Annotated in this window: 40 protein-coding genes and 1 riboswitch; of the genes, 27 read left to right on the top strand and 13 right to left on the bottom strand. The window is 70.4% G+C overall.

Going from position 1 to position 42,313, the window contains the following annotated elements; translation table 11 throughout:
• The 3 genes from E1294_RS52975 to E1294_RS27270 form a co-directional block, all read left to right on the top strand.
• A partial coding sequence (locus tag E1294_RS52975; RefSeq protein ID WP_220447966.1) for a hypothetical protein occupies nucleotides 1–572 on the top strand: 572 nt, incomplete at its 5' end.
• A 137-nt stretch (nucleotides 573–709) separates the two neighbouring features.
• Nucleotides 710–2,653: a serine/threonine-protein kinase gene (locus E1294_RS27265; RefSeq protein WP_246083311.1), complete on the top strand. Its 1,944-nt coding sequence runs from the start codon at nucleotides 710–712 to the stop codon at nucleotides 2,651–2,653.
• Nucleotides 2,654–2,735: 82 nt separating this feature from the next.
• Complete coding sequence (locus E1294_RS27270; protein WP_132512940.1) at nucleotides 2,736–3,329, top strand: SIMPL domain-containing protein; 594 nt, start codon at nucleotides 2,736–2,738, stop codon at nucleotides 3,327–3,329.
• Between the two features lie 46 nt (nucleotides 3,330–3,375).
• Here E1294_RS27270 and nadA read toward each other — a convergent pair whose 3' ends face one another.
• Nucleotides 3,376–4,548: a quinolinate synthase NadA gene (gene nadA, locus E1294_RS27275; protein WP_132512942.1), complete on the bottom strand. Its 1,173-nt coding sequence runs from the start codon at nucleotides 4,546–4,548 to the stop codon at nucleotides 3,376–3,378.
• A 163-nt stretch (nucleotides 4,549–4,711) separates the two neighbouring features.
• On the opposite strand from nadA, the gene erpA reads away from it, so the two are divergent.
• Together erpA and E1294_RS27285 are read left to right on the top strand one after the other, a co-directional pair.
• Nucleotides 4,712–5,065, top strand: a complete 354-nt coding sequence (erpA, locus tag E1294_RS27280; protein ID WP_043638338.1) for an iron-sulfur cluster insertion protein ErpA — start codon at nucleotides 4,712–4,714, stop codon at nucleotides 5,063–5,065.
• A 107-nt stretch (nucleotides 5,066–5,172) separates the two neighbouring features.
• On the top strand, nucleotides 5,173–6,159 hold the full coding sequence (locus tag E1294_RS27285) for a carbohydrate kinase family protein (RefSeq protein WP_132512944.1): 987 nt from the start codon (nucleotides 5,173–5,175) through the stop codon (nucleotides 6,157–6,159).
• 51 nt (nucleotides 6,160–6,210) lie between these two features.
• Here the strand turns inward: E1294_RS27285 and E1294_RS27290 are convergent, their stop codons facing one another.
• Together E1294_RS27290 and E1294_RS27295 are read right to left on the bottom strand one after the other, a co-directional pair.
• Nucleotides 6,211–6,456 (bottom strand): sulfurtransferase TusA family protein, encoded by a 246-nt coding sequence (locus E1294_RS27290; protein WP_132512946.1) that lies wholly within the window; start codon nucleotides 6,454–6,456, stop codon nucleotides 6,211–6,213.
• Nucleotides 6,453–7,595: a cysteine desulfurase family protein gene (locus E1294_RS27295; protein WP_165977498.1), complete on the bottom strand. Its 1,143-nt coding sequence runs from the start codon at nucleotides 7,593–7,595 to the stop codon at nucleotides 6,453–6,455. Before E1294_RS27295 ends, E1294_RS27290 begins: the two co-directional genes overlap by 4 nt.
• A 199-nt stretch (nucleotides 7,596–7,794) precedes the next feature.
• Here E1294_RS27295 and ctaC point away from each other — a divergent pair, with 199 nt between their 5' ends.
• The 4 genes from ctaC (at nucleotide 7,795) to E1294_RS27315 (ending at nucleotide 12,082) form a co-directional block, all read left to right on the top strand.
• Nucleotides 7,795–8,577 (top strand): aa3-type cytochrome oxidase subunit II, encoded by a 783-nt coding sequence (gene ctaC, locus E1294_RS27300; protein WP_484213983.1) that lies wholly within the window; start codon nucleotides 7,795–7,797, stop codon nucleotides 8,575–8,577.
• A complete protein-coding gene (ctaD, locus tag E1294_RS27305) occupies nucleotides 8,574–10,235 on the top strand; it encodes an aa3-type cytochrome oxidase subunit I (RefSeq protein ID WP_132512950.1) in 1,662 nt (553 codons plus the stop codon). Before ctaC ends, ctaD begins: the two co-directional genes overlap by 4 nt.
• Complete coding sequence (locus E1294_RS27310; RefSeq protein ID WP_132512952.1) at nucleotides 10,235–10,648, top strand: cytochrome c oxidase subunit 4; 414 nt, start codon at nucleotides 10,235–10,237, stop codon at nucleotides 10,646–10,648. Before ctaD ends, E1294_RS27310 begins: the two co-directional genes overlap by 1 nt.
• Before the next feature lie 210 nt (nucleotides 10,649–10,858).
• The gene (locus E1294_RS27315) at nucleotides 10,859–12,082 is read left to right on the top strand and encodes a L,D-transpeptidase (protein ID WP_132512954.1); all 1,224 of its coding nucleotides are present in this window, start codon (nucleotides 10,859–10,861) and stop codon (nucleotides 12,080–12,082) included.
• A gap of 68 nt (nucleotides 12,083–12,150) precedes the next feature.
• On the opposite strand, the gene trpD is transcribed toward E1294_RS27315, so the two are convergent.
• Together trpD and E1294_RS27325 are read right to left on the bottom strand one after the other, a co-directional pair.
• Nucleotides 12,151–13,197, bottom strand: a complete 1,047-nt coding sequence (gene trpD, locus E1294_RS27320; protein WP_132512956.1) for an anthranilate phosphoribosyltransferase — start codon at nucleotides 13,195–13,197, stop codon at nucleotides 12,151–12,153.
• A 6-nt stretch (nucleotides 13,198–13,203) separates the two neighbouring features.
• Nucleotides 13,204–13,629 carry a hypothetical protein gene (locus E1294_RS27325; protein ID WP_132512958.1) on the bottom strand — a complete coding sequence of 142 codons (426 nt, stop codon included), beginning with the start codon at nucleotides 13,627–13,629 and terminating at the stop codon, nucleotides 13,204–13,206.
• A 205-nt stretch (nucleotides 13,630–13,834) separates the two neighbouring features.
• On the opposite strand from E1294_RS27325, the gene ctaE reads away from it, so the two are divergent.
• From ctaE to qcrB, 4 genes are all read left to right on the top strand, one after another.
• Entirely contained in the window at nucleotides 13,835–14,473 is a 639-nt protein-coding gene (gene ctaE, locus E1294_RS27330) for an aa3-type cytochrome oxidase subunit III (RefSeq protein WP_132339473.1), read from the top strand.
• Nucleotides 14,474–14,487: 14 nt separating this feature from the next.
• The gene (gene qcrC / locus E1294_RS27335; RefSeq protein WP_132512960.1) at nucleotides 14,488–15,297 is read left to right on the top strand and encodes a cytochrome bc1 complex diheme cytochrome c subunit; all 810 of its coding nucleotides are present in this window, start codon (nucleotides 14,488–14,490) and stop codon (nucleotides 15,295–15,297) included.
• Nucleotides 15,294–16,406 carry a cytochrome bc1 complex Rieske iron-sulfur subunit gene (qcrA, locus tag E1294_RS27340; RefSeq protein ID WP_132512962.1) on the top strand — a complete coding sequence of 371 codons (1,113 nt, stop codon included), beginning with the start codon at nucleotides 15,294–15,296 and terminating at the stop codon, nucleotides 16,404–16,406. Before qcrC ends, qcrA begins: the two co-directional genes overlap by 4 nt.
• A gap of 67 nt (nucleotides 16,407–16,473) precedes the next feature.
• Nucleotides 16,474–18,132: a cytochrome bc1 complex cytochrome b subunit gene (gene qcrB / locus E1294_RS27345; protein ID WP_132512964.1), complete on the top strand. Its 1,659-nt coding sequence runs from the start codon at nucleotides 16,474–16,476 to the stop codon at nucleotides 18,130–18,132.
• 326 nt (nucleotides 18,133–18,458) lie between these two features.
• Here the strand turns inward: qcrB and E1294_RS27350 are convergent, their stop codons facing one another.
• Together E1294_RS27350 and E1294_RS27355 are read right to left on the bottom strand one after the other, a co-directional pair.
• A complete protein-coding gene (locus E1294_RS27350; RefSeq protein ID WP_132512966.1) occupies nucleotides 18,459–18,746 on the bottom strand; it encodes an Lrp/AsnC family transcriptional regulator in 288 nt (95 codons plus the stop codon).
• Between the two features lie 17 nt (nucleotides 18,747–18,763).
• Nucleotides 18,764–20,488 (bottom strand): DEDD exonuclease domain-containing protein, encoded by a 1,725-nt coding sequence (locus tag E1294_RS27355; protein WP_132512968.1) that lies wholly within the window; start codon nucleotides 20,486–20,488, stop codon nucleotides 18,764–18,766.
• Between the two features lie 158 nt (nucleotides 20,489–20,646).
• Between E1294_RS27355 and E1294_RS27360 the strand changes: the two genes are divergently transcribed.
• From E1294_RS27360 to E1294_RS27370, 3 genes are all read left to right on the top strand, one after another.
• Nucleotides 20,647–22,155: a serine/threonine-protein kinase gene (locus E1294_RS27360; RefSeq protein WP_132512970.1), complete on the top strand. Its 1,509-nt coding sequence runs from the start codon at nucleotides 20,647–20,649 to the stop codon at nucleotides 22,153–22,155.
• Nucleotides 22,145–23,593: a serine/threonine-protein kinase gene (locus E1294_RS27365; protein WP_132512972.1), complete on the top strand. Its 1,449-nt coding sequence runs from the start codon at nucleotides 22,145–22,147 to the stop codon at nucleotides 23,591–23,593. Before E1294_RS27360 ends, E1294_RS27365 begins: the two co-directional genes overlap by 11 nt.
• A 73-nt stretch (nucleotides 23,594–23,666) precedes the next feature.
• Nucleotides 23,667–25,259 carry a hypothetical protein gene (locus E1294_RS27370; protein WP_132512974.1) on the top strand — a complete coding sequence of 531 codons (1,593 nt, stop codon included), beginning with the start codon at nucleotides 23,667–23,669 and terminating at the stop codon, nucleotides 25,257–25,259.
• Nucleotides 25,260–25,467: 208 nt separating this feature from the next.
• Here the strand turns inward: E1294_RS27370 and E1294_RS27375 are convergent, their stop codons facing one another.
• From E1294_RS27375 to E1294_RS27385, 3 genes are read right to left on the bottom strand one after another with little or no spacing between them, the layout of a single operon-like run.
• A complete protein-coding gene (locus E1294_RS27375) occupies nucleotides 25,468–27,075 on the bottom strand; it encodes a PH domain-containing protein (RefSeq protein WP_132512976.1) in 1,608 nt (535 codons plus the stop codon).
• Between the two features lie 26 nt (nucleotides 27,076–27,101).
• The gene (locus E1294_RS27380) at nucleotides 27,102–27,581 is read right to left on the bottom strand and encodes a PH domain-containing protein (RefSeq protein ID WP_132513006.1); all 480 of its coding nucleotides are present in this window, start codon (nucleotides 27,579–27,581) and stop codon (nucleotides 27,102–27,104) included.
• A gap of 8 nt (nucleotides 27,582–27,589) precedes the next feature.
• The gene (locus tag E1294_RS27385; RefSeq protein ID WP_132512978.1) at nucleotides 27,590–27,817 is read right to left on the bottom strand and encodes a hypothetical protein; all 228 of its coding nucleotides are present in this window, start codon (nucleotides 27,815–27,817) and stop codon (nucleotides 27,590–27,592) included.
• A 110-nt stretch (nucleotides 27,818–27,927) separates the two neighbouring features.
• Here E1294_RS27385 and E1294_RS27390 point away from each other — a divergent pair, with 110 nt between their 5' ends.
• The 8 genes from E1294_RS27390 (at nucleotide 27,928) to E1294_RS27425 (ending at nucleotide 37,384) form a co-directional block, all read left to right on the top strand.
• Nucleotides 27,928–29,166 (top strand): sensor histidine kinase, encoded by a 1,239-nt coding sequence (locus E1294_RS27390; RefSeq protein ID WP_132512980.1) that lies wholly within the window; start codon nucleotides 27,928–27,930, stop codon nucleotides 29,164–29,166.
• Nucleotides 29,163–29,831 (top strand): response regulator, encoded by a 669-nt coding sequence (locus E1294_RS27395; protein WP_220447967.1) that lies wholly within the window; start codon nucleotides 29,163–29,165, stop codon nucleotides 29,829–29,831. The genes E1294_RS27390 and E1294_RS27395 overlap by 4 nt, the downstream gene beginning before the upstream one ends.
• 455 nt (nucleotides 29,832–30,286) lie before the next feature.
• Nucleotides 30,287–31,606 (top strand): NYN domain-containing protein, encoded by a 1,320-nt coding sequence (locus tag E1294_RS27400; protein ID WP_132512982.1) that lies wholly within the window; start codon nucleotides 30,287–30,289, stop codon nucleotides 31,604–31,606.
• A 102-nt stretch (nucleotides 31,607–31,708) separates the two neighbouring features.
• Nucleotides 31,709–32,668, top strand: a complete 960-nt coding sequence (locus E1294_RS27405; RefSeq protein ID WP_132513010.1) for a C40 family peptidase — start codon at nucleotides 31,709–31,711, stop codon at nucleotides 32,666–32,668.
• Between the two features lie 409 nt (nucleotides 32,669–33,077).
• A riboswitch (cyclic di-AMP (ydaO/yuaA leader) is annotated at nucleotides 33,078–33,240 on the top strand.
• 61 nt (nucleotides 33,241–33,301) lie between these two features.
• On the top strand, nucleotides 33,302–33,847 hold the full coding sequence (locus E1294_RS27410; protein WP_132512984.1) for a C40 family peptidase: 546 nt from the start codon (nucleotides 33,302–33,304) through the stop codon (nucleotides 33,845–33,847).
• Nucleotides 33,848–33,995: 148 nt separating this feature from the next.
• Nucleotides 33,996–34,811: a hypothetical protein gene (locus E1294_RS27415; RefSeq protein ID WP_132512986.1), complete on the top strand. Its 816-nt coding sequence runs from the start codon at nucleotides 33,996–33,998 to the stop codon at nucleotides 34,809–34,811.
• A 12-nt stretch (nucleotides 34,812–34,823) separates the two neighbouring features.
• Entirely contained in the window at nucleotides 34,824–36,284 is a 1,461-nt protein-coding gene (locus tag E1294_RS27420; protein ID WP_132512988.1) for a M48 family metallopeptidase, read from the top strand.
• Nucleotides 36,251–37,384 carry a glycosyltransferase family 4 protein gene (locus tag E1294_RS27425; RefSeq protein WP_132512990.1) on the top strand — a complete coding sequence of 378 codons (1,134 nt, stop codon included), beginning with the start codon at nucleotides 36,251–36,253 and terminating at the stop codon, nucleotides 37,382–37,384. The genes E1294_RS27420 and E1294_RS27425 overlap by 34 nt, the downstream gene beginning before the upstream one ends.
• Nucleotides 37,385–37,406: 22 nt before the next feature.
• Here E1294_RS27425 and E1294_RS27430 read toward each other — a convergent pair whose 3' ends face one another.
• The 3 genes from E1294_RS27430 to E1294_RS27440 are packed head-to-tail and all read right to left on the bottom strand — an operon-like array spanning nucleotide 37,407 to nucleotide 40,470.
• Complete coding sequence (locus tag E1294_RS27430) at nucleotides 37,407–38,324, bottom strand: carbohydrate ABC transporter permease (RefSeq protein ID WP_132512992.1); 918 nt, start codon at nucleotides 38,322–38,324, stop codon at nucleotides 37,407–37,409.
• On the bottom strand, nucleotides 38,321–39,193 hold the full coding sequence (locus E1294_RS27435; protein WP_132512994.1) for a carbohydrate ABC transporter permease: 873 nt from the start codon (nucleotides 39,191–39,193) through the stop codon (nucleotides 38,321–38,323). The genes E1294_RS27430 and E1294_RS27435 overlap by 4 nt, the downstream gene beginning before the upstream one ends.
• A complete protein-coding gene (locus tag E1294_RS27440; protein WP_132512996.1) occupies nucleotides 39,193–40,470 on the bottom strand; it encodes an ABC transporter substrate-binding protein in 1,278 nt (425 codons plus the stop codon). The genes E1294_RS27435 and E1294_RS27440 overlap by 1 nt, the downstream gene beginning before the upstream one ends.
• A gap of 184 nt (nucleotides 40,471–40,654) precedes the next feature.
• On the opposite strand from E1294_RS27440, the gene E1294_RS27445 reads away from it, so the two are divergent.
• The 3 genes from E1294_RS27445 to E1294_RS27455 form a co-directional block, all read left to right on the top strand.
• Nucleotides 40,655–41,518 carry a DeoR/GlpR family DNA-binding transcription regulator gene (locus tag E1294_RS27445; protein WP_132512998.1) on the top strand — a complete coding sequence of 288 codons (864 nt, stop codon included), beginning with the start codon at nucleotides 40,655–40,657 and terminating at the stop codon, nucleotides 41,516–41,518.
• A 246-nt stretch (nucleotides 41,519–41,764) separates the two neighbouring features.
• The gene (locus E1294_RS27450; protein WP_132513000.1) at nucleotides 41,765–41,989 is read left to right on the top strand and encodes a hypothetical protein; all 225 of its coding nucleotides are present in this window, start codon (nucleotides 41,765–41,767) and stop codon (nucleotides 41,987–41,989) included.
• Nucleotides 41,990–42,057: 68 nt separating this feature from the next.
• A partial coding sequence (locus E1294_RS27455) for a hypothetical protein (protein WP_132513002.1) occupies nucleotides 42,058–42,313 on the top strand: 256 nt, incomplete at its 3' end.

A 42,313-nucleotide genomic window follows, 5' to 3' on the forward strand; every position in this document is an offset into this window, starting at 1 on the left:
CCCTGTACGCCGAGGCCGCCAGGCTGGCCGCGCTGGCCCCCGCCCACCCCGAGCAGGTGACGGTCGTCGCCCACGGCGTGGCCTGCTGGCACGCGGAGGCGTTCGCCAGGCTGCACCCGCTCTGCGTGGCGGGGCTGGTCCTCGTGGCCCCGGCCTGCGCCAGGAAGCGGCGGCCGCTCGCACTTGCCAGATCCGCGGGCCGGTGGCTGCCCGCCCTGGGCGGCACGTGGGGGGCGACCGCGCTGGCCCGCATGATCGGCCCCCCGGCGCACCGGCTGTTCGCGGGCTGCTCCGACCCTGCGGGCGTCTACAGCATGGGCAAGGTGCCGGCCGCCGTCGTGGGGGAGTGGCTGGCCCGGCGCGACATGGCGGCCGACCTGCACCGGCTCAGGGAGGAGAAGCCGGTCCCCGCCGTGGCGGTCACCGTGATCAGCACGGGCGAGCGGGACGCCTGCCAGGAGCGGCTCGCGCAAGACCTGGCGGCCGAGCTCGTACGCCTGCCGGCCGTCGGCCGCCAGGTGCCCCTCGAAGCCCCGGAGGCGATCGTGGACGCCGTCTCAGGCGTACGCTGAGGTGGTCCCGTGAACGGGTGACGGGGAGCCGCGAAACCCACCAGAATGGCGTGAAAGACGCCATATTGTGGGGGTAGTACATGCCGGACCTCGCGGCTCCGAGGCCAGGGGATCCCGCGTCCGTGGGGGCGTACACCGTGACCGGACGCCTGGGCGAGGGCGGGCAGGGCATCGTCTACCTGGCGACGGCGCCGGACGGCACGAAGGTCGCGCTCAAGCTCCTGCGCGCCGACCTGGCGGGCGACCGCGAGGCGTCGGAGCGGTTCGTCCGCGAGGTGGCGATGGCCCGGCGGGTGGCACCGTTCTGCACGGCCCAGGTCATCGAGACGGGGCTGTTCGGCGGCCGGCCGTACATCGTGAGCGAGTTCATCGACGGCCCCACGCTCGCCGAGGTCGTGCGCACGCAGGGGCCGCGCGAGGGAGCCTCCCTGCACCGGCTGGCCATCGGCACCGTCACGGCGCTGGTGGCGATCCACCAGGCGGGCATCGTGCACCGCGACTTCAAACCGTCGAACGTGGTGCTGGCCTCCGACGGCCCGCGGGTGATCGACTTCGGTATCGCCAAGGCACGCGACCTCACCTCGACGCTCACCGGCGCGGTGGTCGGCACGCCCGCGTTCATGGCGCCCGAGCAGTTGTCCGGGTCGAGCCCGGGGCCGAAGTCCGACATGTTCGCGTGGGCGTGCACGCTGCTGTACGCCGCGTCGGGGCAGCCGCCGTTCGGGCAGGACAGCCTGCCCGCCGTGATCAACCGCATCATGCACACCGAGCCGGACGTCGGCGCCGTCCAGGATCCCGCGCTGCGCACGCTGGTGACGGACTGCCTGGCCAAGGACCCCGACCGGCGGCCCGCCGCGAACGACGCCCTGATGCGCCTGCTCGGCCACGCTCCGGCTCCGCAACCCGCGTACGAGCAGCCAGGCCTCCTCCAGCAGGGCAGCGCGGCGGCCGCCTCCCGCCTGCGGGCGCCGCACCAGTCGAGGGCCGTCTATCCGCACACGCAGCCGGGGCGGAGACGGGCGACCGGCTGGATCATCGCCGGGAGCGTCGCGGGCGCCCTCGTCCTCGCCGCTGCCGGCACGTTCGTCGCCGTGCGCCTCGGCGACCTGCAGGGCCGTACGACGTCCCCCACGCCGACCGTCGCCATGCCCGACTCGTCCGGCCCTGCCACCACGGGAGGGCCCACCACGGGAGGGCCCACCGAGGGGACGGTCACGCTTCCCGGCACCTCCGTGGAGATCGAGGAACGCGCGGACGACCCGATCAGGCTCGCGTCGTACACGACCGGCAGCGGCAAGAGCCTCTACGTCAGGCAGCACGCGAGCGGCGCCTTCACCCGCGACCGCCGCTATTTCGACTACGCCCTGGATCCCGGCAGCAACCGGGCACTCGGCACCGACGTGGACTACAGCGCCGACTACCACGCCACCGTCTCGATCATCGACCACGCCACCGACGCCAAACGCGTCGTCAAGCTCAGCCGCAAGCCGGTCTTCCCCACCACGCCGCGCTGGTCGCCCGACGGCAGGTACGGCCTGGTCACGCTCTACAAGGGCGCCGATGGCGACACCGACGAGCACGGCTACGGCATCATCGACATCGCCGAGGGGACGGGCCGCACGTTCCCGATCAAGGAGGAGGGCGCGGGTGAGTGGCGCTTCTTCTGGAACGCGGACAGCCGGTCGGTCGGCACGTGGGTCGGCGGCAAGATGACGTTCTACGACCTGAACGGCAAGCGCCTGCGCACCTTGCGGGACGCCGGGTCGCCGGTGTGGGTGGAGGGCGACGACGTCTCGCCGTCGGGCGACCGCTTCCTGGCCCACTGCACGAGCGCGCGCACGTCGCTGTGCGCCCGCCCCACCTCGGGCGACGACACCGGTGTGGTCACCGTCCCGTTCGCCAGCAAGCGGCTCATCGGCTGGTGGGACGACGAGCACCTGGCGGTGTGGCGCGCCAAGGGGTCCGGGCACGAGGCCGTGGTGATCGACCTGTCCGGCCGGGTCAGCCGCGTGCTGGCGACGGCGCCGGAGAAGGCGGAGTTCGGCCGCATGGGCTTCCGCTTCAGCAGGAACCCCTCGTAAGCCGCCAGGGGATCTGATACGCAGTGAGGGACACGACCGCCTTCCGGGAAGGACCCGGGAAGGACCCCGGAAAGGACAGGGCATGGACATCACCGTCGTCGGCGAGGGCGCCGTCCTGGCCGTGCCCGACATCCTGCGGCTGCACGCGGGCGTCGAGGTGCGCAGGGCGTCGGCCGCCGACGCCTTCGCCGCCGTCAGGGCGGCCGCCGCCCGGCTGGCCGAGGCGCTGAGCGGGGCGGGGATCGCCCCTGAGGACGTCCGCACGGCCGAGCTCTCCCTCGGGCCCGAGTACGAGTCCTATCCGAAGGTGGCCGCCTACCGCGGGGCGCGGGGCGTGGAGGTCGTCGTCCGCGACCTGGCCGGGGCCGACGGCGTCATCGACACCGTGGCGGGGGTGGGCGAGGAGGCCCGGCTCAACGGCGTGGTGTTCGAGGTGTCGGATCCGGCCGGCGCGCTGCGGGAGGCCCGGGTCCTGGCGTTCCGCGACGCCGCCGCCAAGGCGGCCCAGTACGCCGAGCTGTCCGGCCGGCCGCTGGGCCGCGTCGTGTCGGTGAGCGAGGAGGTCGAGAGCGGCCCGCAGCCGCTCACGATGGCCGCCGCGGAGAGCGGCGCCTCGATCAGTCCTGGCCGCCAGACCCTCTCGGTGAGGGTCCGGGTCGGCTACGACTTCGCGTAGGCCCGAGGCCCGCCCGAAGCCCCGGCCCTGGGCCTCGGGCGGCGCGTCACGGGAGGGCCAGCATGCGGTCGAGGGCGACTCTGGCCCAGTGGGCGGTGTCGTCGTCCACCGTGATCTGGTTGACCACCGCACCGCCCGGCGCGCCGTCCTCCCGGGTGACCAGCGACTCCAGCGCCCACACCAGGTGGGGCAGGTCGATCCGGTTCATCGTCGAGCAGTAGCAGACCGTGCGGTCCAGGAACGAGACGTTCTTGTCGGGGAACGTCCGGGCCAGGCGCTTGACCAGGTTGAGCTCGGTGCCGATCGCCCAGCTGGAGCCCGCCGGCGCCGCCTCAAGCGTCCTGATGATGTGCTCGGTCGAGCCCACGTGGTCGGCCTTGAGCACCACCTCGTGGCGGCACTCCGGGTGCACGAGCACGTTGACGCCCGGGATGCGCGCGCGTACGTCGTCCACCGACTCCGCGGTGAAGCGGCCGTGCACCGAGCAGTGGCCCCGCCAGAGGATCATCCGCGCGCGCTCAAGCTGCTCCCGCGTCAGCCCGCCGCCCGGGCGGTGCGGGTTCCACACCACGCAGTCGTCCAGCGACATGCCCATCTCCAGGACCGCCGTGTTGCGTCCGAGGTGCTGGTCGGGCAGGAACAGCACCTTGCCGCCCTGCTCGAAGGCCCAGTCGAGGGCGCGGCGGGCGTTGGAGGAGGTGCAGACCGCGCCCCGGTTCCTGCCGCAGAACGCCTTGATGTCGGCGCTGGAGTTCATGTAGGTGACCGGGATCACCTGGCCTGCCAGCCCGGCGTCCTCCAAGGCGTCCCAGCACTCCTCGACCTGGTCGAACGTGGCCATGTCGGCCATCGAGCAGCCGGCCGCCAGGTCCGGCAGGACCACCTTCTGGGCGTCACCGGTCAGGATGTCAGCGGACTCGGCCATGAAGTGCACGCCGCAGAAGACGATGTACTCCGCCTCGGGCCGGGCCGCCGCCTGCTGGGCCAGCTTGAAGGAGTCGCCTGTCACGTCGGCGAACTGGATGACCTCGTCGCGCTGGTAGTGGTGGCCGAGCACGAAGAGGCGGTCGCCGAGGGCCTCCTTCGCCTTGCGGGCGCGTTCCACGAGGCCGGGGTCGGAGGCGGGCGGCAGCTCGCCGGGACACTCGACCCCCTTCTCACTGTGCGGATCGGCGCCACTGCCGAGGACGAAGAGTGGCAGTCCAGTCTGGGTGGCCATGGCCGTACCCCCTTATCGTCGAATTGACGATACTCATCATGGCACACGGACGAACGCGGGCAATCGGGGGGACGTGGCCCCGGGAATGTGTGGCATCCCCGAGGTGTTGGTAGCGTCATCAGTAGGACGTCGAAAACAGACAGCCGGGTTAGGGAGTCAGCAGATGACGGTTGAGAGCAGCGAGACCACGGCACAGGGCCTGATCCTGACCGACGCGGCCGCGGCCAAGGTCAAGAGCTTGCTCGAGCAGCAGGGCGAGGAGGGCCTGCAGCTGCGGGTCGCCGTGCAGCCGGGCGGCTGTTCCGGCCTGCGCTACCAGCTCTTCTTCGACGACCGGTCGATGGACGGCGACGTGGTGTCCGACTTCGGCGGCGTCAGTGTGGTCACCGACCGGATGAGCGCGCCCTACCTGATGGGCGCCTCGATCGACTTCGTCGACACCATCGAGAAGCAGGGCTTCACCATCGACAACCCCAACGCCACGGGCTCCTGCGCCTGCGGCGACTCGTTCAACTAGAGCGACGGGCGACTGGTCGCCAGGTCCCGTGCGCCTTTGTGCGCGCGGGACCTTGACGTATTCTCGTTGGGCCCACTGGCCTGCTGACAACGAGGAAGAAGAACCCCGTGCGCATCGCCGTAACCGGCTCCATCGCGACAGACCATCTGATGACCTTTCCCGGAAGCTTCGGCGATCAGCTGATCGCCGAGCAACTCGACCGGGTGTCACTTTCGTTCCTGGTCGATGACCTACAGATCCGTCGCGGTGGATGCGCCGCGAACATCGCGTTCGGCATGGGCTGTCTGGGCCTGACGCCCATGCTGGTGGGTGCCGTCGGCAACGACTTCGCCGACTATCGTTCGTGGCTGGAGCGCCACGGCGTCGACTGCGGATCCGTGCACGTCTCGGAGACCCGGCACACCGCCCGCTTCCTGTGCACGACCGACGACCACCACAACCAGATCGCCTCCTTCTACACGGGGGCCATGGCCGAGGCCCGGCTGATCGAGCTGCAGCCCGTCGCCGAGCGTGTCGACGGCCTCGACCTCGTGCTCATCAGCCCCAACGACCCCGACGCGATGTTGCGCCACACCAAGGAGTGCCAGCAGCGCGGCATCGGCTTCGCCGCCGACATCTCCCAGCAGCTCGCCCGCATGGAGGACGAGCAGATCCGCACGCTCGTCGACGGCGCCTCCTACCTGTTCTCCAACGACTACGAGAAGGGGCTCATCGAGCAGAAGACCGGCTGGTCCGACGCGGAGGTCCTCGACCGGGTCGGCGTCCGGATCACCACGCTCGGCCCCAAGGGCGCCGTCATCGACCGCAAGGGCGAGCCCTCGATCATGGTCGCCCCCGCCCCCGAGCGGGGCAAGGCCGACCCCACCGGCGTCGGCGACGCCTTCCGTGCCGGCTTCCTCGCGGGCCTGGCCTGGGGCCTGCCGCTGGAGCGTTGCGGCCAGATCGGCAACCTGACCGCCACCCACGTGCTGGAGCGCGTCGGCGGCCAGGAATACGAGCTCGGCCAGCAGATCTTCCTCGAGCGGTTCGGCGCCGCCTACGGCGCCGAGGCGGCCGCGGAGGTCGCCGAGCACATCCGCTGCTACCACCCCTGAGCGCCGCAGGCCGTCCCGCCGCCGGGCGGGACGGCCCCGCGCGCGGGGCCGTCAGTAGTTGCGCCTGACGTGGATCGCCCAGCCGCCCTCCGGCAGCTCGTACGACCCGACGTGGCGGTGCGACTTCAGCCTGCACCACGCCGGCACGTCGGTGTAGGCGGCCGGGTCGTCGGCCAGCACCGCCACCACGGCGTTGAGCGGGACGTGGTTGATCTGCTCGGCCAGCATGATGATCGGGATCGGGCACTTCTTCCCGAGCGCGTCGATCGTCAAAGCCGGCTGCGTAACCTCGGTCATGCGACTCCTGCGTCCTGCCGGATGCGGCGCACCAGCTCGGGCAGCACGGCGAGGAATCGGTCGACCTCGGCCGCGGAAGCGCCCCTGGGCAGCGACACCCGGACATTCCCATGCGTCAGCACGCCCATCGCTTCCAGAACGTGCGATGGACGAAGCGTACTAGCGGTGCACGAGCTTCCTGACGACACGGCGAACCCGGCCTTGTCCAGCTCGGTCAGCAGCGCCTCGCCGTCGACGTACAGGCACGAGAAGGTCACGATGTGCGGCGCCCGCTGGTCGGGGTCGCCGATCACCTCCACGTCCGGGACGATCTTCGGGACCGTCTCCCTGATCCTGCCGACGAGCTCGGCCAGCCGCGCCTGCTCCTGCGACGCCTCCGCGGCCATCGCGCGCAGCGCGGCCGCCGCGGCCACGATACCGGGAACGTTCTCGAAGCCCGGCACCCGCCGCCGCTCCCGCTCGTCCTCCGGCAGGAACGAGCGGTATCGCGTGCCCTTGCGCACCGCCAGCACGCCCACCCCGGCGGGGCCGCCCCACTTGTGGGCGCTGGCCGCCAGCACCGACCAGCCAGGCGGGATCGGCATCCGGCCGGCCGTCTGCGCAGCGTCGACCAGCAGAGGCACCCCGTTGGCGCGGCACGCCGCGGCCGCCTCCGCCACCGGCTGCAGGGTGCCGACCTCGTGGTTGGCCGTCTGCAGGCAGGCCAGCGCCGTGCCGGGACGGGCCACCGCTTCGGTGAAGCGGTCGAGGTCGACACGGCCGGTCAGGCCGACGCCGACGGTCTCGACCGTGCCGCCGTCGCGTTCGTGCACGCCGCCGGCGTGCAGCACGCTGGAGTGCTCGACGGCCGTGGTGACCAGATGACGCCCGACCCTGCGCCTCCCGTGTAGGGTGCCGAGCACGCCGAGATGCACGGCCTGCGTGCCCGAGGAGGTGAACGACACCTCGTCGGGGCGCGCGCCGAGCGCTTCGGCCACCTCCGTGCGGGCCTGCTCGAGCAGCAGGTGCGCGCGGCGGGCCTGGCCGTAGAGTCTCGCGGGGTCGGCCCAGCCGACGTCGATCGCCGCCAGCAGCGCCTCGCGTGCCTGAGGGTGGAGCGGCTCACTCGAGGCCGCGTCGAAATACGCCACGAGACTCATCGTCCCACTTCCGGCGCCATGGAGGGGTCGCGCGGTGGGGCAAGGCCCCTGCACGCTAATGTGTCTGCTTGTCAGTCTGTGCATGAATCAGAAACAGCAATACGCGCCCAGGGGAAAGACTCTTGGGCTACATCTGTGGGGTAGGCGATCCGTGAGTCCGACTCGCCGTACGACGCGGCGTTCGTTGGCCCGGCGCAGGGTGCCACGCGCCGCCGCTTTGGCGTTGCTGCTGGCCACTGCTACGGCGTGTGCTAATGACGTCCCCGAGGCCGACTGGTCTCGCGGCCTTCTTCCCGGCCACATCACCGAAGAGGGCAATGTGGTCCAAAGCCTGTGGAACGGGGCCTGGATCGCCGCGCTCGCCACGGGTGCCGTCGTCATTGTCCTGATCGTGTGGGCGGCCATCTTCCACCGCAAGCGCAGGGCGAAGGCCGAGCTCCCGCCGCAGGTCCGCTACAACCTGCCGATCGAGATGCTCTACACCTTGATCCCGCTCGTCATGGTGTCGGTGTTCTTCTTCTTCACCGCCCGCGACAGCGAGCGCCTCACGCATGTCTCCGGCAACGCGCCGGTGAAGGTCAAGGTCGAGGCGTACCAGTGGAGCTGGCGTTTCACCACCACCGTCAACGGCAAGACGCTGCCGCCGGTCTCCGGCGTGCCGGTGAGCGACTACAACAAGGGCCCCCAGCTGGTCCTGCCGACGAAGACCAAGGTCGAGTTCGACCTGCAGAGCGACGACGTCATTCACTCGTTCTGGGTGCCGGAGTTCCTGTTCAAGCGGGACGTCATCCCCGGCCTCCAGCAGGACGACCCGGGTCGCAAGTTCGAGGTCACGACGCTCGACCGGACAGGCGTGTTCGCCGGCCGCTGCGCCGAACTGTGCGGTGTCGACCACAGCCGGATGCTCTTCTCGGTGAAGCTCGTTCCGCAGGCTGAGTTCGACCAGTACATCGCGACCCAACAGGCTGGGAGTGCCCAGTGACCGCCATCCAAGAACCACTCAGGACGCCGATCAGGCCCGAAACCAAGGGCCAGATCATCGCCAAGTGGCTGTCCTCCACCGATCACAAGATCATCGGGCACCTCTACCTGATCTCGTCGTTCGTGTTCTTCCTCATCGGCGGCGTCATGGCGCTGGTCATGCGGGCCGAGCTGGCGCAGCCCGGCCTGCAGTTCACCAGCAACGAGCAGTTCAACCAGCTGTTCACCATGCACGGCACGATCATGCTGCTCATGTTCGCGACGCCGCTGTTCGCCGGCTTCGCCAACGAGCTGATGCCGCTGCAGATCGGCGCCCCCGACGTGGCGTTCCCGCGCCTCAACATGGTGAGCTACTGGCTCTACCTGTTCGGCAGCATCATCGCGGTCTCGGGCTTCTTCACCCCGGGCGGTGCGGCGTCGTTCGGCTGGTTCGCCTACACGCCGCTGTCCAACGCGATCAACTCGCCCGGCGTCGGCGGCGATCTGTGGATCATGGGCCTGGCCCTGTCGGGTCTGGGCACCATTCTCGGCTCGGTCAACTTCATCACCACGATCATCTGCATGCGCGCTCCCGGCATGACCATGTTCCGCATGCCGATCTTCACCTGGAACGTGCTGCTGACCAGCATGCTCGTGCTGATGGCGTTCCCGGTGCTGGCCGCCGCGCTGCTGGCGCTGGAGGCCGACCGCAAGCTGGGCACCCACATCTTCGACTCGGAGTTCGGCGGAGCGTTGCTCTGGCAGCACCTGTTCTGGTTCTTCGGCCATCCCGAGGTGTACATCATCGCGCTGCCGTTCTTCGGCATCGTGACGGAGATCCTGCCGGTCTTCAGCCGCAAGCCGATCTTCGGTTACATCAGCCTCGTGGCCGCGACGATCTCCATCGCCGGTCTGTCCATCACGGTCTGGGCGCACCACATGTTCCCGACCGGGCAGGTGTTGCTGCCGTTCTTCTCGTTCATGACGTTCCTCATCGCGGTGCCGACAGGTGTGAAGTTCTTCAACTGGGTCGGCACGATGTGGCGCGGGCACCTGAGCTTCGAGTCGCCGATGTTGTTCTCGGTCGGGTTCCTGGTGACCTTCCTGCTGGGCGGGCTGACCGGCGTCATCCTGGCCTCGCCGCCGCTCGACTTCCACATCAGCGACACCTACTTCGTCGTGGCGCACTTCCACTACGTGGTGTTCGGTACCGTGGTATTCGCCATGTTCGCCGGCTTCTACTTCTGGTGGCCCAAGTTCACCGGCAAGATGCTCGATGACAAGCTCGGCAAGCTGCAGTTCTGGCTGCTGTTCATCGGCTTCCACACCACGTTCCTCATCCAGCACTGGCTGGGCGTGGTGGGCTTCCCGCGCCGCTACGCCGACTACAGCGCAGCCGACGGCTTCACCGACCTCAACATGATCTCGTCGGTGGGCGCGTTCATCCTGGGCGCCTCGACGCTGCCGTTCTTCTACAACGTCTGGAAGACCTGGCGCAGCGCGCCCAAGGTCACCGTCGACGACCCCTGGGGTTACGGCGGCTCGCTCGAATGGGCGACCTCCTGCCCGCCGCCGCGGCACAACTTCACCTCGCTGCCGCGCATCAGATCCGAGCGTCCCGCGTTCGACCTGCACTATCCGCACGTGTCCGCCAAGTCCGCCCAGGAGGTCGAGGCCTGATGAAGGTCCAGGGTTGGCTGTTCCTGTTGTGCGGCGTGTTCTTCGCCGGCGTCGACATCGCCTACTGGTTCTGGACCAAGGCGGAGATGGGCAGAGGCGAGCCGGTCGGCACCACGGCCATGGCCATCTCGGTCGGGTTCGCGTTCATGGTGGGCTACTACCTGATGTTCACCGCGCGGCGCATCGGCGCCCAGCCGGAGGACAGCAAGCAGGCCGAGATCAGCGACGGCGCGGGGGAGATCGGCTTCTTCAGCCCGAGCAGCTGGTGGCCGCTCTTCCTCTGCCTGGCGGCGGCCTTCGCCTTCGCCGGGTTCGTGATCGGCTTCTGGATGTTCCTGATCGGCGTGTTCCTGGTCATCATGGCCATGATCGGGTTCGTGTTCCAGTACTACCGGGGTAACTTCTCGCACTGAGCCACACCTGAGGCGGGCGCCCTCCCCTGGGGGAGGACGCCCGCTTTTTGGTGTTCTTTACCGGTACCCGGATGTGGTCATTCGATCACTCAGGGTACTAATGAGAAATCTGCTACGTGGACTGCCTCTATAGCCCTAACCAGGTACGGGGCGCCAAGCGAGCGGATTTCTCATCTAGTAAGGCAATGGAGCGGGACAAGGGAGTCACTCGTGGGGCGCGTAGCGTATGGATCGGCCGGCCTGCTGGCCTTGGCGCTGCTCACCGCGTGCTCGGCAGGCGGCACGTCGGGTGGCACGGCGGGCAAGCCCGACGGGGTCGCGATGGCGGGCGCGGGGGCGCGAGCGGCCTCTGTGACGTTCTCTCCGGCCGACAAGGCCGCCGACGTGCCCACGGACCAGCCCGTCGTGGTGTCGGCCCAAGGGGGCACGCTCAGGAGCGTGCGCGTGGAGGGGGACAAGTCCGGCTCGCTGGACGGTGTCCTGAGCGGTGACCGTACGCGATGGCGCAGTACCGTCACGGCCAGGCCGGGTGTGACCTACACGGTCACCGCGGTCTCGGCGGACGCCGCGGGCAAGCAGACCCAGACGCGGAGCACGTTCAAGACGGTCAAGAGCAACAAGACGTTCGACATCAAGACGATCACCCCGAACAAGGACTACACCGGGCTGACGGTCGGCGTCGGCATGCCCGTCATGATCGAGTTCGACCAGCCGATCGCCGACCGCGTGTCCGTCGAGCGCAACCTCCTCGTCCGCAGCTCCAAACCGGTGGAGGGTGCCTGGCACTGGTTCGACGACACCCATGTGGACTTCCGGCCGCGGAAGTACTGGCCCGCGCACACGAAGGTGCGGGTTGACGCCAAACTGGCAGGAGTGCGCGGCGGGCCCGGCATGTACGGCAAGCGCGACGTCCGCCTCAACTTCAAGATCGGCCGCGAGCAGATCACCAAGGGCAGCGTCAACAACCACGTGCTCACGGTCAGGCGGAACGGCAAGAAGGTCCGGACGATGCCGATGAGCGCCGGCCAGGGCGGGCAGTGGAAGTACCACACCACCTCGGGCATCCACCTGGCCATGTCGCGCGAACCGGTGACGATCATGACCTCGCCGGGGATCGGGCCCGGCTCCCCGGGCTACTACCGGCTGACGGTCTACAACACGGTCCGCATCTCCAACAGCGGCGAGTACGTGCACAGCGCACCCTGGTCGGTCGGGTCGCAGGGCCACGCGAACGTCAGCCACGGATGCGTGAACGTCAGCCCGGCGAACGCCGCGTGGTTCATCAAGAACACGCTGATCGGCGACCCGATCATCATCACGGGCTCGCCGCGGAAGCTGGAGCCCATGAACGGGTGGGGGCACTGGCAGGAGAGCTGGAAACAGTGGCTCAAGTGGAGCTCGATCAAGTCGGGCCCCACCGTCACCCTGCCGTAGCCGGCCACCGTACGACAACCACACGAGGTCGTACGAGCCAGGAGTGTCAGGGCCGCGGGGCCTGGGCGTCAGGCGGGGCCGCAGGCGCTGCTGACCTTCACCCAGCGGTCGAGAGTGGCCGCAGCCGCCCCCGAGTCGACCGCCTGCACCGCGCGGGCGTAGCCGTCGGTCATCGCCGAGCCGAGGTTGTCGCCGGGTCCGTCGAGGGCCACCAGGGCCGCGGCCGCGTTGAGCAGGACGGCGTCGCGCACCGGGCCGGTCTTGCCGCGCACCAGGTCGTGCACCGCCTGGGCGTTGAACGCCACGTCGCCGCCGCGCAGCGCGCCCACGTCGGCGCGTGGGATGCCGAGCACCGACGGGTCGAAGCCGGTCTGCGTCGCGGTGCCGTCTTTCACCACCCAGACCGTGGAGGTGCCGGCGATGGTCAGCTCGTCGAGGCCGTCGTCGCCGCGGAACACCAGGGCGGAGACCCCGCGCTCGGCGAAGACGCCGGCCAGCACGGGCAGCATCGCGGCGTCGAAGACGCCGATGGCCTGGGCGGCGGGGCGGGCCGGGTTGGTGAGCGGCCCCAGGAAGTTGAAGACCGTGGGGACGCCGATCTCCTTGCGGGTGGGCCCGGCGAAGCGGAGCGCGGGGTGGTAGACCGGGGCGAAGCAGAACGCGATGCCCGCCTCGCGCGCCACCAGCGCCGTCTGCTCGGGCGTCAGGTCGAGCCGGATGCCCAGGTGCTCCAGGACGTCGGCGGCGCCGCACGAGGACGAGGCGGCGCGGTTGCCGTGTTTGACGACCCTGGCGCCCGCGGCGGCGGCCACGATGGCGGCCATCGTCGAGACGTTGACGGTGTGGGCGCGATCGCCGCCCGTGCCGACGACGTCGACCACGGGGCCCTCGACGCTGAGCGGCGTGGCCAGCTCCAGCATGGTGCGGGCCAGGCCGACCACTTCGGCCACCGTCTCGCCCTTGGCGCGCAGCGCGATCGCGAAGCCGGCGATCTGCGCGGACGTCGCGGCGCCGGACATGATCTCCCGCATCGCCCAGGCCGTCTCGTCGGAGGTGAGGTGCTCGCCTGACAGGAGAGCGGAAAGCAGGGTGGGCCAGGTCGTCCGGGAGTCCATGGGCACCTACTTAGCGTTGAGTCGGGTGGAGGAGCGGCGGCGCATGAGGTCGGCGACCGTGTCGGCCAGCACCATCGGCTCCAGAGGCTGCGACACGACGGCGTCGGCCTTGGACCAGTCGGCCAGCCAGCGGTCGTCGCGCCTGGCGATGATCAGGCAGATGGGCGGGCAGTCGTAGACCTCGTCCTTCGCCTGGCGGGAGATGCCCATGCCACCCGCGGGCTGGGTCTCGCCGTCGAGGACGGCCACGTCGATCTCGCCGGAGCCCAGCCACTGGTGGACCTTGGGCTCGGTGGCGCACTCCACGATCTCGACGAAAGGCACGTCGGCGGCCGGGCGCCTGCCGACGGCCGCGCTCACCTCGGCCCTGGTGGCGGCGTCGTCGCTGTAGACGAGGACCCTCATCGTGTCGTCGGTGCTCCCAGTGGACATCGCTGTCGCGCTCACTATCGTGTCGTAGCAGTATGGTCACCTGGGATCGTACCGGTGCGGCGGTGTGCAATCCCAGGCCGCCCGAGCGCGTGGCGCGCAGGGTGGGCGGTTTGGGTGTGGTTTGTCCCAATTATCCCAGGTTGGTGCGCGGTTCGTGCCCCCTAACGGGGGGTCGTGCGCCGGACCAACCACTGGAGCCGCAATAATGCTGCCCGTGGCGACAGCATCCGCAATAACTTCGACGACGGCAGCCCAGCCGTACCGCAGACCCAATCTGGTCAGCGTCGGTACGATCGTCTGGCTGTCCTCCGAGCTCATGTTCTTCGCGGCGCTGTTCGCGATGTACTTCACCATCCGGTCGGTGAGCGAGGGGAGGGGCCTGGCGTGGAATCCGCTCATGGTCCCGAACCCCGAGCACGACTTGAACATCCCGTTCGCGACGGTCAACACGATCATCCTGGTGCTGTCGAGTGTGACGTGCCAGCTCGGCGTGTGGGCCGCGGAGAAGGGGCAGGTCGGCAAGCTCCGCTTCTGGTACATCGTCAGCTTCCTCATGGGTGCGGTCTTCATCGCGGGGCAGCTGTACGAGTACGGCGAGCTGGCGTCAGACGGCGCGACCCTGTCCGCCAACGCCTACACCTCGGTGTTCTACCTGACGACGGGCTTCCACGGCCTGCACGTGACCGGTGGCCTGATCGCGTTCCTGTTCATGCTGGGACGCACGTACGCCGCGAAGCGCTTCACGCATGAGCAGGCCACCAGCGCGATCGTCGTGTCCTACTACTGGCACTTCGTCGACGTCGTCTGGATCGGTCTTTTCGCGACCATCTACATCATTCGTTAAGGAACGGGACTTCTGTGACTAGGATCACCGCTTGGCGGCGGCATCCCCTAGCGAGGTACGCCGTCCTGATTTTGGCGTTGGCGCTGGTCGGGATGGCATACGCCGCTTTTGTCCAGGCGGGTAAGCCTGCCGACGCGGCATTGGCGGCAGGCAAGGTCGACGATGTGGCCGAGGGCAAGAGCCTGTTCGTGGCGCACTGCGCGAGCTGCCACGGCACCAACGCCGAGGGCACCGAGACGGCGCCCACGCTCATCGGCGTCGGCGCCGCGGCCGTCGACTTCCAGATGAGCACGGGCCGCATGCCCGCCGCCAACCCCGGGCCCCAGGCGCCCCGCAAGCCGCTGCCCGAGTGGGTCACCCCGGAGAAGATCAAGCAGATCTCCGCCTATGTGCAGTCGCTCGGCGGCGGCCCGCAGGTGCCGGGCGCCGAACAGGTCGACCCGAAGCTGGGCGACGCGGGCAGGGGCGGTGAGCTGTTCCGCGCCAACTGCATCCAGTGCCACAACTGGGCCGGCGCCGGTGGCGCCCTGACGCAGGGCAAGCACGCTCCCAACCTCAACGAGGCGACCCCCACGCAGATCTACGAGGCGATGGTCACCGGCCCGCAGGCGATGCCGGTCTTCAACGACACGACGATCACCCCGGAAGAGAAGCGCAGCATGATCGCCTACATCACGCAGGTGCGCGCGCAGAAGGACCCGGGAGGCTTCGCCCTCGGGCGGATCGGCCCGGTCACCGAGGGTCTCGTAGCGTGGATTGTGGGTCTCAGCGCCCTCGCACTGGCCGCCATCTGGATCACCGCGAAGAAGCGACAGAAGCCATGACAGACAACGAGCACGAGATCGAGCAGCCGGGCGAACGCGTCCCCAAGCGCGTCATCGGCACCCCCGCGCCGGGCACCTCGATGCTCGGCGCCAGCGAGCAGCCGCAGGAGGCCGACAAGGAGCTCCCCGGCGTCACGCTGCAGGACGAAGCCAAGGCCCGCAAGGCCGAGAAGATCGTGGCCCTGTGCTTCCTGATCACGTTCCTGGCGGCGATCGGGTTCATCATCTCCTACGTGGTCTTCCAGGTCGGCGGGCCCGAGGCGACCGGGGTGTCCAACCTCGCGCTGGGCAGCACCCTGACCGTGGCGATCCTGGGGCTGGCGATCGGCATCGTGATCTGGGTCCGCCAGATCATGCCGAAATACTCCCTGATCCAGGAGCGCCACGAGATGGCCTCCGCCGCCCCCGACCGCGACGTCGTGGCCGGCACGTTCGTCCAGGGCGCCAACGAGAGCGGCTTCGTCAAGCGCAAGCTGCTGCGCCGCACGCTGCTGCTCGCGGCCGCGCCGCTCGGGCTGGTGCCGCTGGTGTTGCTGCGCGACCTCGACAACAACAAGATGCCCGGCGCCAAGTTCAACCAGACCCTGCGCCACACCGTCTGGGGCGAGAAGACCAAGGAGGGCAAGCCGCTCAGACTCGTCGTCGAGGGCACGGGCCAGCCGATCCGCGCCGCCGACTTCAACTCGCCCGGCGGCATCCTGTCGGTCGTCCCCGAGGGCTACGAGCACGACCTCACCGCCCTCGCCAAGGCGACGCTGATCCTGATCAAGTTCCGTCCTGAAGAGATCAAGAGCGGCACCCGCCAGAACTGGACGCACGACGGCATCGTGGCCTATTCCAAGATCTGCACCCACGTGGGCTGCCCCGCGGCGCTCTACGAGCAGAACACCCACCACATCCTGTGCCCCTGCCACCAGTCGACGTTCGACGCGGCCGACGGTGCCAAGGTCATCTTCGGTCCCGCGGCCCGGCCGCTGCCGCAGTTGCCGATCACCGTCGACGCCGAGGGCTATCTCATCGCCCAGCACGACTTCGAGGTGCCCGTCGGCCCCAGCTACTGGGAGCGCGGTGACGCCGAGGCCGCCGTCAGGGAAGGAGGCCAGACGTGAGCGAGCGTAGCGAGCCGATGATCCACCACAGCAGCGTGTCGCTCATGCGGCCGACGGAGGAGGACGCATGAGCGACGAGCTCACGAATGTTCCGAAGGCCGTCTCCGGGCCGTCGACGTTCCTCGACGACCGCCTCGGCGGCGCGAACTTCCTCAAGCGCAACATGCGCAAGATCTTCCCCGACCACTGGTCGTTCCTGCTGGGTGAGATCGCCCTCTACTCGTTCATCATCCTGCTGCTGACCGGTACGTTCCTGACGTTCTGGTACAAGCCCAGCATGATGGAGATCGCCTACGACGGCTCGTACGCGCCGCTCAAGGGCGTCATGATGTCCGAGGCCTACGCGTCGTCGCTGGAGATCAGCTTCGACGTCCGTGGCGGTCTGCTCATCCGGCAGATGCACCACTGGTCGGCCCTGCTGTTCGTGGCGGGCATGATGGTCCACATGCTGCGGGTGTTCTTCACCGGCGCCTACCGCAAGCCGCGCGAGCTCAACTGGATCATCGGTGTGCTGCTGCTGACCCTGGCGCTGGCCGAGGGCCTGACCGGCTACTCCCTCCCCGACGACCTGCTCTCCGGCGCCGGTCTGCGGATCACCGAGGGCGTGGCGATCTCGCTGCCGCTGGTCGGCACCTACATCACGTTCTTCTTGTTCGGCGGGGAATATCCGGGTGATGATGTCATCTCCCGGTTCTACTCGCTGCACATCCTGCTCATCCCGGGCATCCTGCTGGCGTTGATCTCCGCCCACATGGTGCTCATGTGGGTGCAGAAGCACACCCAGATGCCCGGCAAGGGGCGCGACAACAAGAACGTCGTGGGCGCGCCGTTCTACCCGGCCTTCATGGCCAAGGCCGGGGCGTACTTCCTGTTCACGCTGGCCGTGGTCGCGGGCCTGGCGACGTTCGCCCAGATCAACCCGATCTGGTTGTTCGGCCCCTACACGCCCGCCGACGTGTCGGCCGGTTCGCAGCCCGACTTCTACATGGGCTTCCTCGAAGGCGCGCTGCGCATCATGCCCGCCTGGGAGGTCAACCTCTTCGGCACGTCCCATGCCGGCACGCTGCCGTTGAGCGTCATCATCCCGGCCCTGGTGCCGATGGGCATCATCATGACCGGTCTGGCGCTCTATCCGTTCCTCGAACGCTGGGTGACGGGCGACCACCGCGAGCACCACGTCGCCGACCGGCCGCGCAACAACCCGCACCGCACCTCGATCGGCATGTCGGCCATCGCGTTCTACGGCGTCCTCTGGTTGCTCGGCGCCAACGACGAGATCTCGGCGTTCTTCCACGTCAGCCTCAACTGGACGACCTACGCGGGACGGGTGCTGATCTTCGTGGCGCCGGCGCTGGCGTACATGATCACTTATCGCATGTGCCTCGGCCTGCAGCGCTCCGACCAGGCGATCATCTCGCACGGCGTGGAGTCTGGCGTGATCAAGCGGCTGCCGCACGGTGAGTTCATCGAGGTCCACACGACCCCGGCCGACGACATCGAGGCGCACATGCGCGGCAAGGAGCCGGTGCTCATGCTCCCGGCCGCGCCCGACGGCTCGGGAATCCCGCCGAAGGGCATGCGCGGGCCCCTGGGCAAGCTGCGCGCCCGCATGTCCAAGTCGTACGGCGGGGAGAAGATCCCGCTGGACGACGGGCACGGGCACGCGCACGAGGAGGAGCACGCCGCCGTCGGTTCAGCCGACGACGACCACAGCCTCACGCGCTGACGCCGCACACCGTACGGGCCCGGACGAGCACCGCTCGTCCGGGCCCGTCGGCGTCCTCGGCCTTGTTCAGACGGGGTGCCGGGATGGCCGGGCACCGGAGACAAGGGCCTGCCGGGCGCCAGCCTGGACCGTGACCGGGAACCGGGAGTAATCGGGCTAGGAAACCCTGGGACGACCAGACAGGGGCTCAGGGAGGCGCGAGAAGGTGATGCCGGGCAAGCCGGCACACCCGAGGGCAATGGCGTCAGCGGCCGGGAGGTGACGCACAGGCTCAGGCGCCGGGTATGACGGCGAAGGTGCGTGAGGGAGTGCTCGGCGTGCGGGGGTCAGTCGGACTCGGGGAAGCCGATGGAGAAAGCCGCTTCGAGGTCGTGCTTGGAATAGGCGCGGAAGGCGATGTGCGTCTCGGTGTGCAGGACACCTGAGATCTTGTTGATCCGCCCGGGAACGACCTCCGCGATCTCCTCGTAGGCGGAGACCCTGACCATGGCGAGCAGGTCGTATTCGCCGGTGATGGAGTAGACCTCGCTGACCCCTTGGACCTCGGCGATCGTCTGGGCGACCTCCGGGATCCGGTCTACCTCTGCTTTGATGTGGACAATAGCCGTGACCATGTAGCAACTCTATCGTTTCACCTCAAAGGCCGCCCCTCCCGTGGGCGCGGGCGATCAGGCCGCTGGTACGCGAGATCGATGCGCGCCTTGTGCCGGGCGGCCCCCTGGGCGGGCAGGCTCCACTCGCCGTCGACCTCCACCAGCCGCACCCCCGGCGACTCCAGCCAGCGCAGGATGCACTCGGTCTCCTCGGCGCTGGCGGCGTGGACGGGCCCGGGACCAGGGATGACGGACTCGGCGGCGGCCGTCAGCGAAGCGACGAACGGGGTCGGATGGGCGCCCTTCGGCATGACGCCCGCCGCCGCCAGCCGGCCGTAGCGGATCACGTGGATGTCCCAGCCGCCGCCGAAGGCGGGGCTGGCGGCCACTAACTGGGGGATGCGAGTGATGGCGCTCAGCCGCTGCATGCGGGCCGCCGCACGGACGAACGCGGCCAGCCGGTCGCGGTCGATGGAGGCCTCCTCGTAGCGCTGCTCCACCGACAGACGCTCCATGCGGGCCGACACGGCGGAGAAGACCGCCGAGGCGTCGAGCGTCATCGCGCGGCGGGCGCTCTCGGCGTGCACCGCGTATTCCTCCTGGCTGGTCTTCCCCTCGCAGGGGGCGCCGCAGCGGCCCATCTCGTGCAGCACGCAGGCAGCCCGCCGGGTGCGCAGCGTGATCGGCTGCGTGCACTGGCGCAGGGGAACCGCCTCGTGCAGGGCGATGCGGGCGTCGTCGGCCAGGCGGGAGCTGCCGAACGGGCCCAGATAGGTGGCGCCGTCGTCCTTGAGCTCGCGCACGATCGACAGGCGCGGGAACAGGTCGGTGGTGAGTTTGAGCCAGATCACCTTCTCGGGGAAGCGGGAACGGCGGTTGTAGCGCGGTTTGGCGCCGCCGATGAGGCGCAGCTCCCTGACCTCCGCCTCCAGTGCGGTCGAGCAGACGATGTGGCGCACCCGCTCGGCGATGCCGATCATCTCGCGGATGCGCGGGCGGGTCTCGCTCGCCGTGAAGTAGGAGCGCACGCGGTTGCGCAGGTTGGTGCTCTTGCCGATGTACAGGACCTCGCCGCGCTCGTCCTCGAACAGGTAGACGCCGGGGGCATGCGGGACGGACTCGGCCAGGTGGCGCTTGCGCTGCTGCTCCGGGGTGGGGGCGCGGACGAACGACTTGAGCTCCTCCAGCGTGTGGACCTGGAACGATCCGGCCCGCTCGATCAGCCCGTGCAGCACGTCGACGGTGGCCCTGGCATCCTGCAGGGCGCGGTGGCACGGCTCGGTGGAGCTGCGGAAGAACCTGGCCAGCGTGGACAGCTTGGCGTTGGGCGTCTCGTCGCGGGTCAGCACGCGCCGCGCCAGGTCGACGGTGTCGACGACCGGGTTGACCGGCGGGGGATAGCCGAGCGAGGCGCAGGCCGCCTTGACGAAGCGGGTGTCGAAACCGGCGTTGTGGGCCACCAGCGTGGCGCCGCGGATGAACTCGAGAAAGCTCGGCAGCACCACGTCGATCCGCGGCGCGGCCATGACCATGGCGTCGGTGATGCCGGTCAGCACGGAGATGAACGGCGGTATGGGGCCACCGGGATCGACCAGCGTGGAGAACTCGCCGAGCACCTCGCCCGCCCGCACCTTGACCGCGCCGATCTCGGTGATGGCGTCCTCGGCGGGGGCACCCCCCGTCGTCTCGAGGTCGAACACGACGAACGTGACGTCACTCAGCGGGGTGCCGAGCTCGTCGAGAGTGCCTTGAACCGGGTCCACGAACCAAGACCATAGAGAGGCCGACCGACAGGAACCACGACCGGCACCCGCGATCACCGAGACAGGTCACCGGAGGGGCGCTGTTTGTCACCGGGCGGCCAGGCCCCGTACCGCGAATCTGTTCAGCAGAACTCCCATAAGTAGTTACCCTTCCCTTTATGTCCGCGGGAAGACTTGCCGGCCGCTACTCCCTGCTGCGCCCGCTGGGCGCGGGCGGCATGGGGAAGGTGTGGCAGGCCAGGGACGAGATGCTTGACCGTGAGGTCGCGGTCAAGGAGCTCACGCTGCCCGAGGGCATGTCACCCAAGGAACGGTCCGACTCGATCACCAGGGCCGTGCGCGAGGCGCAGGCCACCGCGCGGCTGCGCCACCCCGGCATCGTGGCGCTGCACGACGTGGTCGTCGAGAACGAGCGGCCGTGGCTGGTCATGGAGCTGCTGCGCGGGCGCACCCTCGCCGAGACCGTGCGCGAGTTCGGGCCCATGCCTCCCGACTACGCCGCGCGGATCGGCGCCGACGTGCTCGAGGCGCTGGGCATGGCGCACGCCCAGGGGGTGCAGCACCGCGACGTCAAGCCGGGCAACGTGTTCCTGACCGACAGCGGCAGGGTCGTGCTCACCGACTTCGGCATCGCCAGGCAGGAGGGCCAGGCCACCCTCACCGAGCAGGGGCTCATGATCGGCTCCCCCGGGTTCATCGCGCCCGAGCGCCTCGAGGGCCGGCCCGGAGGCCCGGCCAGTGACCTGTGGTCGCTCGGCGCCTCGCTCTACGTCGCGGTGACGGGCGGGCCCGCCTACTCCGGTTCTGCGGCTCAGCGGGTGCGGGCCACGCTGATGGAGCCGGTCCCGATCGCGCCGGGCCCGCTGGGGCCGCTGCTGGCCGCCATGATGGCGCACCACCCCGCGGCGCGGCCCGACGCGCGCACGGCCGGGGAGGCGCTGCGCCAGGTCGCCGCGGGCGGGGCGGCGCCGCAGTTGCCGGTCACCCAGACCGTGACCGCGCCGACCAAGGTGAAGCGGCGCGGCGGCGCGGCACGCTGGATCGCCATCGCCGCCGCGGCGGTGGTCGTGGTCGCCGCGGGCACCACGGCCTTCTTCTTCCTGCGAGGGGAGGACGACGGCGTGCCGTCGGCGTTCACGGTGCCCATGGACGTGTGCACCCTGCTCGGCTCCCAGGAGATCGGCAGCGTGCTGCGTACGCAGAGCCCGCCCAAGGGACGCCCCGACGCCGACGAGACGGGCCCCAAGTGCGCCTGGCCGCTCTCGGGCAGCGGTGTGGGCCTGCAGGTGCAGAAGGACTCCGACACCGTCGATCCCTGGTCGATGACCGATGCTTCCGCCCGCAAGCTGTTCCAGAACCAGAAGCGCTACTGGGCCAGATACAACGAGGTGACCTGGACGTGGCCCGAGATCGGCGTGAAGGACTCCAGGCAGGCCACGCGCACACCGCTGCGTACGGTCGGCGGCGTGGGTGAGGAGGCCTTCGCCTTCGAGTTGAAGGGCCCCACCGGCCGCGTGCACACCGCCCACGTCTACTACCGGCTGGCCAACCTCGTGGTGAGAGCCGAATACTCCACGCTGGCCAACAAGCCGACCGACGACGACGTCAAGCAGGCGGCGCTGAGGGTGGCGCAGGCGAGCGAACAGGCGTTGCGCAATGCCGGGTGACCTCTACCTGCTGGCGGGCCGCTACCGGCTGATCGAGCGGCTTGGACAGGGCGGCGCGGGCACGGTGTGGCGCGCCATCGACGAGGTGCTCGACCGGCAGGTCGCGGTCAAGCAGGTACGCGTGCCCGACGGGCTGACCCCGCGCCAGCGGGCGGACTTCGCCGACCTGGCCATCCACGAGGCCAGGTCGGCGGGACGCCTGCGCGACCCGGCGATCGTGCTCGTGCACGACGTCGTCCAGGAGGGCGACCAGCCGTGGATCATCATGGACCTGGTCGCCGGCCGCTCGCTCGACAAGGTGATCAAGGAGCGGGGACCGCTGCCCGCCGCGTACGTCGCCGAGATCGGGCTGCGCGTCCTGTCCGCGCTGGAGGTCGCCCACGCGCACGGCATGGTGCACCAGGACGTCAAACCGGCCAACATCCTGCTCGACGCCGACGGCTCGGCCATGCTGACCGACTTCGGCATCGCCGCGCCGATGGGCGGGCACGCCGACAGGTTCGGCAGCGCGGGCTCGCCCGGCTACATGGCGCCGGAGCGGCTCAACGAGCAGCCTTCAGGCCCCGCCTCCGACCTGTGGTCGCTCGGCGCCAGCCTCTACACGGCCGTGGAGGGCAGGGCGCCGTTCGAGCGGCAGCTGTCCGCGGCGGTCGCGGCGGCGGTGCTGCTGCACGAACCGCCGTTCCCCGCCAGGGCCGGGCGGGAGCTCGGCGGCCTGTTGATGGCCATGCTCGCGAAAGACCCGGCGGTCAGGCCCACGGCTGCCCAGGTGCGCCACGTGCTGCGCGGCCTGACCGGCGTCACCACTGGCGCTCACGGCAAGCGCGCGGGGTCCCGCCGCTGGCTGCTGCCCGCGGCGGTCGCGGCCGTCGTGATCCTGGGCGCGGGCGGCTGGTACGCCGCCGGCGCGCTCGGCGGCGGGCCGGAGACCGGCAGGTTCGCCACGGCTCCCGACCCGTGCACGCTGATCACCGACGCCCAGGCCGGCCAGCTGGTGAAGGGCGGGCCCGAGCGCACGCGCAGCAGGCCGGGGGAGTGCCAGTGGCTCGTCCGCGACGGCGCGGCGGGCCGCCGGCTCATCGTGCGCGCCTGGGCGGAGAAGCCGGGCGCCGATCTCGGCGGGCCGCAGGTCGCGCAGCGCCGCTTCAACAGCGAGAGGACCACCCGCACCGCCTCCAAGGGCAGGCACATGCGTGAGGTGCGCGGCGCGGTCAGCCAGGTCGAGGGCGTCGGGGAGGCGGCGATCATGCAGAACACCTTCAAGTTCCACCTCAACAGCGGCAAGGAGGGCTCGTCCGACAGCGTCATCCTCTTCCGGATGAGCAACCTGCTGGGCGAGGTGGTCTGGCATCGTGACGACGTGCCGTCCTCCGACCCCGCGGACAAGGAGCCGGCCGTCGCCGCGGCCCGCCTGGTGGCGGCGGCGCTGGCGAAGTGAACGCCTGCAAGCCTCTCGCAAGGGGTGTGACTACCATGTACCCCCGCACGTCAAGGCAACCCCAGGAGTCTTTGTGAATCCCGGTAGCGAGCACGAGCCGCCTACCAGCCCTTACCAGGTGCCAGGCAGGCAGTTCGAGCCGCCCAACATGCCGCAGAACACGCCTCCGTACCTGCCTCCCGCCATGCCGCAGATGCCGCAGATGCCGCCACAGCGCCCGCGGCGGCCCGCCTGGTTGCTGCCCACGCTGGCCGCCGCCCTCGTCGTGCTGGTCGCGGCGGGCGGCGTCGGGGCCTACTTCGTCTACGGCAAGGTCGCGGGCAGCTCCACGCCGCCGTTCGCCCAGCCCGGAGACACGACGGGCGGCAGGTCGGCACAACCGACCGCCACCACGACGGGCAGCACGGCCGCCGCCGCGACGGGGCCCGACGTGTGCGCCATGCTGCCCAAGGACGAGGCCGAGCGGCTCGTCCCCGACGCGACCATCGCCAAGAGGTCCAAGGACAACCACTACACGGTCAGCTTCAGCTGCAACTGGCAGAACCAGCGCATCTCGTACGGCCAGTTCTGGCGCAGCAGGGAGATCGACGTCCGGATCGAGCAGCACAAGGGCGAGGGCGCCAAGACCGGCAGGGCGATGGCCCAGAACTCCTACGAGGTCGACTACCGCGGCGGCAAGTACGGCGAGACCGCCACGCCGTCGCTCGACCCCGGCGAGAAGAATTACACCTCGCCGGTGAAGGACATCGAGGGCGTCGGCGACAGCGCGTTCGCCCAGTACACCTGGCGCCGCGACGGCAAGCTGCTGTGGTACTCCTTCGGCAAGGCCTACGCCCGCGTCAACGACATGACGATCGAGGTCAAATACCAGGCGAGCCAGCAGCGCAAGGACGCCCAGATCCTGTCCAACGAGACCACCCAGTCGATCACCGAGGCCAACGCGATCCGCGAGGTCTCCAAGCTGGCCGGCCATTTCGCGAAGGGTGTGGCGGCCTGGCAGGCGCAGCATCCCGACGTGCTGGCCCAGGCGGAGTCGTCGGAGGCCACGGTGTCGCCGAGCGCTGACCCGACGCCCTCGCCGAGTGTGCTGACCGTCTTCCCCGCCGACTGCTCCGCCGTGACGGAGGTGGCCACGAAGCTCGTGCCCGAGCCCACCACCAGGGCCCGCGGCACCACGGCCGGGGGCGACAACCAGACCGAGTGCCGCTGGCTCAACCTGGATCTGCCCGGCGGGGAGGGCACCAAGAAGATCCGCAGCGCGCTGATCACCGTGCACCGCTTCACCAACCGGACAGGAGCGGTCGACGCGCCCGCCGCCAAGGCCTATTACGTCAGCGAGTACGGCGGCGACAAGAGCACCGCCGACTCGTCGCTCGACGGCGTCACGTGGGGCAAGCTGACCGAGGTCGGCGGGCTCGGCGAACAGGCCTACCAGCAGTACGTGGAGACCAGGCGGGGCGAGGTCTCGGCCTCCAGCGCCACCGTGACCATACGCAAGGGCGCCATGGTCGTCAGGGTCGACTACTCGGGCCACCAGCGGCCGGAGGGCGAGGCGACGAACTCGTCCAAGGTCGAGTTCATGCCGGAGAAGGAGGCCAGGGACGGTGCGCTCACCCTGGCCAAGTCCTACATGGCCACGCTGACCAAGCAGCCCAAGGGCAGCTGACCTCACGCGACGCCGCTCCGCCCCCGCCGCAAGGAAGGGGAAGGGCGTCGTCGTCGTGTTCTCTTGACCGGCGGTCCGTCTCGACGGTTAAAGAGCCTGCAACCCGGCTGCAAGTGCGACAAATACGGTTAAGACCGCAAGCACTTGAGCCGCGCGATCATGTTTGTCCAGTACAGGGGCATGGGCAAGCCATGGGGGATCTCGCGGCTCATTGCTTTGCGACCGTCGTCCCCCTGACGAGGAACGGCTCCAGCAGACCGGGCACGGCGCGGGAGGCCAGTTCCAGGCCGGTCTCGCGGCCGACGTCCACCACCTCGTAGTGCCCGCGTCCGGCGGAGGTGGTGGCGGAGACGGTCAGCAATCCCGAGCGCCGCTGGAAGTACGACTCGGTGATCGTCCATCCCGAGATGCCCTTGCGGTCGAGCGCGACCGTCTGCCGCACCACCACGCCCCTCCGGCTGACCAGGTGCCGGGCGCCCAGCGCGTGCCCGAGGTTCCTGGCGCTCTCGACGGCGCCCCACATCCCGGCCACCAGCACCACGACGGGGATCAGCCACACCCAGGCGCGCACCCACGGCCACGGCGCCGACCAGGACGCGACCCCCGCCGCGGCGGCCACGAGCGCGGTCGCCGGCAACGCCCGTACGACGCGCCGCCGCCTCGCCGCCCGGGGATGCGGGATCAGCGCGGTACCGCCGGCGATGACGCGCGACCCCGGCACGCCGGCCGGATGGGCGCCGCCGGCCGACGCGACCTCGGCGGCGAGCCGCCAGGCGAGGTCACGGGGGAGGGGAGGAGCGAGCGCGGCGGCGTCCTCGGTCTCGTTCCTGGCCTTCTCACCGAGCCCTGTGGCAACCGTCTTGACGCGGGCGCCGCCGCCCAGCCGCAGCAGCAGCGGCTCGCTGATCTCCACTCCGCGCAGCCTGCGCACCTCCAGGGTCAGCGACCGGGTGGTCAGCAGCCCGCGGCGCAGTCTGAGCCGGCCGGGCTCGTGCTCCAGGCGGTAGCGGCCCCACGACTCGGCGAACAACAGCGCCGCGCCGAGCGCGCCGACGCTCAGGTTGACCGCCAGCAGCAGCGGGACCGCCGTCAGCGGCTGCGCCGCGATCCAGCCCCACAGGTCGTTCGCCACCCTGCTGGTGACCGACTTGAGCCCGATCGCGTTGAGCGGCTTGTAGAGCGCGCCGAGCACCAGCGCGGACGCCGTGAACGTCCACACCGACAACGGCGCGTACCTGATCCACGACCAGCGCAGCTCGGCCAGCGGCCCGTCCCGCGCCTCCCGCTCCTCGTCCTGGTGCAGCAGGGTACGGCGCAGCGTCTCGGCGTCCTTCCTGACCAGCGGGTCGAGCTTCAGCTCGGTGTGGTCGCCCGCGTGCTCGCCGGTGCCCACCTTGACCACGGTCAAGCCGAAGATCCGGAGGATCGGATCGGCTCTGAGGTCCACGCTGCGCACCCGGTCGCGGGGGAGCGAGCGGTGCTGGCGCGTGGTGAGGCCCGAGCGCAGCTCGAGGCGCTCGGGGGTGAGCCGCCAGCGGGTCGTACGCAGCCTGGCCAGGTCGTAGGCCAGCACGGCGGCCACGATCAGCACCGCGGCGCCCGCGCAGGCCGCGACGATCCCGCCGGCCTGCCAGTCCTGGCCCAGCAGGAAGCGGGTCAGCCCGGCCGCCGCGCCCGCCACGAGCGCCAGCGACTTGGCGCCCGAGACCCACAGGCTCCTTCCTGCCAGCCGCCGCCAGCCCGCCTGCGTGTTCACGGCGGATCCCTGCGGGTCGCGGTGGTGTCCCGGCAGGTTCCCGGCATCCGGCGCGCTCATGTCCTGCCTCCGCAGCCCGGGCGCGTTCATGTCGCGTCTCCGGGTGTCGCCTGCGTGATGGCGGTCAGGCGTTCGGCCAGCTCGGCGGCCACCGCACGGTCCAGCCCCTCGATCTTGACGGCGCCCGCCGACGAGGCGGTGGTCACCGTGACGTCCGCCAGACCGAACAGCCGCTGCACCGGCCCCCGCGCGGTGTCGACCCGTTGGATCCGCGACATCGGCGCCACCCGCCAGGTGTGCGTCAGCCATCCCTTGCGGGTGTAGACCGCCTCGCCGGTGACCTCCCACCGCTCCACCCGGTAGTACGCCCGCGGCGCCACCAGCGCCAGCACCACGCACGCCACCGCGAACACGGCGACCGCCGCGCCCAGCCAGAGCGGGTGCTCGGTGAAGATCCAGTACGCCGCCACGGCCGCGACGGCGATCGGCGCCATGAGGAGCAGCCACTGCACCGTCCACCACGGGATCACCCGCGGATCGGCCTGGTTGCGCGGCGGCCTGAGCATGGTCGTGCTCACTTCCCCTCCTCCGTCTTCTTCTTCGCGTCGGCCGCGGCCAGCAGCACGAAGCCGAGCACCCCGAGCACGATGGCCGCGAACACCTCATAGCCCTTGAGGATCGGCAGCAGGTTGACCACGAGCAGGTCGTGCGCCCACCGCCACCATCCGAAGAGTGTGTTGATCAGACCGCCCACGCCCTGCAGGAGCAGCAGCCACCCCGATAGCGTCAGAACCGCTTGCATGGCTCCAGCCTCGCCGCGCGGCCGGGCGGCCCGCGTCGGCCGTAGGTCTCGGCCGGCATCGACTTTGGTCGCTGTCGCCCCGCCCCTGGCAGGGCCTAACCTCGGTGTACGTGACGGCACACCAGGAGGACGGCGCTCCCGCTTACGAATATCGGTGGGCGCTGCCGTCGGTGCTGCTCGGAGCCGCCCGTGAAGGCGGGCGCGTGCGCCGCTCGACGCGCGACTGGATCGTCGACACCCTCATGTTCCTGCTGGCCTGCGGCCTGACCTTCGTGTCCCTGCTGGAGATCCAGGACGAACCGGTGCCACTGCAGGCGATCGAGCAGGTCGTGGGGGCGCTGTCGTGCGCGGCGGTGTGGTTGCGGCGCAGATGGCCGGTCGGCCTGGCCGTGGTGATGATGGTGCTCTCGTCCTACCTGGAGCTGCCCGGCGGGGCCTCGATCGTGGCGCTGTTCACGGTGGCGGTGCACCGGCCGTTCAAGATCTCCGGGCCGCTCGTGTTGTTCTCCCTCATCACGCTGGCACCCTATGTCTGGCTACGGCCGCAGGATGGGCTCGAGCGGGGCTGGGCGGCGGCGCTCGGGGTGGCGCTCATTCTGACCGTGCTCGCGTGGGGCATCGTGGTCAGGGCCAGGCGGCAGGTCATCTGGTCGCTCAGGCAGCAGGCCGAGGTGGCTGCGGAAGAGGCCAGGCGGAGCGAACGCGAGCGCATCGCCAGGGAGATGCACGACGTGCTCGCCCACCGCATCTCGATGCTCAGCCTGCACGCGGGCGCGCTGGAGTTCCGGCCGGACGCGCCCGCCGAGGAGATCGCCAGGGCGGCCGGCGCCATCAGGAACAACGCCCACCTGGCGCTGCAGGACCTGCGCGAGGTGATCGGCGTGCTGCGCGCCGTCAAGCCGGGCGAGGAGGGCGAAGAGGCCGAACCGGTGCCGGAGCGCCCGCAGCCCACGCTGGCCGATCTGCCCCATCTGGCCGAGGAATGCCGCCAGGCGGGCATGGACGTGCGGCTGACCCTCGGGGTGGAGAATGCGCCGGAAGGGCTGGGCCGTAACCTCTACCGCATCGTCCAGGAGGCGCTCACCAACGCCCGCAAGCACGCGGGCGGCGCGCCGGTGGCCGTCACCGTGGCGGGCAAACGGGGCATGGGGGTGTCGGTGGAGGTGCGCAACCCGCTGCGGGTCCGCCACGGCCTGCGCATCCCCGGTGCGGGCGCTGGGCTCATCGGGCTGACGGAACGCGCCGAGCTGGCGGGCGGCAGGCTTGAGCACGGCGCGACGCCGGAGGGCGAGTTCCTGGTACGCGCCTGGCTGCCGTGGCCGGTGAAGACGACTCGGGAGGACGCGTGAGCACTCCGGCCGGCGGGCCGATCAGGCTGCTGATCGTCGACGACGACGCGATGGTGCGGGCCGGGCTGTCGATGATCCTCGGCGGCTCCGGCGACATCGAGATCGTCGGCGAGGCGGGCGACGGTTCCGAGGTGCCGCCCATGGTGGCCGAGCACCGGCCCGACGTGGTGCTGATGGACATCCGCATGCCGGGCGTCGACGGGCTCACCGCCACCGAGGCGTTGCGCCGCACCTCCGCGCCGCCCGAGGTGGTGGTGCTGACCACGTTCCACGCCGACGCGCAGGTGCTGCGCGCGCTGCGGGCGGGGGCGGCCGGGTTCCTGCTGAAGGACATCGCGCCGGGCGACCTCGTGCAGGCGATCAGGAAGGTGGCCGAGGGTGAGCCGATCCTGTCGCCGGCGGTCACCCGGCAGCTCATCACGCATGTGGCCGACGGCGGGGCGGACGAGCGTACGGAACGCGCCAGGAGGCTGCTCGGCCGGCTCAGCGAGCGGGAACGGCAGGTGGCGACGGCCGTCGGCCAGGGCAAGTCGAACGCCGACATCGGGCGCGAGTTGTTCATGAGCGTCCCCACGGTCAAGGCCCACGTGTCGCGCGTCCTGACCAAGCTCGACCTCAACAACCGGGTCCAGATCGCGCTGCTGGTCTACGACGCGGGCTCGTAGCGAGGTCGCCGCTCGGCGGGCCCTCGATCAGGGCGCGGTGAGTCGCCGCGCCGAGCGGTCGGGCGCAGGGGGCCGAGGCTCGGAAGACCGGACTCGGAAGGGCCGGGACGGCTGGGCGCGGAGGTTCAGGCGCGGAGGGCTGGGCGCGGATGCCGGGCTCGGAGGGCCGCGGCGCTGGAATTCCAGCTTTTCGCGCCGGGGTGCGCAACCCGGGCAAGTGCGCCCTCGCCGGGCTTGCCGCAGAGCCGCCGGATGCCGAGTTGACGCGGTTCTCCGAGGTCACGAGTGGCGGTGCGAGGCTGCTTCGCCATGGTCGGCCTCCCTGGTGGACGCCCGTACCGGCGCGGCCGATCCTTCCCCACCAAGCGCTTGCCCATAGCGGAGCGGCCGTTACGGTCAGGTACGCGGCAGCCGTACCCTTGTCTGAAAGGGCATGTCACGAAGGGACAAGTGGGATGAGTTCAGCGGGTGAAGGCCTGTCTCGCCCGCTTCCCGAGCAGGTGCGGCTCAATGTCGTCGACTTGGCGTCTCAAGTCCTCGGCACGATGCCCGCTGCCGCCATCCCGCCGCCGCTGCGTGGCATCGCCAAGTTCGACCCCCGCAAGCGGGCCAAGCTGGCCAGCGCGCCCATCGCGGCCCAACTGGAGAACGACAAGAAGTTTCGCGAGCTGGTCGCCGAGTCGGTGACCGCGGGCTGGCCTGAGCTGGTCTCCGCGCTCGCCGAGGGCAACGTGCCGCCCGCCGCCGACCCCGTGCTGGTGGCCGCGGCCGCCTATCTCACCCGCCCGCCCGGCTGGGCGGAGATGATCGAGACCGCCCGCTCCGACCTGGAGAAGTCGCTCGCGGCCGCCGAGGACTCCGAGCGCGAGCAGGTCGTCACCCGGTTGCGCGAGCAGCTCGCCGCGCAGAAGAACGCTGCCAAGGAGGAGGCCGACCGCCTGCGCGAGCAGGTCAAGGCCTCCCGCGCGGAGAACTCCGACCTGCGCCGCAGGCTCCACGACGCCCGCGAGCGGTCCAAGGCCGCGGTGCGTCGGGCCGAGGAGATGGAGCGGGCCGCCGAGGAGGCCAGGACGGCCGCCTCGGCCGCGGGCAGTGCGGGGGAGTCCGAGCTGCGGCGGCTGCGCGAGCGGCTGTCCGACGTGGAGAAGCAGCTCGAAGCCTCGCGCCGGGCCGCGCGCGAGGGTCGGAGCATCGAGGACGCCCGCATCAGGGTGCTGCTCGACGCGCTGCAGGACGCGTCGGCCGGGTTGCGCAGGGAGCTGGCTCTGCCCACCACGATCAGCCGGCCGGCCGATTCGGTCGCCGCGGTCACCGGCGAGCGGCCGGGGGTGCGCGTGCCCGCGCGGGCGCTCGCCGACGACGATCCGCAGCTCCTCGACCAACTCCTCGCGCTGCCGCAGATCCACCTGATCATCGACGGCTACAACGTCACGAAGACCGGCTACGGCACGCTCACCCTCGCCGACCAGCGCAACCGGCTGATGACCGGGCTGGGCGGGCTGGTGGCGCAGACCAGGGTCGAGGTGACCGCGGTGTTCGACGGGGCGGAGCTCAACGCCCCTGTGCAGGTCGTGGCGCCGCGCGGGGTACGGGTGCTGTTCAGCGCGCCCGGGGAGATCGCCGACGACCTGATCCGCCAACTCGTCCGCGCCGAGCCGCCCGGCCGCGCCATCGCCGTGGTGTCGTCGGACCGGGAGGTGGCCGAGTCCGTCAGGCGGATGGGAGCCAGACCCGTTTCCTCTGGCTTGCTGCTGCGCCGCCTGGGCCGGGCTTAAGTTACGAATTGGTATGTTTGGGTGAGACCTCACCCGCCACTTCTGTACTATTTCGCCCCAGTAAAAGATCCCCTGGGAGGCGACGCAGTGAGGTTTGGCCGGGTGCCGGTGGCCGTGGGTCTCGCGTTCGGGCTTGTGGTGTCCCCCATGGGGGCGGCGCTCGCTGATCCGAAGCCGACCATCGGGCAGGCCAAGGCCAAGCTCGACAAGCTCAACGACAAGGCCGACAAGGTCGTCGACCGCTACAACTCGGCGACCGAGCGCTACAAGAAGGCCAAGGGCACCTACGCGAAGCTGAACACGAGCTACAAGCGCAAACTCCGTACGGTCGCCGACCTGCGCACCCAGATCGCCGACATGGCCGCCACCGTCTACCGGGCCGGCGGCTACGCCACCTCCATGCCGGGGCTGGTCGGTGCCGACAACCCGCAGGGACGGCTGGCCGGGATGGCGCTGGCCGGGCAGATGGCCAAGGAGCGCTCGGAAAAGCTGGCCGCGTTCGACCGGGAGAACCGCGGGCTGAAGAAGGAGCGGGACAAGGCGCAGGGCGCGCTGCGGTCGGCCGACGAGGTCCGTGGCGAGGTCGAGAAGGAGCGCAAGGAGATCCTCGGTCTGATCGCCAAGCAGAAGAAGCTCCTGAGAAAGCTGGGCGCCTACAAGACCGGCGATCCGAACAGCACCGGCATCGAGTACACGGGACCCGCGTCGGGGAACGCCGCGGCGGTGCTGCGGTTCGCGTTCGCGCAGGTCGGCAAGCCGTACGTGTTCGGCGGGACGGGGCCGGGCGGCTACGACTGCTCGGGGCTGACCCAGGCGTCATGGCGGGCCGCGGGCGTGTCGCTGCCCAGGACGACGTGGGCGCAGTGGGCGTGGGGCGCCAGCCGCAAGGTGTCGCTGAACGCGCTCCAGCCGGGGGATCTCATCTTCAGCGAGGGCCTGGGGCACGTCAGCATTTATGCGGGCAACGGGAAGATCGTCCATGCGCCGCAGACGGGCGACGTGGTCAAGGTCGTCAGCCTCTCCGACTACGGACGCGGCCTCGTGGGCGCCGTCCGCCCGTAGTTCCCGCCCATTCTTCTACGACGCGCCATCGTTGCCGCCGTGCGGACGGTCCGCGATCACGGTGTGCTCTCCCTTGATCACCTTGGGTCCAGCGCATACGAGGCGGAATGTGACAAAGGCGACATCTGACCCCTGACAAGACCGGGGTGTCGCGAAGTGTGAGCAGGGTCACTTTTTGGTAACGACGCCCCATGTTCCAGCAGGGGTTCGGGAGTTTACTGAGGCCTTTGTCGATCTTTACAGCCTGACTCCGCTTTTGCCGATCCTTGACCGTTCGGCGTAGCTTCTGGCGTCGTCGCGGTGCACAAGCCATGGCGCCGCGAACCCGCATCGGTCCCTCCCGATGTGAAGACAGATGAAGATCCGCTGGTCATCGCCGCGATATCCCCATGACACCACCACTGAATCGGGCGATGACCTGCCGAATCCGTGCAGTCAGGAGGCACGGAACCGGGGACCCAGCGATCCCAGTTCCCCAGGGATCAGGGGTGAATCGGCGCGCCATCGCGCCGTAGGGCGACTTCCAGGCCCGAATCCGACAGCTAACCCGGTAGGCGTTCGTGGAAGACCCAAGGAGAAATCCTGTCTACCTCCCTGCACAACCCCCGTCTGTCCCGCCTTGCCCTGCGTGGCGTGGTGCTCACGATGACCGTGACGGCCGGAGGTCTCGTCCTCCATGCCCCCACGGCCTCCACGGCTCAGGCGGCGACGACGAGCGATACGGCCGGCCTCTCCTCGGTGAGGGCGGCCACGGCCGCCACCACTGCGAAGTCGGCCAAGGCCGCTCGGAAGCGAGCAGCCAAGATCGCTCGGCAGAAGGTGAAGGCCGGCAAGGCCATCGCCGTGGCCAAGAGCCAGATCGGTGACCCGTACCGTTACGGCGCCACAGGCCCTGGCTCGTTCGACTGCTCCGGCCTCGTCCAGTACGCCTGGAAGAAGGCCGGGGTGAAACTCCCGCGCGTGGCGAGCAGCCAGTTCGCCCGCACCAGGAACAAGGTCGCCTGGCGCAACCTCAAGCCCGGTGACCTCATGTTCTTCAACGGGCTCGGCCACGTGGGCATGTACGTCGGCAAGGGCAAGATGATCCATTCGCCGCGGACAGGCGAACGGGTGCGCATCGACAAGCTGGGCGGATGGCGCAAGTCGTCGTTCGTCGGCGCGGTCCGTCCCGGCCTCTGATGAAGCCCCGCCCGGGTCCCGGGAGATCTTCCGGGCCTGGGCGGGCTCCCGCGGAAGCGCGTCCTTCCCGTCGTAGGCGACCGGCCCCTCGATCGGGCCCCACGCCGATCGGGCCCCACTACGATCGGCCCCCACTACGATCGGCAGGGTGTCCGAGCAGGTGAGCCGACGAGCCGCGCTGGCCGCGCTCCTCCTCCTCGGCCTCGCCGCCGACGCCCCCGCTCCCGGATCACCCGTCTTCCCCGCAGAGGCCCGCGGCCTGTGGCCGGACGGCCAGGCCACCGCCCGCGGGGCACGTTCCTTCGTCACCGGCCACCGCGCCGCGCCCGCCACGCTCAGCGATCTCGCCCGCCGCGCCGACTCGGCGGGCCTGCGGGTCACGGCGGTGCTCGGCCGTCCGGTGCGGCCCGTGGTCATCGTTCCCGGCTCCGCGCAGGACGCGGCCCGGCTGGCCGGAGTGGAGCGGCTCGACGGGCTGGCGGCGGTGGCCGACGACGGCCGGGTGATCGTCGTCCCCGAGCCGTTCGGCAGGCTCACCTCCACCGGCAAGGATGTCGTCCTCACTCACGAGCTGACCCACGTCGCCGCGGGCACCGGCGGGCTGCCCGCCTGGCTCTACGAAGGCTTCGCCGACTACGTGGCCTACCGGGACGCCGGGCTGCCCGTGCGCACGGCCGCCGCCGAGCTGGCCGCCGAGGTGCGGGCCGGGCGCGTGCCGGCCGCGTTGCCGGGGCCTGAGGCCTTCGCCGCGGGCGGGCCTGACCCCGGACGCCTCGCGCTGGCGTACCAGGAGGCCTGGCTGGCGTGTCGGTTCCTCTCCCGCCGTTTCGGTGAGAGGAGCCTGGTGAGGCTCTACCGTGATGCGCAGGCGGCCGGCGTCGACGAGGCGCTCGCCGCGCTCGGGCTGTCCGTGGCCACGCTGACGGCACGGTGGCGCGCGTACGTGCGGGAGCAGCTCGCGTGAGTGGGGAGAAGGATGAGCGGACGGCGGGACGCGGACGGCCCATCTGAGGAGGCCGAGGCGAGCGGCGGCGAGGTGACCGCCGCAGGGCCCGGTGACGGCGTTCTCGCGGGCGCCGTCAGGGCGAAGGACCCCGCGCAGACGGACGACGGAGCGGCGGGGGCGTGGAGACGTCGCGAGCACCCGGCACGCGACCCGGAGGTGGACCCGGCGCACGACCCGGCGGTGGGCGCGGCCGAGCGCCGGTTCAGGCGGCAGGCGGCCGTGGTCTTGGCGGTGCTCGCGGCGGTGATTCTGGCCGTGGCCGCCTTCAGCACGCCGTGGCGGGTCCTGGCCGCCGGGCCGCCCGACCCGGCGCGCGACTTCACCGCCGCCGAGATCGCCAGGGCGCAGGCGTTCGACGCGGCCACGTCCCTGCCGAGCTATCTCGGGCTGGCGCTCACGCTGGCCTTCGCGGCCCTGCTCGTGGCCACCCCCTTCGGGGCGAAGGTGCTGGGCCGGCTGAAAGGCCCCTGGTGGTTGCGGGTGGTCCTCGGCGTGCTGGTCCTCACCGCGATCGTCGAGGCGGTCAGGTGGCCGCTCGGCGTCTGGTTCGAGACGCTGCTGCGCGACTACGGCCTGTCCACCCAGGACTGGGCGGGCTGGACCGCCGACCGGCTGAAGAGCCTCGGCGTGGAGGCCTTCCTGCTCTGCCTCATGCTGCTCGTCCTCGTGGGGCTGGCCCGCAGGGTGCGGCGCTGGTGGATCCCGGCGGCCGTGGGGGCGTGCGCGCTGACCGTGGTGATGTCGTTCCTCTATCCGGTGGTGTTCGAGCCGCTGTTCAACGACTTCACGTCCATGCCGCAGGGCTCGTTGCGCGACAATCTGCTGGACATGGCCGAGCGCGACGGCGTGCCGGTGCAGGACGTGCTGGTCGCCGACGCCTCGCGGCGCACGACGGCGCTCAACGCGTACGTGTCGGGCTTCGGCGCCACCCGCAGGATCGTCGTCTACGACACGCTGCTCAAGGCGCCGCAGCCCCAGGTCGAGCTGGTCGTCGCCCATGAGCTGGGCCACGCCGAGGCCGACGACGTGCTCTACGGAACGCTCGTCGGTGCCCTGGGGGCGGCGCTCGGCGCGGTCCTGCTGTTCGTGGTGTTCGGCGCGGTACGCCGGCGCGCCGGCGTCACCTCGATCGCCGATCCGCGCGCGGTCGGCGTGGTCATGGGCCTGATGACGCTGGGCTCGCTGATCATGGGCCCCGCCCAGAATGTGATCAGCCGCCACGTCGAGGCCAGGGCCGACGTGCACGCGCTCGACCTCACCCGGGATCCGGCCACGTTCATCGCCATGCAAAAACGGCTGGCAATTACCAATATTTCCGACTTGTCGCCGGATCCTGTGGAATATGTGCTTTATGCCTCCCATCCTTCCAGCCCTGAGCGCATCGCCCTGGCCCGCTCATGGGCCGAGCTGAACGGCGTCCCGGTGCCGTGACCCATGCGGACGTGCTCTTCGTCACGAACGACTTCCCGCCCCGGCCGGGCGGCATCCAGTCGTTCGTGCACGGGCTCGCGCTGCGCACGCCGGGCGTGACCGTCTACGCCCCCGCCTGGCCGGGATGCGCGGACTTCGACCGGCGCCAGCCGTACCGGATCGTGCGGCATCCCACGCGGCTCATGCTGCCGGCCCCGGCCGTCGCGCGCAGGGCGGCCGCGCTGGTGGCCGAGCATCGTGTGCGGACCGTCGTGTTCGGCGCGGCGGCGCCGCTCGGCCTGCTCGCGCCACGCCTGCGAGCGGCGGGCGCGCGGCGCGTGGTGATGCTCACCCACGGCCACGAGGCGTCGTGGGCGAGCGCGCCCGGCTTCCGCGCCGTGCTGCGCAGGATCGGCGAGCACGCCGACGTGGTGACGTATCTTGGCGAGTACACGCGAGCCCGCCTGGCCGCCGCCATCCCCCCGGCCAAGCTCGTACGCCTCGTTCCCGGCGTGGACACCGGCCAGTACCGCCCCGGAACGGCCCGCCGGTCCATCAGGGCCGAGCTGGGCCTGGACGACAGGCCGGTGGTGGTGTGCGTGTCGCGGCTGGTCCCCCGCAAGGGCCAGGACCAGCTCATCAGGGCCTGGCCACAGGTGCTGCGCGCGGTGCCGGACGCGGTCCTGCTGCTGGTGGGCGACGGGCCCCACCGCAGGACGCTGGAGCGGCTGGCGGCGGGGCGCGAGTCGGTCAGATTCACCGGCGCGGTGCCGGCGGCCGGCCTGCCCGGCTACTACGCCGCCGGCGACGTCTTCGCGATGCCGTGCCGCACCCGGTGGAAGGGCCTGGACGTGGAGGGGCTCGGGATCGTGTTCCTGGAGGCGTCGGCGACCGGGCTGCCGGTGGTCGTCGGCGCGTCCGGCGGCACGACCGACGCGGTGCGGTCCGGCGAGACCGGGCTGGTCGTCGACGGCGAGGACGTCGACGATATCGCGCGGGCCCTCGTCGAGCTGCTGAGCGACCCCGGCAAGGCGCGCAAGATGGGCGCGGTCGGCCGTGACTGGATCGCCCGCGAATGGGCGTGGGACCATGTGGCCGCCCGTTTCCGGGCTCTTCTCTAGCCTCCTCCTCCAGGGCCTTCCTCTAGCCCATGGTCGACCCCAGCGTGAGGCCGGCCACGAACTGCTTGTGCAGCAGCTGGAAGACGATGAGCGTCGGCAGCGCCACCAGCACCGACCCGGCCGCCAGCAGGTTGTAGTCGGTGAAGAACTGGCCGCGCAGGTTGTTCAGCGCCGAGGTGACGGGCAGCTTGTCGCCCGACGACATCAGCACCAGCGCCCACAGGAAGTCGTTGTACATCCACGTGAACTGCAGCGTGGACAGCGCCGCCAGCACCGGCCGGCACAGCGGCAACGTCAGCCGCCAGTACCGTTTCCACACCCCGGCCCCGTCCACCAGCGCCGCCTCGCTGATCTCCTCGGGGATGGTGCGCATGAAGTTCGCCATCACGAAGACGCAGAAGCCGAACTGGAACGCCACGTGGATGAGGATCAGCCCCAGGTAGGAGTCGTAGAGCGACTGCGAGTCCGACAACCAGGCGGGCAGCGGGATCAGCGTGTAGAGGGTGTAGAGCGGCGTGATGAGCACCTGCGGCGGCAGCAGGTTGCCGGCGGTGAAGACGATCAGCAGCGTCTTGCGCCCGGGGATGCGCAGCCGCGCGATGGCGAACGCCGTGAACGACGCCAGGAACAACGTGATCAGCACGCCGGGGACGACGATGATCAGCGTGTTCAGGTAGTAGCGGGGCAGCTCGGCCTGGCTCCACGCCTCCGCGTAGTAGTCGAGCGTGAGATCGTCCGGCAGCGAGAAGTAGCCCAGGCGGGCGGTCTCCTCGTACGGCCGCAGCGACGCGTACACGGCCAGCGCGAGCGGCAGCAGCCAGCCCAGCGCCACCAGCGCGAGGAAGATGTGCAGCAGGATCCGCAGCGGTCGCACGGGACGCCGCGAGGCGGGACTCCGTGCCTGGGACGGGGGTGCGGAGGCGGGGGCGGTGAGCGTCATCGTTCCTCCCTGAACAGCTGCGACAGGTAGGTGACGATGAACGCCAGCGAGATCACCAGCAGGATCACCGCGATCGCCGAGCCGAACCCGATCCGGCTGGCCTCGCCCACGATGTTCTCCGTGACCAGCACCGACAGCAGTTCGAGCCCGTTCCTGCCCTTGTTGATGGCGTAGACGATGTCGAACGCCCGCAGCGCCTCGATCACCGTGATGACCAGCACGATCACGTTGACCGGCCGCAGCGTCGGGAAGACGACGCGGAAGAACGCCTGCCGCTCGCTGGCCCCGTCGATCGCCGCCGCCTCCTTCAGCGCCGGGTCGACGGCCTTCAGCCCCGCCAGATAGATGATCATCACGTATCCGACGTGCCGCCACGCGGCGGCGACCATGACGACCCAGATGTTGATCGAGCTGTCGCCGAGCCAGTCCACGCCGAGCCCGGTCACCGCGTTCAGCACACCGTAGTCGGAGGAGTAGACGAGCTGCGCGATGAAGCCGACCACGGCCAGGGACAACACCACCGGCATGTAGAGGGCGCTCTGGTAGACGCGAGACAACCGCAGCCGCCGGTCCAGCAGCACCGCGCAGAACAGCCCGAACGGCGTCGCGACCAGACCGAGGAAGGCCAGCCACAACACGTTGTTGCGGACGGCCGACCAGAACGGCGGATATTCGGCGGCCAGGTCGTGGTAGTTACGCCCGCCCACCCACTCCATGGGGCCGATGCCGTTCCAGGAGGTGCCGGACAGCCCTACGGAGGCCAGCGTGGGACCCCAGACGAGGCCCACGTTGACGACGATGGCCACCCCCAGCCCGATGACCAGGATGGTCATGTCGCGGGCGGAGTAGCGACGGGTCTTGACGGCCATCAGCGGAAGATGTTGGCCTTCTGCTTCTCGATGCTCGTCAGTAAGGAGTCGATCTCGTCCGGGTCGCCGACGAAGGACTGCAGTGACGGGATCATCACGGTCGAGGCGAAGTCGGGCCGGGTGTCACGGTCGAGGAACTGCGCGATGTGCGTGGCCTGCGACACGAGCTCAGCGCCGCGCTTCTGCAGGGCGCTGTAACCGGACGTGTCGGCCTTGGAGCTGGCGGCCAGCATGCCGGGGTCCAGCTTGGTGGCGACGTTCTGCGACGAGGCCTGGGCGAAGTGCTTGAGCAGCGCCTTGGCGCCGTCGACGTTCCTGGCCTTGGCGGAGATCATGTAGCCGTCGATGGGGGCGTCGATCGCGTCGGTCCCGTACGTGGGGTTGATCTCGGGGAAGGTGAAGAAGTCGAGGTCGTCACGGTCGGCCTCCGGGAACTGCTGGGCGACGAACATCCCCAGCAGGTACATCCCGGTCTTCTTCTGCGCCAGCGACTGCCCGGCCTCCTGCCACGTGCGGCCGAGCGCGGCCGGCTGGTGGAACTCCATCAGCCCGCGCCAGGTGTCGAACACCTGCCTGACCCTCGGATCCGTCCACGACTCCTTGCCGCCCATGAGCGAGACGTGGAAGTCGTAGCCGTTCATCCGCATGTTGAGGATGTCGAACGTGCCCATCGCCGGCCAGCCGTCCTTGTCGGCGAACGCGATCGGGGTGAGCCCGTCGGCCCGCATCTTCCTGGCCAGCGCGGTCAGCTCGTCGAGCGTGGCGGGGGGTTCGTACCCCTTCTCCTGCCAGAGGCTCTTGCGGTAGAACACCGCCCACGGATAGTAGGTGAACGGCACGAAGTACTGCTTGCCGTCGGTGCCGGTCGACTGGTCCTTGAACGCCTGCGTGTAGTCGCCGCCGATCTCCCGCCACACGTCGGAGATGTCGACGGCCAGCCCTTGCTCGGCGAAGAACTGCATGCGGTAGCCGGCGAACCAGGTGAACACGTCTTCCGGCGTGCCCCGGAGGTAGCGGTTGATGTTCTCCTGGAACGTGTTATGGTCCACGGTGTTGATCTTCGTGGTGGCCTGCGTGAAACCGCCGACCACGGTTTCGAGGGTCTTCTTCGGGATCTCGTCGGAGGCGTTGGAGCCGATCGTGACCGTGCCCGGCCCTCCGTCGCCGGAGGCGGGGCCGGGGGCGTCGGAGCCGCACCCGGTGAGCACGGCCGGGACGCCGAACGCGGCGGCTCCCAGCAGGACATGACGGCGGGAGATCGGCAGATGTTGGGCCATCGTGGGTTCCTCCTAGCCGGACCCTTCAGATTCCCCCGAGTTCGCGCATCTTCATTCATCGAAAAGCCAACATTTCGGACTGTCAACGCACGGTTTCATGACGAATCCCCGGCAGCCGCGCCGCCGCCGCCGTGTCATGATGCGATCGGGATGGTGTCGTAACCTGTTGGGATCTGGTGATGCGATGCTCGCTCCGCAGCGTCAGCAGGCGATTCTCGAACTGGTCAGGCAGCACGGCGGCGTCAGGGTGATCGAGCTGGTGCGGGTGTTCGGCGTCTCCGACATCACCATCAGACGCGACCTGGAGTCGTTGTCGGAGCGCGGCTTGCTGGCCAAGGTGCACGGCGGCGCCACCATCATCGGCTCCACGGACGAGCCCGGCTTCGCCGCCAAGTCAGTGCGCCAGGAGGCGGAGAAACAGGCCATCTCCCGCCGCGCCGCCGCCCTCGCCCGCCCCGGCACCGCCGTGGCCCTGTCGGCGGGCACCACCACCTGGACGCTCGCGCACCATCTGGCCGCCGTCCCCGCCCTGACCGTCGTGACCGACTCGGTGCGCGTCGCCGAGGTCTTCCGGCGCCGCGGCCGGGCCGACCAGACGGTCGTGCTCACCGGCGGTGTGCGCACGCCCTCCGACGCCCTCGTCGGCCCCGTGGCGGTGGCGGCGATCCGCGAGCTCAACGTGGACGTGCTGTTCCTCGGCGTGCACGGGATGACGGTCAAAGCGGGCTTCACCACTCCCAACATGATGGAGGCCGAGACGGACCGCGCCCTGATCGAGTCGGCCGGCCGGCTCGTGGTGCTCGCCGACCACACCAAATGGGGCACCGTCGGCATCAGCACCATCGCCCAGCTCGGCGAGGCCGACATGGTGATCTCCGACGCCGGGCTTGCGGCCCCGGCCAGGGAGGCGCTGGCCGGGCAGGTGGGCGAACTGGTCATCGCCGGGCCGGGCAAGCCCGGCCCGGCGGGTGCGAGCGCCGGGCGCCCGCCGGAGGGGGACGACGAGGGCGGGCCCGTGACCACCACGGGCCCGCCCCGGTCGGACTGAGCTCGTGCCGCGCCGAGCTTGGCTGGATGCCGATGAGGATCTGCGGCATCTCCGCCTGAGTGTCCTGCATGGCCGCCCGGGTGTCCTGCAGCGGCCACCGCGCGGGATTTCGACGGGGACGGCAAGGCCGCCGACGGAGCGCCGTCTACGTGACCGGCGACGGCGCGCTGCCCCGGCGCATCACCCAGGACACCGAGGGGGTGCCCCGGCAACAGCGAGCCTTTCGACGGCTTCGGCGCCGCGGCGGTGGTCGGGCCCGCTGCACGACGGGCGGATGGGGCTCTGGCCGGCGCGCCCGGCGAACGCGACGACGGCGGCGGCAGGCAGCGGACGTCCCGGACAGGGTCACGCGACGGCGCGGTGACCGTGATCCCGGACGTGCGGGCGAGCGAGATCGAGGCCGTCAAGCACGACGGCGGCGACGGTTGCGCGTCCGGCGAGGCCGTCGTCTACGTGCCCGGCGGCAGGTGAGCGGCGACCCAGCCGAGATGCGGCAAGGTGCGGTTCTTCCACGGCGCCGGACTCGCCGGCTCCACGACGTGCGGCGCCTGCGCCGAGGGCACGGGTGGGGCACCCGAGCCGGCCGAGCGGTCCTGGCCGCCGCGCCTGACGGCCGGGTGGCGGTGGCCTGGGGCGACTCCGCGCAGGAGGGCGGGCGGACCTCCGTCGTCCCGGCGTTGCCGGGCGGCAACCTGCCGGTGGCCTCCTACGGGACGCGGCCGGTGTTCGGCATGCCCCGCGAGGGCGCCGCCCATGGGGGTGACCGTCTTCGACCCGGCCACCGGGAGGGGCGGG

This window comes from Nonomuraea diastatica, from assembly GCF_004349015.1.
Classification (GTDB): domain Bacteria; phylum Actinomycetota; class Actinomycetes; order Streptosporangiales; family Streptosporangiaceae; genus Nonomuraea; species Nonomuraea diastatica.

Excerpts from the sequence above, each read along its gene's own strand:
- E1294_RS27270 (WP_132512940.1), top strand. The coding sequence starts at position 2,736 with ATGGACATCACCGTCGTCGGCGAGGGCGCCGTCCTGGCCGTGCCCGAC.
- nadA (WP_132512942.1), bottom strand. The coding sequence starts at position 4,548 with ATGGCCACCCAGACTGGACTGCCACTCTTCGTCCTCGGCAGTGGCGCC.
- erpA (WP_043638338.1), top strand. The coding sequence starts at position 4,712 with ATGACGGTTGAGAGCAGCGAGACCACGGCACAGGGCCTGATCCTGACC.
- E1294_RS27290 (WP_132512946.1), bottom strand. The coding sequence starts at position 6,456 with ATGACCGAGGTTACGCAGCCGGCTTTGACGATCGACGCGCTCGGGAAG.
- E1294_RS27295 (WP_165977498.1), bottom strand. The coding sequence starts at position 7,595 with ATGAGTCTCGTGGCGTATTTCGACGCGGCCTCGAGTGAGCCGCTCCAC.
- E1294_RS27310 (WP_132512952.1), top strand. The coding sequence starts at position 10,235 with ATGAAGGTCCAGGGTTGGCTGTTCCTGTTGTGCGGCGTGTTCTTCGCC.
- trpD (WP_132512956.1), bottom strand. The coding sequence starts at position 13,197 with ATGGACTCCCGGACGACCTGGCCCACCCTGCTTTCCGCTCTCCTGTCA.
- E1294_RS27325 (WP_132512958.1), bottom strand. The coding sequence starts at position 13,629 with ATGTCCACTGGGAGCACCGACGACACGATGAGGGTCCTCGTCTACAGC.
- ctaE (WP_132339473.1), top strand. The coding sequence starts at position 13,835 with ATGCTGCCCGTGGCGACAGCATCCGCAATAACTTCGACGACGGCAGCC.
- qcrA (WP_132512962.1), top strand. The coding sequence starts at position 15,294 with ATGACAGACAACGAGCACGAGATCGAGCAGCCGGGCGAACGCGTCCCC.
- qcrB (WP_132512964.1), top strand. The coding sequence starts at position 16,474 with ATGAGCGACGAGCTCACGAATGTTCCGAAGGCCGTCTCCGGGCCGTCG.
- E1294_RS27350 (WP_132512966.1), bottom strand. The coding sequence starts at position 18,746 with ATGGTCACGGCTATTGTCCACATCAAAGCAGAGGTAGACCGGATCCCG.
- E1294_RS27360 (WP_132512970.1), top strand. The coding sequence starts at position 20,647 with ATGTCCGCGGGAAGACTTGCCGGCCGCTACTCCCTGCTGCGCCCGCTG.
- E1294_RS27365 (WP_132512972.1), top strand. The coding sequence starts at position 22,145 with ATGCCGGGTGACCTCTACCTGCTGGCGGGCCGCTACCGGCTGATCGAG.
- E1294_RS27375 (WP_132512976.1), bottom strand. The coding sequence starts at position 27,075 with ATGAGCGCGCCGGATGCCGGGAACCTGCCGGGACACCACCGCGACCCG.
- E1294_RS27380 (WP_132513006.1), bottom strand. The coding sequence starts at position 27,581 with ATGCTCAGGCCGCCGCGCAACCAGGCCGATCCGCGGGTGATCCCGTGG.
- E1294_RS27385 (WP_132512978.1), bottom strand. The coding sequence starts at position 27,817 with ATGCAAGCGGTTCTGACGCTATCGGGGTGGCTGCTGCTCCTGCAGGGC.
- E1294_RS27400 (WP_132512982.1), top strand. The coding sequence starts at position 30,287 with ATGAGTTCAGCGGGTGAAGGCCTGTCTCGCCCGCTTCCCGAGCAGGTG.
- E1294_RS27420 (WP_132512988.1), top strand. The coding sequence starts at position 34,824 with ATGAGCGGACGGCGGGACGCGGACGGCCCATCTGAGGAGGCCGAGGCG.
- E1294_RS27425 (WP_132512990.1), top strand. The coding sequence starts at position 36,251 with ATGGGCCGAGCTGAACGGCGTCCCGGTGCCGTGACCCATGCGGACGTG.
- E1294_RS27430 (WP_132512992.1), bottom strand. The coding sequence starts at position 38,324 with ATGACGCTCACCGCCCCCGCCTCCGCACCCCCGTCCCAGGCACGGAGT.
- E1294_RS27435 (WP_132512994.1), bottom strand. The coding sequence starts at position 39,193 with ATGGCCGTCAAGACCCGTCGCTACTCCGCCCGCGACATGACCATCCTG.
- E1294_RS27440 (WP_132512996.1), bottom strand. The coding sequence starts at position 40,470 with ATGGCCCAACATCTGCCGATCTCCCGCCGTCATGTCCTGCTGGGAGCC.
- E1294_RS27445 (WP_132512998.1), top strand. The coding sequence starts at position 40,655 with ATGCTCGCTCCGCAGCGTCAGCAGGCGATTCTCGAACTGGTCAGGCAG.